Origin of the sequence: Curtobacterium sp. 24E2 (assembly GCF_016925595.1) — a bacterium.
Taxonomy (GTDB): domain Bacteria; phylum Actinomycetota; class Actinomycetes; order Actinomycetales; family Microbacteriaceae; genus Curtobacterium.
In genome coordinates, this window is the sequence record NZ_CP068987.1 from 1816588 (window position 1) to 1874258 (window position 57671).

Below are 57671 nucleotides of genomic sequence, written 5' to 3' on the forward strand. Positions count from 1 at the left end.
GCTACTCATGCTGCCGGAGGCTTTCGCCGACCGACGTCGGCTTCTGCCGACCGACGTAGGCTTCTGTGTGTGAGCGACAGCGAGACCGTGCAGCCCGACCCCACCGTGCCGACCCCGTACGAGGACCTGCTCCGCCGGGTCCTCACCGAGGGCACGCCGAAGGGTGACCGCACCGGCACCGGGACCCGCAGCCTGTTCGGCGCGCAGCTCCGCTACGACCTGTCGAAGGGCTTCCCGCTCGTGTCCACGAAGCGCGTGCACTTCAAGTCGATCGCGTACGAGCTGCTCTGGTTCCTGCGCGGCGACGGCAACGCCACCTGGCTGCAGGAGCACGGTGTCCGGATCTGGAACGAGTGGGCGGACGAGGACGGCGACCTCGGCCCCGTCTACGGCGTGCAGTGGCGCTCGTGGCCGACCCCGTCCGGCGAGCACGTCGACCAGATCGCCCAGGTCATCGACCAGATCCGCACGAACCCCGACAGCCGCCGGCTCATCGTCTCGGCGTGGAACGTCGCCGACATCCCGGACATGGCGCTCGCCCCGTGTCACGCGTTCTTCCAGTTCTACGTCAACGACGGCAAGCTCTCGTGCCAGCTCTACCAGCGCAGCGCCGACATGTTCCTCGGTGTCCCGTTCAACATCGCGTCGTACGCCCTGCTGACCCACATGATCGCCGCGCAGACCGGACTCGAGGTCGGCGACTTCGTCTGGACCGGTGGCGACTGCCACGTCTACGACAACCACGTCGAGCAGGTCGAGGAGCAGCTGTCCCGCACGGCGTACGCCCTGCCGACGCTCGAGCTCGCGCCGCGCGACTCGATCGACGACTACGAGTACGAGGACTTCACCGTCGTCGGCTACCACCACCACCCGGCGATCAAGGCCGCGGTCGCCGTCTGATGATCGGCATGGTCTGGGCCCGGTCGGCCGAAGGGGTCATCGGGGCCGACGGCGGCATGCCCTGGCACGTGCCTGAGGACCTCGCGCACTTCAAGCAGGTCACCGGCGACGGCACGGTGCTCATGGGCCGTCGCACCTGGGAGTCCCTGCCCGAGCGCTTCCGCCCGTTGCCCGGTCGGCGCAACGTGGTGCTCACCCGTGACGCGTCCTGGAGCGCCGACGGGGCCGAGGTGGTGCACGACCTCGCGACCGCGCTCGACGGTGCCGACGGTGCCGAGCGCCCCGTCTGGGTCATCGGCGGCGGCCAGGTCTACGCCGCGGCGCTGGACCGTGCCGACCGGGTGTCCGAGACCGTCATCGACGTCGACGTGCCCGGCGACACCGTCGCACCGACGCTCGGCGCGGCGGCCGGCTGGACGCTCACCGACGAGGGCCCGTGGCAGGTGTCCCGCACGGGGACCCGCTACCGCTTCCTCGAGTGGCGCCGCAGCGCGTCCTGAACGACAGCGGCTCGCGGTGCCCCGTGCTCGCGGGCGTCGCGCCTGTGCTCGCGCCCGCTCGCGGGCGTCGCGCCCCGGTGAGTCGGGGCGCGACGGCCGTGGCGGGGCGCGACGCGGGCCGGGACCCGGGAGTGAGCGGCGGGACGGACGTGATCCGGGCCTCCCGTCCGCGCCGCAGGCAGGCGACCGTCCACCCGGACGGCGGCCATCGCGCGCATCCCCGGTACGCTGGTGCCCGTGTCCCCGCGTGAGAATCCCTTCGGTCAGGTCCTCGTCGCCCTCGTGACCCCGTTCACGGCCGACGGAGAGGTCGACTGGCCCGGCGTCGAGCAGCACATCGACGACTGCATCACCGCCGGCGCCGACGGCATCGTCGTCACCGGCACCACGGGCGAGACCAGCACGCTGACCGACCCCGAGAAGCTCCGTCTGGTCGAGGTCGGCAAGTCCGTCGCCGCGGGCCGCGCGAAGATCATCACGGGTGGCGGGTCGAACGAGACCGCGCACGCGATCCACCTGTACAAGCAGAGCGAGAAGGCCGGCGCGGACGGCGTGATGATCGTCACGCCGTACTACAACAAGCCGACCCAGTCGGGCGTGCTCACCCACTTCCGGATGATCGCCGACGCCACCGACCTGCCGGTGATCCTGTACGACATCCCGGGGCGCACCGGCATCCCGATCACGTACGAGACGATCGTGCGGGCGTCGCACCACCCGAACATCCTCGCCGTGAAGGACGCCAAGGGCGACTTCGCCGAGGTGTCCCGCGTGCTCAACAACACCGACCTCATGTACTTCTCCGGCGACGACACCAACGTGCTCCCGCACCTGTCGATCGGCGCGACGGGCCTGATCGGCGTCACCGCGAACATCACGAGCACGCCGTACCGCACCATCATCGACGCCGTGAACCGCGGCGACCTGGCGACCGCCACCGCTGAGCACAAGCGCGTCGAGCCGCTCGTCCGCGCCGTGATGACCCACGTGCCCGGCACCGTCGCGGCGAAGTACATCCTGCACGGGCTCGGCCGCATCGGCAGCCCGCGCGTCCGTCTGCCGCTCGTCGGCCCCGAGGACTCCGAGGCGTACGCCATCGAGACCTCGCTCGAAGCCGTGCGCGACGTGCCCGGCGCCGACTTCTCGAACTTCCGCCCCGACCGCAACGCTGCGGCCGGCGGCGCTCTGCCAAAGGTGCCAGGCACCACCCGCTAGCGAACACCGCGGCGCGCTCCTCGCGCGTCGCCTGAATCCGTAGGACCGAATGCCCACACAAGTCTCCACACCGCAGCCGCTCGAACCCGGCACCCTCCGCGTCATCCCCATCGGGGGACTCGGCGAGATCGGTCGCAACATGACCGTCTACGAGTACGAGGGCAAGCTGCTCATCGTCGACGCCGGCGTGCTCTTCCCCGAGGAGCACCAGCCCGGGGTCGACCTGATCCTGCCGGACTTCGCGCCGATCCGTGACCGTCTCGACGACGTCCTCGGTGTCGTGCTCACGCACGGCCACGAGGACCACATCGGTGCCGTCCCGTACCTGCTGGAAGCTCCGCGACGACATCCCGCTGATCGGCTCCACGCTGACCCTCGCGCTCGTCGAGGCCAAGCTCAAGGAACACCGGATCAAGCCGTACACGCTCGTCGTGGCCGAGGACCAGACCGAGCAGCTCGGCCCGTTCCACCTCGAGTTCGTGGCCGTGAACCACTCCATCCCGGACGCCCTCGCCGTCTCGATCACGACCCCCGCCGGTCGTGTCCTGCACACGGGCGACTTCAAGATGGACCAGCTCCCGCTGGACGACCGCATCACCGACCTCCGCGCGTTCGCGCGCCTGGGCGAGGCCGGCGTGGACCTGTTCCTGCCGGACTCGACCAACGCCGACGTGCCGGGCTTCACCGCGCCCGAGCGCGACATCGGCCCGGTGCTCGAGAACATCATCACGCGCGCCCGCAAGAAGGTCGTCGTGGCGAGCTTCTCGTCGCACGTGCACCGTGTGCAGCAGGTCCTCGACGCCGCCGCGGCCGCGAACCGCAAGGTCGCGTTCATGGGGCGCTCGATGATCCGCAACATGACCATCGCCGCCGACCTCGGCTACCTCCGCGTGCCCGAGAACGTCCTCATCGACACCAAGAAGGCGAAGAACGTCCCCGACGACCAGATCGTCTACATGTCGACGGGGTCGCAGGGCGAGCCGATGGCCGTGCTCGCGCGCATGGCGAACCTCGAGCACCAGATCGAGATCGGCGAGGGCGACACCGTCATCCTCGCCTCGTCGCTGATCCCGGGCAACGAGAACGCCGTGTACCGCGTCATCGACGGGCTGACGAAGCTCGGCGCGAAGGTCGTGCACAAGGGCAACGCCAAGGTGCACGTCTCCGGACACGCGTCGGCCGGCGAACTGCTCTACTGCTACAACATCCTGCGTCCGCGCAACGTCCTGCCCGTGCACGGCGAGCACCGCCACCTGTACGCGAACGCCGACCTGGCTATCCAGACGGGTGTGCCGCCGCGCAACGTGATCCTCGGGCAGGACGGCATCGTCGTCGACCTGAAGGACGGCGTCGCGACGGTCGCCGGGCAGCTCGACATCGGCTACGTGTACGTCGACGGCTCGACCGTGGGCGAGATCACCGACGCCGACCTCAAGGACCGCCGCGTGCTGTCCGAAGAGGGCTTCATCTCGGTCTTCGCCGCGGTGGACTTCACCACCGGCCAGTGCGTCATCGGCCCGGAGATCCAGTCGCGCGGCTTCGCCGAGGACGACTCCGTGTTCGACGACGTCCGTCCGCAGATCGCCAAGGCGATCGCCGAGGCGGCCGCCAACGGCACGCGCGACTCGCACGCGTTCGCGCAGGTCGTCCGCCGCACGGTCGGCCGCTGGGTCAACACCAAGCACCGTCGTCGTCCGATGATCGTCCCGGTGGTCATCGAGGCGTAGCGCGTCAGTCGCGTCAGTCGCGTTCATCGCGGTCGACCGGGAGGCCCGTCCAGCGTCCGTCACGGATGCTGCGGCGGGCCTCCTTGGTTTGTCCTGAGTGGGGATTAGGGTTCTGCCCATGGCCGGAGGCACCAAGTCGACCACGCGCTCGCGCGCGTCCACGTCGTCCCGTGGGAACGGGACGCGCGGTTCGTCGCGCACCCAGGCCACGACGAAGAAGCTGCCGCAGGCGGCACCGACCCCGGTGTTCCGCGAGCAGAACCGGCTCGTGACGTTCTGGCTCGCGATGGCGCACGGCGTCGGCGCGGTGTTCCGACTGCTCGGCAAGGAGTCCCTCGAGAAGGACCAGCGGCGTGACGGGTTCCCGTTCCTGCTGTTCGTGCTGGCCATCGCCGGTGCGGTCGTCGAGTGGCTCAACCCGACGAACGGCGTGTCGGTCGCACTCGACGCGTACACGTTCGGCGGGCTGTTCGGCCGGTTGGCGTTCGCCCTGCCGGTGATCATGATCGTCTTCGCCGGATGGCTGTTCCGGCACCCGGCCTCGGTGCACGACAACACCCGGATCGGCATCGGCCTCGGGATCCTGCTCGTCGCGATCGCCTCGCTCTGCCACGTCTTCGGCGGGCAGCCGAGCGCAGCAGACGGCATGCCCGCCCTGGCCGCGGCCGGCGGTGTGCTCGGCTGGGTCGTGATCGGCTGGCTCGTCACGATCGCGACCGCCTGGGTCGCGGTCCCGGTGGCGATCGTGCTGCTCGTGCTCTCCCTCTTCATCATCACCAAGACGCCGCCGAACAAGGTCGGCCGTCGGCTGCACGAGCTGTACGCGTACCTGTTCGGAGCCCCTGCCCCGGCCGCCGAGCCCGAGGTCGAGGCTGCAGCCGCGGCGCCCGCTGCGCGCTCCAAGACGGCCAAGCGCGGCAAGAAGGGCGACACCGACTTCCAGCTGTTCGACGACCTCGGCTTCGGCGAGGAGCAGGCTGCTGCCGACGGTGACGCCGGCGGCGACGTGCCGTGGTGGCGGCGGAACAAGTCCGGGCGCGAAGAGGACCCGGCGTACGACAGTCCCGTCCTGCCCCCGGCCACCGGTGTCGCGCCGACGGCCCCGCCCGCCGCGGCGGCTGCACCCGCTGGCCCGGTGGTCAACCCCAACGCGGGCGCTGCTGCCGGTCTCGTGGACCTGACACCGGCCGAACCCGCCTCGGTCAACCTCAACGACTCCGTCGAACAGGACCTGCAGGTCGCCGAGCAGGCCCTGCGGGACTTCGGCACCGATGTCCCCGCGCGTCCGGAGCCGACCGCGGCGATCCGCCCCGCGGTGCCCGAGGTGGTCGCGGCCCCGCTCGTCGAGGACCCCGTCGTCGACGAGCCCGAGGAACTCTCCGCTGCGGCGACCGACGACGACCCCTCGAAGCCGTACCGCCTGCCGGCCGCCACCACCCTGAGTTCCGGCACCCCTCGGTCGCCCGCAGCCAGGCGAACGACGACATCGTCGCCGCCATCACCGGCGTACTGACGGAGTTCAAGGTCGACGCGAAGGTCACCGGGTTCTCCCGCGGCCCGACGGTCACCCGCTACGAGATCGAGCTCGGCCCGGGCGTCAAGGTCGAGCGCGTCACGGCACTGTCGAAGAACCTGTCCTACGCGGTGGCGTCCAACGAGGTCCGGATCCTCTCGCCGATCCCGGGCAAGAGCGCCATCGGCGTCGAGATCCCGAACTCCGACCGCGAGATCGTGTCCCTCGGCGACGTGCTGCGGTCGAACGCGGCGCGGAAGTCGAAGCACCCGATGACGATCGGCGTCGGCAAGGACGTCGAGGGCGGCTTCGTCGTCGCGAACCTGGCGAAGATGCCGCACCTGCTCGTCGCCGGTTCGACCGGTTCCGGCAAGTCGGTCTTCATCAACTCGATGATCACGTCGCTGCTCATGCGCGCGAAGCCGTCCGAGGTCCGCATGGTCCTCGTCGACCCGAAGCGCGTCGAGCTCTCGATCTACGCCGGTGTCCCGCACCTCATCACGCCCATCATCACGAACCCGAAGAAGGCTGCCGAAGCGCTGCAGTGGGTCGTGAAGGAGATGGACATGCGGTACGACGACCTGGCGTCGTTCGGGTTCCGCCACGTCGACGACTTCAACAAGGCGATCGAGAACAACGAGATCGTCCTGCCGGCGGGCAGCGAGCGGAAGCTCAAGCCGTACCCGTACCTGCTCGTCGTCGTCGACGAGCTCGCGGACCTCATGCTCGTCGCTCCGCGCGACGTCGAGGAGTCGATCGTCCGCATCACCCAGCTGGCCCGTGCCGCCGGCATCCACCTGGTGCTCGCGACGCAGCGCCCGTCGGTGGACGTCATCACCGGCCTGATCAAGGCGAACGTGCCGTCCCGCATCGCCTTCGCGGTGACGAGCGTCACGGACTCCCGCGTCATCCTCGACCAGCCCGGCGCGGACAAGCTCATCGGTCAGGGCGACGCGCTGTTCCTGCCGATGGGGTCGTCGAAGTCCCTGCGCGTGCAGGGAGCGTGGGTGCAGGAGGGCGAGGTCGCCGAGGTAGTCCAGCACGTCACGCGCCAGGCCCAGCCCGAGTACCGGCAGGACGTCCAGGCCGTGGTCGAGCGCAAGGAGATCGACGCCGACATCGGCGACGACCTCGAACTGCTGCTCGCGGCGGTCGAACAGGTCGTCTCGACGCAGTTCGGCTCGACCTCGATGCTGCAGCGCAAGCTCCGGGTCGGCTTCGCCAAGGCCGGTCGCCTGATGGACCTGATGGAGTCCCGCGACATCGTCGGGCCGTCCGAGGGCTCGAAGGCCCGCGACGTGCTCGTCACCACTGACCAGCTGCCCGCGGTGCTCGCGAAGCTCCGCGGCGAGGAACCACCGGCTGCTCCGGCGCCCGTGGCCCCGTGCCCGGCCCGAGTGACGACGGCGACCGCTACGGCGCCGACCCCGTGGGCGACATGACCCGCGGGTACGATGAAGTGCACGACGAGCCCGATGAGGACGCGTGGGGACTGACGGGCAGGGAGTGAAGGCGATGACCGCCTCGGACGGCACGGACACGACACACGGCGCGAAGTTCCCCTGGCGCGGGCGACTGCTCCGCAAGGGTCCCGGCCCCGCATCGACGGCGAACGTCGCGAACATCATCACCGTGGTGCGCATCCTCATGGCGCCGCTGTTCTTCGTGCTGCTCCTCGCCGACGCCGGCGACGACGGCCCGCTGCGCATCTGGGCGGCCGTCGTGTTCGTCGTCGCGATCGTGACCGACAGCGCCGACGGCATCATCGCCCGGCGGCAGAACCTGGTGACCGACTTCGGCAAGCTCGTCGACCCGATCGCCGACAAGGTCCTGATCGGCGGCGCGCTCGTCGCCCTGTCGATCCTGGCCGAGCTGCCCTGGTACGTGACCGTGCTCATCATGGTGCGCGAGATCGGCATCACGGTGTTCCGCTTCGCAGTGCTGTCGGACCGGGTGATCCCGGCCAGTCGCGGCGGCAAGATCAAGACCGTGCTGCAGGCCGTCGCCCTGACGTCGGCACTCTTCCCGTGGTGGGAGCTCGTCGGTGACTGGGCGCACTGGGTCAACGTGGTGCTGATGAGCGCCGCCTTCCTGGCGACCGTGCTCAGCGGCATCGACTACCTGTACCAGGCATGGAAGCACAACCGGACCACCGCGTGACGCGGGCCGACGACGCGACCGGCGCCGTGCCTCCCGGCCCTGTCGACACGGTCGACGCGATCGCGCAGGACCTGGTCGCCGACCTGACGCGTCGCGGTGCGACCGTCGCCGTGGCGGAGTCGCTCACCGGCGGGTTGGTGGTGTCGACGCTCGTCGGTGTTCCGGGGGCGAGCGCCGTGGTGCGCGGGGGAGTCGTGGCCTACGCGACGCCCGTCAAGCACACCGTGCTCGGGGTGTCGTCGGCGTTGCTGGCGGCCAACGGGGCCGTCGATCCCGAGGTCGCGCGGCAGATGGCGGTCGGTGTCCGCACCGCGCTGTCCGTCGACGGTGAGCCGGCGACGTGGGGGATCAGCACGACCGGCGTGGCCGGGCCGGACCCGCAGGACGGCAAGCCGGTCGGTACCGTCTTCATCGGGATCGCATCGGCGGACGGCGCCACCGCCTGGGAACTGCACCTCGACGGGGCCCGCCAGGCAATCCGGACGGCCACCGTCTCCGAACTCCTGACACGGATGTCGTCCGTGGTCCGGGGCCGGGAATAGGTCTCGTTTCCACTGGGTTACATCTCACGCAATCTCCAGCAGGACGGCAGCCAGCCTGGTTAGCATGCTCGAACCGGCAACGCTACTGTTGCTGAACCCGAACTCGATCCTCCGGATCGGGCGGGCGCGGAGACGACAGAGAGGAGGAGTTCTCATGGTTCTCGTTCGTCAGGAAATCGGCGATGTGCTTCGGGACTTCCGCTTGCAGAAGGGCCGGACCCTCCGTCAGGTCGCGTCCAAGGCCAGTGTGGCTCTCGGGTACCTCAGTGAGGTCGAGCGTGGTCAGAAAGAGGCCAGCTCGGAGATCCTCGCGTCCGTCGCGGACGCGCTGGACACCCCCATCTCCACGATCATGCGCGAGGTGGGCGACCGCCTCGCGATCGTCGAGGGACTCACTCCCGTCCCCGACACGCTCCCGGACGACCTCGTCGCCGAGTTCGACAACGACCTCGCGGTGCGCTGAGCGCCTCGCACTGAACGCCCCCGCCGGAACCTCCCGGCGGGGGCGTTCTGCGTTCGCGGCGCCGTGGACGGGGCGCTGTGCGTCCGGGGACGCTTTAGGCTTGGCGGATGCGGGTGAGTGAGTTCTGGCGTGCCGTCGACCAGGTGTTCGGCGAGGCCTACGGGTCCGTGGTCAGCCGTGACGTCGTGCTCGAGGACCTCGGTGGCCGCTCGGCGGTGGACGCCCTCGCCGCCGGCATCGATGCCCGCCGGGTGTGGGACGCCCTCTGCGACTCACAGGACGTCCCGCTCGACCGGCGGCACGGCAAGGGCTTGGCCGAGCCGCAGAACTGAGACGGCAGCGCTCCGTCGCGCCACCGCCACCGCCCGAAACTGTGTTCGGCGTGTTGCTCGAACGGGTGTTCGATCGGTGGTACGTTCCTCCACAGCGGCGTCGCCCGGGTGTTCCATCCACAGATGCGTGACCGTCGGCAGTGATGTCGGTGGCCAGCCATAGGTTGATGGACATCGGGAACAGCCCGAAGCCTTGTCGCAGAACCATCGGCCTTGCACCACCGGCCGGCGTGGACGCGACAGCCTACAGGCGGCCGAACACGAGCACGAAGGAGCACCCCATGCCATCACCGGCAGACCGCGAAAAGGCCCTCGAGACCGCACTCGCACAGATCGACAGGCAGTTCGGCAAGGGTGCGATCATGCGCCTCGGTTCGGACGAACGCGCACCCGTCAACGTCATCCAGACCGGGTCGGTGGCGCTCGACGTCGCGCTCGGCATCGGGGGACTGCCCCGCGGCCGCATCGTCGAGATCTACGGCCCGGAGTCCTCGGGTAAGACGACCCTCACCATCCACGCCATCGCCAACGCCCAGCGTGCCGGTGGCATCGCGGCCTTCATCGACGCCGAGCACGCGCTCGACCCGGAGTACGCCAAGAAGCTCGGTGTCGACATCGACGCCCTGCTCGTGTCGCAGCCGGACACCGCCGAGCAGGCGCTCGAGATCGCGGACATGCTCGTCCGCTCGGGCTCGATCGACCTCATCGTGATCGACTCGGTCGCAGCACTGGTGCCGCGCGCCGAGATCGAGGGCGAGATGGGTGACTCCCACGTCGGTCTGCAGGCCCGCCTCATGTCCCAGGCGCTGCGCAAGCTCGCCGGTGGGCTGAACCAGACGCAGACCACGATGATCTTCATCAACCAGCTGCGCGAGAAGATCGGTGTGTTCTTCGGTTCCCCGGAGACCACCTCGGGCGGTAAGGCACTGAAGTTCTACGCGTCCGTCCGCCTCGACATCCGTCGCATCGAGACGCTGAAGAGCGGCACCGACGCGGTGGGCAACCGCACGCGTGTCAAGGTCGTCAAGAACAAGATGGCGCCGCCCTTCAAGCAGGCCGAGTTCGACATCCTGTACGGCGTCGGCATCTCGCGCGAAGGGTCGCTGCTCGACTTCGGTGTCGACCACGGCATCGTCAAGAAGTCGGGTGCCTGGTACACCTACGACGGCGACCAGCTCGGGCAGGGCAAGGAGAACTCGCGTTCCTTCCTGATCCAGAACCCCGAGACGGCTGCTGAGATCGAGGGCAAGATCCTCGCCAAGCTCGGCGTCGGTGGCGCCAAGGCGGAAGAGGCCCCGGTCGAGTCGATCGCGCCGAAGCTCGCGGAGCGCAAGGGAGCGTGAGCACCGACCACGACGACGACGGCCTCGCACCGGTGACCGACCTGTTCGGTGCGAGGTCCCGTCGTCGGGCCCCGGCAACCGCGGAGCCCACCCCCGAACCCGAGCCGACAGTGCCCAGCGTTCCGGAGCCCGTGCTCGAGGACGATGCGGACACCCCGGCCCACTGCCGATCCGGGGGCCGCGTGCACAGGCCGACTGGGTCTCGCCGGTCATCGGCGATGGTTCCGGCCGGAGCACGCGGGCCGAGCAGGACGGCTACGACGACGACGGGGCGGACGCCACGACGGCGTCGGTCTTCTCGATCGCCGGTGGTGGAGAACTCGACCCTGCGGATGCTCCGCGTCCCCTCGACGAGCAACGCGCCGACGCCGAGCGGCTCAGCATGCGGGCGCTCGGCCGCAAGGGCGTGAGCGAGTCCGAGATGCGGACACTGCTCGCCCAGCAGGACCTCGACCCCGACGTGGTCGAGCACGAGATCGAACGACTCACCCGTGTCGGGCTGCTCGACGACGTCGCCCTCGCCACCGACCTGGTGGACCGCCTGCACGCCCGCAAGGGTCTGGGGCGGCAGGGCGTGGTCACCGAGCTGCGTCGTCGTGGCATCGACCAGATCGCGATCGACACTGCGCTCGACGAAGCCGCCGACGACGAGGACGACGAGTTCATCCGCGCCCAGGAGCTCGCCGACAAGCGTGCGCCGCAGATGCGCGGGCTCGACCGTGCGACCGCCGAGCGTCGGCTGTCGGGGTTCCTGATGCGCAAGGGCTACGGCTCGGGCGTGGTGCGGATCGCCGTCCAGCGGGCCCTCGACGGCGGCGGACGCCGGCCTCCGAAGGGCCGCGGGACCGTACGCTTCGAGTAGTCGCCCCGACCTACACTGGGACGACCATGGCCAACGTCGCAGCGCGCCAGCGCACCTACGAAGTCCGCACCTACGGGTGCCAGATGAACGTGCACGACTCCGAGCGGCTGAGCGGGTCGCTGCAGGCGGCGGGCTACACGGCTGCGGACGGCGAGCAGGCCGACGTCGTCGTGATCAACACCTGTGCGGTGCGCGAGAACGCCGACAACCGTCTGTACGGCAACCTCGGGCAGCTGGCGGGCATCAAGCGCGACCACCCCGGCATGCAGATCGCCGTCGGAGGGTGCCTGGCGCAGAAGGACAAGAACGTCATCCTCGAGAAGGCGCCGTGGGTGGACGTGGTCTTCGGCACGCACAACATGGGCTCGTTGCCGACGCTGCTCGAACGTGCGCGGCACAACGACGAGGCGCAGATCGAGATCCTCGAGGCGCTCGACGTGTTCCCGTCGACGCTGCCGACCAAGCGCGACTCGACCCACAGTGGATGGGTGTCGATCTCGGTCGGGTGCAACAACACGTGCACGTTCTGCATCGTCCCGTCGCTCCGCGGCAAGGAGAAGGACCGCCGCCCGGGTGACGTCCTCGCCGAGATCCAGGCGCTCGTCGACGACGGCGCGATCGAGGTCACGCTGCTCGGGCAGAACGTGAACTCGTACGGGGTCGAGTTCGGCGACCGTCAGGCGTTCGGCAAGCTGCTGCGCGCGGCCGGCACCATCGACGGCCTCGAGCGCATCCGCTTCACGAGTCCGCACCCGGCGGCATTCACCGACGACGTCATCGACGCCATGGCCGAAACCCCGAACGTCATGCCGCAGCTGCACGATGCCGTTGCAGTCCGGGTCCGACCGAGTCCTCAAGGCCATGCGTCGGAGCTACCGGAGCGAGCGGTTCCTCGGCATCCTCGACCGGGTGCGCGCCAAGATCCCGAACGCGGCGATCTCCACCGACATCATCGTCGGGTTCCCCGGCGAGACGGAAGAGGACTTCGCGGACACCCTGCGCGTCGTCGAGCAGGCGCGGTTCGCCAGCGCCTTCACGTTCCAGTACTCCATCCGCCCCGGCACCCCGGCCGCGACGATGGACGACCAGCTGCCGAAGCAGGTCGTGCAGGAGCGGTACGAGCGGCTCGTCGCCCTGCAGGAACGCATCACCGCGGAGGAGAACGCGGCGCAGGTCGGCCGGAGCGTCGAGGTCCTCGTCGCGACGGGCGAGGGGCGGAAGGACGACGCCACCCACCGGTTGTCCGGACGCGCCGAGGACTCGCGGCTCGTGCACTTCGCCGTGCCGGAGGGCTCCGCGGTCCCGCGACCCGGCGACGTCGTGACGGTCGAGATCACCCGAGCAGCCCCGCACTTCCTGATCGCCGACGACGACGCTCCACTGCGCATCCGGCGCACCCGAGCGGGCGACGCCTGGGACCGCGCCGAGGCCGAGAGCTGCGGCGTGCCGACCCCGGCGGCGCCCGGCGACGGTCCGCGTCCGGTGTCGCTCGGGCTGCCCACGCTCCGTGTCGGGCGCTGACGCCTCCGTCGGGGACGGCTCCGAGCGCGACACGGCCCAGGACCCCGAGCGCGACCCGGTACAGCACCGCGAGCGTGACGCGTCCGACGCTGATCTGATCGCCGTCGTCGGTGCGACCGGGACGGGCAAGTCCGACCTCGGGATCGCGATCGCCGAACGCCTCCGCGCCGCCGGCCGGAATGCCGAGATCGTCAACGCCGATGCGATGCAGCTGTACCGCGGCATGGACATCGGCACCGCGAAGCTCCCGCTCGACGAACGGCACGGCATCCCGCACCACCAACTCGACGTGCTCGAGGTCACCGACGAGGCGAGCGTCGCCGCCTACCAGGTGGCCGCCCGAGCCGACGTGGACCGCATCCGCGCCGACGGCGGTGTCGCCGTGCTCGTCGGCGGCAGTGGGCTCTACGTGTCCTCCGTCCTGTTCGACCTGGCGTTCCCCGGCACCGACCCGGAACTCCGCGCGCAGCTCGAGCGCGAGCACGACGAGCTCGGTCCGGGCATCCTGCTCGAGCGGCTCCGCGGCATGGACCCGGCGGCCGCAGCGACGATCGATGCACGCAACCCACGGCGGTTGATCCGAGCACTCGAGATCGCGAGCCGATCCGAGGTCGTGACCCCGAGCCTCCCGTCCGCGCCCCGCGCCTGGCGACCGTCCCGGATCCTGCACCTGCGGCGTGACCGCGAGCAGCTCGTCGCGGCGCTGCACGCGCGTGCAGCGGGCATGTTCGCCGCCGGGCTCGTCGACGAGGTCGCAGCGCTGCGCGAGCAGGGCATCGAAGACGGGAAGACCGCGCGGGCCGCGATCGGGTACTCGCAGGCGCTCGACGTGCTGCGGGGGACCTCGACGATCGAGGCCGCGGTCGAGGCGACCGGCATCGCGACGCGCAAGTACGCCCGACGGCAGGTGTCGTGGTTCCGTCGCTACGCCGACGCCGAGACCCTCGACGTCACCGGAGCCGACCGCGGGGACCTGGTGGAACTGGCCCGTAGGATCGTCCCGTGACCGAGCTGCACTTCACCAAGGGCCAGGGGACCGGCAACGACTTCGTCCTGTTCGCCGACCCCGACGCCACCGTCGACCTGAGCCCCGAGCGGATCCGTGCGATCGCGGACCGACGCTTCGGTGTGGGCGGCGACGGCGTGATCCGTGCGGTGCGGTCCGAAGCGATCCCCGAAGGACGTGCCCTGGTGGCCGTCGAACCCGCCGCGACGTGGTTCATGGACTACCACAACGCCGACGGCACGATCGCCGAGATGTGCGGCAACGGGATCCGGGTGTTCGCGCGGTACCTGACCGAGTCCGGCCTGGTCGAGCTCGCACCCGGCGAGACCCTGACCGTCGGCAGCCGCAAGGGCCTGGTCGACATCCAGCGGACGACGAACGGCTTCGCTGCGGACCTCGGCCGGTGGGGGCTGGGCATCGAGGACGGCGGCTCGGACGACGTCATGGTGCGCGCCAAGAACCTCGACGGCGCCCGGCCCGGCATCGGCATCGACGTCGGCAACCCGCACGTCGTCGTCGCCGTCGCGACCGAGGACGAGCTCGCCGACCTCGACCTGACCTTCCTGCCCGTGCTCGATCCGGCGCCCGAGCACGGTGCCAATGTCGAGTTCGTGCTGCCCGGCGACCCGCTCATCAACGACGGCGTCGGCGAGATCACGATGCGGGTGCACGAGCGGGGCAGTGGCGAGACGCTGTCGTGCGGCACCGGTGCGGTGGCTGCTGCCCTCGCGACGCGGTACTGGGTCGGCTCTGGTGCGCCGGACACCTGGCGCGTGCGGGTGCCGGGCGGCGTCGTGACGGTGCGGATGTTCGCGGCGGAGGACGGGGAGCACGTCTCGCTGTCCGGGCCGGCCGAGCTCGTGTTCTCCGGGGACTTGACGGTCTGACGCTGGGCGGGGCGCCGGGGCGGGGCGGCGCGCCCCGGGCGCGCGGCGCGGCGCGGTGCGCGCCGCGCGCCGCCTGCCTACGCGATCCGGCGCACGCGGATGACGCGGAACCCCTTGTCGGTGGACGCCCGTGCGACGTGGAAACCGGCCCCGAGCACGCCGACGAGCCACTTCTGCAACGAGTCGCCCCCGAGGTCCTTCGACACCACGAGCCAGGCGTCGCCCTCGACCTCGAGCCGGGGCAGCCACGTCAGCAGGATCTCGTGCAGTTCGTCCTTGCCGACGCGGATCGGCGGGTTCGACCAGATCGTCCGGAACCGCAGGTCGTCCGGGACGTCGTCGGGCAGGGCGATGGTGACGTTCGACGCACCGGCGGCCTCGGCGTTGGTCCGAGCGAGCCCGAGCACCCGTTCGTTGACGTCGACGCCCCACACCGAGGCGTCGGGGAGTGCAACGCCATCGTGATCGCGATCGGGCCCCAGCCGCAGCCGATGTCGAGTAGCGCGCCGTCGTGCGCGGGCGGCGGGACGGAACCGAGCAGCACGCGGGTGCCGCGGTCGAGGCCGTCCGGGCTGAAGACGCCCGCTGCTGTGGTCAGTGTGAGCGACCGGCCGGCGAGGGTGACGTCGATCTGGCGTTGGCGGGTGTCCGATGACGGGTTCGCGGAGAAGTAGTGGTCGTTCGCCATGGATGAACCGTAGCGGGAACCCGGTGTGTCCGAGGCCCGCCGGAGGTACCCTGTGGACAGGATGACGGATACCCATCAGCAGAACGACCAGACCAACGACGACAGCGCAGACGGTGTCGTCGAACGGGTGTTGCGCAACGCCGACCGCCGCGCAGCATCGTCCATCTTCGCCCCCGCCCAGGCGATCCAGACCCGCTCGGTCGACGAGCACGGGTGGGACGGCGACGGCGACCAGTACGACCGTGAGGACCGGGCGGCCCTGCGCCGCGTCGCCGGCCTCTCCACCGAGCTCGAGGACGTCACCGAGGTCGAGTACCGCCAGCTGCGGCTCGAACAGGTCGTCCTGATCGGCGTGTACCCGCACGGTGACGCGCAGGATGCCGAGAACTCCCTGCGGGAGCTGTCGGCCCTGGCCGAGACGGCCGGCGCGGTGGTCCTCGACGGACTCCTCCAGCGTCGACCGAACCCCGACCCCGCGACCTACCTCGGCAAGGGCAAGGCGGAAGAGCTCGCGATGGTCGTCAAGGCCACGGGCGCCGACACGGTGATCGCGGACACCGAGCTCGCCCCGTCGCAGCGCCGTGCGCTCGAGGACGTGGTGAAGGTCAAGGTCATCGACCGCACGGCCGTGATCCTCGACATCTTCAGCCAGCACGCGAAGACCCGAGAGGGCAAGGCCCAGGTCGAGCTCGCGCAGCTCCAGTACCTGCTGCCCCGACTGCGCGGCTGGGGTGACTCGATGTCCCGGCAGGCCGGTGGTCAGGTCTCCGGCGGCGCGGGCATGGGCTCGCGTGGTCCCGGTGAGACGAAGATCGAGCTCGACCGACGTCGCATCCACACCCGCATGTCGAAGCTCCGCCGCCAGATCGCCGGGTTCCGCCCCGCGCGCGAGGCGAAGCGCGCCGACCGCCACCGCAACGAGGTGCCGAGCGTCGCGATCGCCGGCTACACGAACGCGGGCAAGTCCTCGCTCCTGAACCGTCTGACGAGCGCCGGGGTGCTGGTGCAGAACCAGCTGTTCGCGACGCTGGACGCCACGGTCCGCCGGACCGAGAGCACGAAGGGCCGCGAGTTCACCTTCGTGGACACGGTCGGCTTCGTCCGGAACCTGCCGCACCAGCTGGTCGAGGCCTTCCGCTCCACCCTCGAGGAGGTCGGCGAGGCCGACGTCATCGTGCACGTGGTCGACGGCTCGCACCCCGACCCCGGGGCGCAGCTCGCGACCGTGCGCGAGGTCATCGGCGACGTCGGCGCGCACGACATCCCCGAGATCGTCGTGTTCAACAAGGCCGACCTGATCGACGACGCACAACGCCTGGTCCTGATCGGGCTCGCGTCGGACGCCGTCTTCGTGTCGGCGCGCACGGGCGAGGGCATCCCGGAGCTCCTCCGCACCATCGAGGAGCGCCTGCCGGAGCCCGACGTCGAGCTCACGGTGGTCGTGCCCTACGACCGCGGTGACCTCGTCTCCACGCTGCACGACGCCGGCGCGGTCGACTCCGTCGACTACGTCGAGGACGGCACCCGCCTGCGCGTGCGTGTCTTCCAGCGCCAGGTCGCGGAGCTCGATCCGTACGTGGTCGCCCCCGTCACGTCCTGACGGTCGGCACCGACTGACGGCCGGGAGGCCCGACCCGAGTCCGTCGCGCGGGTGCGGTCCGGCCGCGGTTCCGTTCAACGCCGCACAACCGAAATCGGCTCGAACCACGAGATCTCGTGGTTCGAGCCGATTGTTGTCGTGCGCCGGTCAGTGCCCGGCGTGCTTCACAGGGAGCGGAGGACCGCGACGACCTTGCCGAGCACCGACGCCGCGTCGCCGAGGATCGGCTCGAACGCGGTGTTGCGGGGAGCAGCCACGTGTGACCGTCGCGCTGACGGAAGACCTTGACGGTGGCCTCTTCGTCGAGCATGGCGGCGACGATGTCACCGTTCTCGGCGGTCTGCTGCGAGCGGACGACCACCCAGTCGCCGTCGCAGATAGCGGCGTCGATCATCGACTCGCCGACGACCTTGAGCATGAAGAGGTCGCCGGTGCCGACGAGCTGCCGGGGAGCGGGACGATCTCGTCGACGTGCTGCTCCGCCGTGATCGGGACACCGGCGGCGATCCGGCCGACCAGGGGCACGAGCGTGGTGGCGTCGACGTCAGGACCGGTGACGTCCGGGGTGGGCTCGTCGACCAGGACCTCGAGCGCACGCGGACGGTTCGGGTCGCGGCGGATCCAGCCGCCGAGCTCGAGCTGGCCGAGTTGGTGGGACACGCTCGACAGCGAGGAGAGCCCGGCCGCGTCGCCGATCTCACGCATGCTCGGCGGGTAGCCCCGCGAGGCGATGGACGCGCGGATCGCGTCGAGGATCGTCTGCTGCTTCGCGGTCAGCGGCTTCTGGCCCCGCAGTTCGTCCACCACGTCGTCTCGCTTTCGTCGATGCTGAGCGGCCGTGGCGGGAATGTCGGTGGTCCCCGTTTGACTTGTCCCAGTCGATCGAAACAGTATCCGACCGGTCAACCCCGGACAAACACCTGTTCGAGCGTGTCGCAAGAAAACCCCGCAGAAATCCGCTCCAAGGACTTGTGCGTCGTCAGATTCGAAACTATGTTCGGTACACGACTTCGGTTCACCCGAACGGGAAGGCAAGAACGACATGAGCACCATCGCCATCGCTGACATCCAGCGCACCGCGGCCCCCGCCGTGCGCGTCCGCCTGCGCCTGACGCGCCGCGGCCGCATCGTCTTCACGACGCTCGCCGCGCTCCCTCTCCTCATCGTCGTCGCCTTCTTCGTCCTGAACGGCGGCCAGGCGTCCGCCGGTGACGCCGCCGCTGGTGGCGCCCGGACGCAGTTCGACACGGTCACGATCCAGCCGGGCGAGACGCTCTGGCAGCTGGCCGAGGACACCGCGCCGAACGCCGACCCGCGCGACTTCGTGCAGGACGTCATCAGCCTCAACGCCCTCGACGGCTCCGGGCTGCAGGCCGGCGAGCAGATCGCCATCCCGACGAAGTACACCTCCGGCCAGTAGTCGCTGCAAGTGGTCGAGGGCAGTCCCGTCCGGACGGCTGGTCGTCCGGTGGACACAGCGGCCTACGATGGATCGGTGGCATTCACGCTGGAAGACCTCCCGATCCGAGATGACCTCCGCGGTCAGAGCCCCTACGGCGCTCCACAGAAGCACGTCCGCGTCCAGCTGAACGTCAACGAAAACACGCATCCCGTGCCGGACGACGTGGCTGACGACATCGTCGCCTCGATCCGACAGGCGCTCGCGACGGTGAACCGCTACCCGGACCGCGAGTTCACGGAGCTTCGCGAGTCGCTGGCTGGGTACCTCGGGCACGGCCTGTCGGCAGAACAACTGTGGGCGGCGAACGGCTCGAACGAGGTCCTCCAGCAGCTGTTGCAGGCCTTCGGCGGCCCGGGGCGTTCCGTCCTCGGGTTCCCGCCCACCTACTCGATGCACTCGATCCTGGCGTCCGGCACCGGCACGACCTGGATCCCGGCGCAGCGCGATGACGAGTACCGCATCTCGCCCGAGACCGTCGTGGCGGCGATCGAGCAACACCGGCCGGACATCGTGTTCCTGTGCGGGCCGAACAACCCCACGGGCACACCGTTGCCGATCGAGACGATCGAGGCCGCGTACGCCGCGACCGACGGCATCGTGATGGTGGACGAGGCCTACGCCGAGTTCATGCCGGCCGACGTGCCGAGCGCCCTCACGCTGCTGCCCGGGCGTGAGCGACTCGTGGTCTCCCGGACCATGAGCAAGGCGTTCGCGTTCGCCGGTGCACGGGTCGGCTACATGGCGGCACACCCCGCCGTGATCGACGCCGTCCGGCTCGTGCGGCTGCCGTACCACCTGTCCGTCCTGACGCAGGCGGCCGCGGTCGCGGCACTGCGCCACGCGCCCGAGATGCTCGCGATGGTCGACGACATCAAGCAGCAGCGCGACCGGATGGTGACCGAGCTGCAGGCCATGGGCTACCGGACGTACGAGACCTGGTCGAACTTCGTCCTGTTCGGTGGGGTCGCCGACCCGCACGCCGCGTTCGAGTCGCTGCTCGAGCGGGACGTCATCGTGCGCGACCTCGGGATCCCGAACCACCTGCGGGTGAGTGCCGGCACCGAAGAGGAGACCACCGCGTTCCTCGACGCCATGCGGCAGGTCGCGGCCGAGCAGCCGCCGGTTAGGGTTGGGGCATGACCGCCCGTACCGCCTCGATCAGCCGCAGCACGAGCGAATCGAGAGTCGAACTCGAGCTCGACCTCGACGGCACCGGCTCGTCCGACATCTCGACGAGCGTGCCGTTCTTCGACCACATGCTGACCGCGTTCAGCAAGCACTCGCTCATCGACCTGCGCGTGCGCTCGACCGGTGACACCGACATCGACGTGCACCACACGGTCGAGGACACCGGCATCGTGCTCGGACAGGCCCTCAAGCAGGCCCTCGGTGACCGCTCCGGCATCGGCCGCTACGGCGACGCCCTCGTGCCCCTCGACGAAGCGCTGGCCCAGGCGGTCGTCGACGTCTCCGGGCGTCCGTTCCTCGTGCACTCGGGTGAGCCCGAAGGGTTCGAGTTCCACCGCATCGGCGGTCACTTCACCGGGTCGATGATCCGCCACGTGTTCGAGGCGATCACGTTCAACGCGGGCATCACCGTGCACGTCAGGGTGCTCGGTGGCCGCGACCCGCACCACATCGCCGAAGCCGAGTTCAAGGCGTTCGCGCGTGCGATGCGCAAGGCGGTCGAGCTCGACCCGCGCGTCGACGGCATCCCCTCCACCAAGGGCGCACTGTGACCGCGAAGCCGAACGTCGTCGTCCTCGACTACGGGTCGGGCAACGTCCACTCCGCCGCCAAGGCACTCGAGCGCGCCGGAGCCGAGGTCACGCTGACCTCCGACAAGCAGGCGGCGCTCCGTGCCGACGGCCTGCTCGTGCCCGGGGTCGGGGCGTTCGCCGCGGTCATCGACCAGCTCGAGGGCGTCCAGGGCGGCGAGATCGTCGACCACCGTCTGGCCGGCGGCCGTCCGGTGCTCGGCATCTGCGTCGGCATGCAGGTGCTGTTCTCCCGCGGCATCGAGCGCGGAGCCGACGTCGACGGGCTCGGGCAGTGGCCCGGCACCGTCGAGCAGCTCCAGGCCGAGGTCCTGCCGCACATGGGCTGGAACACCGTCCAGGCACCAGAGGACTCCGTGCTGTTCGACGGACTGCACGACGAGCGGTTCTACTTCGTGCACTCGTACGGCGTGACCGACTTCCCGCTCGACGCCTACGGTCCGTTCCGTGCTCCCGGCCTGACGTGGGCCGAACACGGGCAGCGGTTCATCGCCGCGGTCGAGAACGGGCCGCTCACCGCGACCCAGTTCCACCCCGAGAAGTCCGGCGAGCCGGGCATCCGCCTGCTGACCAACTGGGTGCGCTCGCTCTGAACCCGGCCCGCGACGGGGCGCGACGGCGCCGCCGGACGCGCCACGGGCCTCCAGGCCGAACCCCGCACCTCCTCCACCGCACCTTCTCCACCGTGACGAAACCGACAGGACCATGACCGACCTCACCGACACTTCGCCCCTCGTCCTGCTGCCCGCCGTCGACGTCGTCGACGGCCAGGCCATCCGGCTGACCCAGGGCGAGGCGGGGAGCGAGACCGGCTACGGCGACCCCGTCGCCGCCGCGCGCACCTGGCGCGACCAGGGCGCGGAGTGGATCCACCTGGTGGACCTCGACGCGGCCTTCGGGCGGGGCGACAACCGCAAGGTGATCGCGCACGCGATCCGCGAGGTCGACGGCGTCTCCGTCGAGCTGTCGGGCGGCATCCGCGACGATGCCTCGCTCGAAGCGGCGCTGGCCACCGGCGCCGCCCGGGTCAACCTCGGCACGGCTGCGCTCGAGAACCCGGACTGGGCCGCTCGGGTGATCGGCGAGTACGGCGAGCAGATCGCGGTCGGGCTCGACGTGCGTGGAACGACCCTCGCCAGCCGCGGCTGGACCGAGGACGCCGGCGACCTGTGGGAGGTGCTCGACCGGCTCGAGGCCGCGGGGTGCGCTCGCTACGTCGTCACCGACGTCACGAAGGACGGCACGCTGCAGGGCCCGAACGTCGAGCTGCTGCGCCAGGTGTGCGACCGGACCGACCAGCCCGTCGTGGCCTCTGGTGGGATCTCGACGCTCGACGACCTGCGGGCGCTGCGCGAGCTCGTGCCGTTCGGGCTCGAGGGCGCGATCATCGGCAAGGCGCTGTACTCCGGGGCGTTCACGCTGCCGGCCGCACTCGACATCGCCTCGGAGTAGCGGCGTGGCGGGGATCTCCAACGGGCGCGGAACCGGTCCGGACGCGGCAACCGGTCCCGACGACGCGCACACCCCGGGTGGCGCGGCGGACTCGGCCGGCTTCACGTGGGAAGGCCGCACGTTCGACCACCACGACACCGCCTTCGCCGACGACGACGGGCTGGCCGATCCCGCGCTGACCGCGGCGATCGCGGGCGTGGCCGCCGGCGGATCGCAGGCGGCGGTCGTCGAGGCACTGCGCTCCGCCCGCCTGCTCATCCCGCTCATCGCCGAGGCCGGCGACCTCGGTGAGACCGACGCCGGCAAGCTCGTGGACAAGACCCAGGAGCTCTCGATCGTGACGGTCGCCGGGCCCGACGGGCGGAGCGTGATGCCCGCGTTCACCTCGGTCGACGCGATGCACGCCTGGGACGCCGCTGCCCGGCCCGTGCCCGTGGAGTCACGCCGGGTGGCGATGGCCGCGGCGAGCGAGGAGACGCAGCTCGTCGTGCTCGACCCGAAGTCGGCGACCGAGTTCGTGCTGCGCCGTCCCGCGGTGTGGGCGCTCGGCCAAGACCTGCCGTGGACCCCGTGCTTCGAGGACCCCGAGGTCGCCCAGGCGTTCGCCGACTCGGTCGTCGGGGAGCGCAGCGTCGCCCGCGTCGAACTGACCCCCGGTGACCCGGTCGGACGCTTCGCCGGCCCGGAGCTGACCGTCGGACTGGCGTTGCACCCGGGGCTCGACCGTGAGCAGGTCGGCGAGCTCGTCGGACGCCTGCAGCAGCGGTGGTCGACGGACGCCGTCATCGCCGAACGCGTCGACAGCATGCGCGTGGCCCTGCGGGCAGCCTGAGCCGCGCGCGGCGGCCGGGTCCGCCCTGCCACGAGCAACGCAGACCCGGCCGCGCGCGGCGGTGCGGCCCCGGGCCGGCCGACGTCGCCGGTACGATGGCCGGGTGAGCACGAACCCGACGACCAACCCCACCGGCGCGACCTCCATCGGTCCGACGGGTCGTCCTGTCCGGGAGTTCCCCGTGCCCGAGGAACTCGACAGCACCGGCCCCGCGCGCATCATCGCCCTCTGCAACCAGAAGGGCGGCGTCGGCAAGACCACCACGGCGATCAACCTCGGTGCGGCGCTGGCGGAGTACGGCCGCAAGGTCCTGGCCGTCGACTTCGACCCGCAGGGTGCGCTCTCCGCGGGCCTCGGTGTCCGCACCCACGACATCCACACCGTCTACGACCTGCTCATGGGTGCCGTGAAGGACCCGATCCAGGTCATCCAGCCGACGAACACCCCGGGGCTCGACGTGATCCCGGCGAACATCGACCTGTCCGCGGCCGAGGTGCACCTGGTCAACGAGGTCGCCCGTGAGCAGATCCTGGCGAGCGTGCTGCGCAAGGTCGCGAACGACTACGACGTGATCCTGGTCGACTGCCAGCCGTCGCTCGGCCTGCTCACCGTCAACGCCCTGACCGCGGCACACGGTGTGCTGATCCCGCTCGAGTGCGAGTTCTTCGCCCTGCGCGGTGTCGCCCTGCTCATCGAGACGATCGACAAGGTGCGCGACCGCCTCAACCCGGCGCTGACGCTCGACGGCATCCTGCCGACCATGTACGACTCGCGCACCCTGCACTCGCGCGAGGTCATGGAGCGCGTCGTCGACACCTTCGACGACCGGGTCCTCGACACCGTCATCGGGCGCACCGTGAAGTTCCCGGACGCCACGGTCTCCGCTCGACCGATCACCCAGACGGCGCCCGACCACGCCGCCGCCCACGCCTACCGGCAGCTCGCACGAGAGCTCGTCCAGCGTGGCGCCGTCGCCTGAGTCGGGGTTCCGGGTCCGGCTCACCAACTTCGACGGCCCGTTCGACCTCCTGCTGTCGCTCATCACGAAGCACGAGCTCGACATCACCGAGGTCTCGCTCGGCGTGGTCACGGGGAGTTCATCCAGTACGTGCGTCAGGCCGAGTCGGCGGACGAACTCGACGAGGCGAGCGAGTTCCTCGTCGTCGCCGCGACGCTGCTCGACCTGAAGATCGTCGGGCTGCTGCCGCAGGGCGAGCTCGTCGACGCCGAGGACGTCGCCCTGCTCGAGGCCCGCGACCTGCTGTTCGCGCGGCTGCTGCAGTACCGGGCGTTCAAGCAGGCCGCCGACTGGTTCGGCGAACGCTGGGGTGTGGAGTCGCGTCGGCACGTCCGGAGCGTCCGGCTCGAGGAGCGGTTCCGCGCCCGCACGCCCGAGCTCGTGTGGACGCTCTCGGTGCAGGACTTCGCCGCGCTGGCAGCGCTGGCGTTCGCCCCGCGGGAGATCCCGACCGTCGGCCTCGACCACCTCCACGCGCCGCTCATCAGCATCCGCGAGCAGGCCGCGATCGTCGTCTCGATCCTGCGGACACGCGACGGCGAGGGCGTCTCGTTCCGCGAACTGGTCGCGGGCGTCGACCAGACGGGTATCGTGGTGGCTCGCTTCCTCGCGATCCTGGAGCTGTACCGGAACGCATCGATCTCGTTCGAACAACTCGAGCCGCTCGGGGAACTCACGCTCCGATGGACCGCCGAGGACTGGTCCGACGAGAGCCTCGCCAACCTGGGAGCCGACTATGACGGATGACGTGCACGACACGTCCAGCGCCGAACCCGGCGGCGCCGACGAGATGGCCGATGCCCGCGCGATCGAGCACGAGATCCACGCGCGCGCCGAGCAGGGCCACGGCCCGCAGGCGCACCCGGCGATCCCGATCGACCGCCAGATCGAGGCGATCCTGATGATCGCGGACGAGCCCCAGTCGCTCGTCGCGCTCGGCGCCGCCGTGAACGCACCCGTCCCCGCCGTCCGCCAGGCCGTCGAACGCCTCGTCGCGGACTTCGACGGCGTCGACGGCACCACCCGCCGCGGGTTCGAACTCCGCGAGGTCGGCGGCGGCTGGCGCTTCTACGTCCGCCAGGACCTGGACGCCGTCGTCGAGCAGTTCGTCGAGGCCGAGCGTCCCTCGCGCCTGTCGCAGGCCGCGCTCGAGACCCTCGCGGTCGTCGCCTACAAGCAACCGATCACGCGATCCCAGATCGCGTCGATCCGCGCCGTCAACGTCGACGGCGTCGTCCGAACGCTGGTCGCGCGCGGTCTCATCGAGGAGTCGTTCACCGACTCCGAGACCGGCGCCATCAACTACGTCACGTCCGATCTGCTCCTGCAGCAGCTCGGCATCAACTCGCTCGACGAGCTGCCGCTCATCTCGCCCCTCCTGGACGACGGTGCGGACGGCTTCGGGCAGAACGAAGGGATCCCCGATGGCCGGGTTTGACGACCGGGGGCGCGGCGCGCCCCGAGACCGAGACGACCGCAACGGACGCTCAGGAGGCCCGGATCGCCCCGGGCGTTCGGCTACTGGCCGCGGCGGGGCCGGCTCCAGTGCCGGTGGCCGCTCCGGCGGGTACGGTCGCGACGACCGCGGGGGCGCACGTCCGCCGCGTGACGACGACCGTCGCGGCGGCTACCCGCCGCGCGACGACCGTAGCGGCGACCGAGGTGGGTACCGGGGCAACTCGGCTCCGCGTGATGACCGTGGCGGGTACCGGGGTCGTGACGACCGCAGCTCGGCTCCGCGTGATGACCGTGGCGGGTACCGGGGCAACTCGGCTCCGCGCGATGACCGTGGTGGCTACCGCGGGCGCGATGACCGCGCGGGCGGCGACCGTGGTGGCTACCGCGGCAACTCGGCGCCTCGTGATGACCGCGGCGGCTACCGCGGGCGCGACGACCGCAGCTCGGCTCCGCGCGATGACCGTGGTGGCTACCGCGGAAACTCTGCGCCTCGTGATGACCGCGGCGGCTACCGAGGTCGCGACGACCGCAGCTCGGCCCCTCGTGACGACCGTGGTGGCTACCGGGGTCGCGACGACCGCAGCTCCGCGCCACGCGATGACCGTGGTGGATACCGCGGGAACTCTGCTCCGCGAGATGACCGTGGTGGCTACCGCGGCCGTGACGACCGCAGCTCGGCACCCCGCGACAACCGTGACGACCGTGGTGGATACCGCGGCCGTGACGACCGCAGCTCGGCACCCCGCGACAACCGTGACGACCGCAGCTCGGCACCCCGCGACAGCCGCGACGACCGACGCGATGACCGCCGCGGTCCCGACGGCCAGCAGAGCCGCGTCTGGCACAACGGCCGCCGCTACGTCGGCGGCACCACGAGCGTCCGCAACAGCGACCGCCCCGGCAAGGGTGGCAACACCGCCAACGGCCGCACCACGCCGAAGCCGAGCGGTGAGCGCGACAGCCACGGCGCCCCGGTGGAGGGTACGCCCGAACGGCCGATCATCGAGGACTGGGACGCGGCGGACGGGACGACGTCTGCCGGGGCCGAGCCGGGCCTCCAGGCAGAGGGGGAGCGCCTGCAGAAGGTGATCGCCGCTGCGGGCGTGGCATCTCGCCGCGTCGCGGAGAACCTGATCGTCGAGGGCCGCGTGACGGTCAACGGGCAGGTGGTGGACGCCCTCGGGCGTCGTGTCGACCCCGCGACGGACGCGATCTCGGTTGACGGTGTGCCGGTGCAGATCGACTCCTCGCGGCGGTACATCGTGCTGAACAAGCCGACCGGTGTCGTCTCGAGCCTGCAGGACGAGCGCGGTCGCCGCGACCTGACCGAGTTCGTGGACCGCTACGAGGAGCGTCTGTTCAACGTCGGCCGCCTGGACACCGAGACCTCCGGGCTGCTCGTGCTGACGAACGACGGCGACCTGGCGCACGTGCTGGCCCACCCGTCGTTCGGGGTGCAGAAGACCTACATCGCGAAGGTGCACGGCAACGTGAACCCCGCCGTGGTGCAGCGTCTGACCGAGGGCGTCGAGCTCGAGGACGGTCCGATCAAGGCCGACAAGGTGCGGTTGCTCGAGTCCTCGCGGGGTGAGTCGCTCGTCGAGATCACGCTGCACTCCGGCCGCAACCGGATCGTCCGTCGCATGCTCGAGGCCGTCGACCACCCGGTCCTCGAACTCGTGCGGCGCTCGTTCGGGCCGCTGCACCTCGGCAGCCTGCCGCCGGGCAAGATGCGTGAGCTGGGCACGGTCGAGGTCGGGAAGCTGCTCGGCACCGTCCGCGATGCGAAGCCCTCCGCGCGTGACGACCGCGACGTCGCCCTCGACCAGGGCGACGACGACGAGTGGGACGACGAGACCGCGGACTGACCGCCGCAGGCCCTCGGGCCCTGACCGACACACGGGCCGTGAACGACACCCGGGCGTCGACCGACGCCCGGGTGTCGGTCGGTAGGCTTGCCCGGTGACCGACCTGACCCCGCCCGACATCGACCGCCGCGTGCGCGGCCCGGTGCGGGTCGTCGGCACCGGGCTCCTCGGCACCTCGATCGGTCTGGCGCTGCGCGAGAAGGGGTCGACGTCGTCCTCGACGACGTCTCGCCCGGTGCGCTGGCGCTCGCCGTCGACTACGGGGCCGGCCGCCGGCCCGAACCCGGCGACCAGCCCGAACTCGTGGTGGTGGCGGTCCCGCCGGACGTCGTGGCGACGGTCGTCGCCCGCGAACTGTCGGCGTACCCGGATGCCATCGTGACCGACGTCGCGAGCGTCAAGGCCGGACCGTTGGCCGAGCTCGTGGCGGCCGGTGCCGACGTCACCCGCTACATCGGGTCGCACCCGATGGCCGGACGGGAACGCAGCGGGCCGAGCGCCGCCCGCGCGGATCTGTTCGTCGGCAGCCCCTGGGTGATCGCCGGTCACGACGCCATCAGCTACCAGCGCGCCGCCGTGGTCGAGGACCTGGCGCTCGACGTCGGCGCGACCGTCGTGCCGATGGACCCGGCGTCGCACGACCTGGCCGTGGCCTACGTCTCGCACGTGCCGCAGCTCGTGTCGACGTTGATGGCCTCGCGGCTGCGTGACGCCCCCGACGGCTCCCTCGGCCTGGCGGGCGGTGGCGTCCGCGACGTCACCCGTGTCGCCGCGAGCGACCCCGGCCTGTGGGTGCAGATCATCGGCGCGAACGCGGCCAACGTCCGGCGGGTGCTGTCCGACCTGCGCGACGAGCTGAGCGGCGTGATCGGGGCGCTCGACGACCCCGCCGCCGCCGGGGCACCGCGCACCCTGGCCGAGACGATCGCCGCCGGCAACCGTGGTGTCGAACGGCTGCCCGGCAAGCACGGCACCACCAAGCGCTTCGCCCAGGTGGTCGTCCTCGTCGACGACACCCCCGGGCAGATCGCCGCGCTCCTGACGTTCATCGGGGAGATCGGCATCAACCTCGAGGACATGCGCCTCGAGCACTCACCGGGCGCGCAGATCGGCATCGTCGAGGTGTCGGTCCTGCCCGAGCAGGAACAGCGACTCGTCGAGGAACTCGAGGGTCGCGGATGGAGGATCGCAGCAGCATGGGCCTGAACGACACGAACGCAGCGACGAACGACTCCGGTGTGACCGGCGACTCCGGCGTCACCGGCGGGCCGGACGGTCCGGACTCCGGTCTGCCGACCCCGACGCCCGGTGACGGCGCTCGCGGTGGCGCGGACGGCGGCCCGCTCGGCGGTCCGGCCGGCGGCCTCGGCGAGCCCGGTGGCGAGCCCGGTTCGACGAGCGCCCCGGTACCGGCCGGTCTCACCGACGGCGCATACGTCGCGAAGATCGTCATCGCGGTCGACGGCCCCGCGGGCAGCGGCAAGTCGAGCGTCTCCCGCGCGGCCGCCCGTGCCCTCGGCTACGGCTACCAGGACACCGGCGCCGCCTACCGCGCCCTCGCCTGGCACGCCCTGCAGCAGCGGGTCGACCTCGACGACGCTGCGGCGATCCTGGCGAGCTGGGACACCTTCGACTACGCCATCGGCACCGACCCCGACGACTACTACGTGCGCGTGGGGGAGACCGACGTCACCGACGCGATCCGCACCCCGGACGTGACGGGCGCGGTGGCCCACATCGCGAAGCTCCCCGACGTCCGACACCGCCTCGTGCAGCTGTTCCGGAACGTCATGCGGAAGACCGACGCACCGGGCATCATCACCGAGGGTCGGGACATCACCACGGTGGTCGCACCCGACGCCGAGGTCCGGATCCTGCTGACGGCCGACGAGTCCGTTAGAATGGCCCGGCGCTCGGCGGAGGTCACGACCCAGTCGGCCGCAGAGACCTCCGCCGCACTCGCTCGTCGAGACGCGGCGGACGCGAAGGTCGTCGACTTCATGAACGCCGCAGACGGCGTCACGACGCTCGACTCCACCGACCTCGACTTCGACCAGACCGTGCAGGCGGTCGTCGACCTGGCCCGCGCGGCCACGCACTGACGCACGACCGGACGGCCTCGGCCGCCTGGTCACACCACGGCCGGATCTCCGGCCCGGCCGGGAACGGCCACCGACACCGCGGCTCCGGCCGCTCGCGAGGAACCCACCATGGCTCAGTTGGACAACCCGGACAACGACGACTTCCCCAGTACGACGACGCCCTCGGCGAGCGGCTCGCCGGGCTCGACGAGGCCGAGGCCGAGCAGCGCGCGACCGCGCTCCGCGCCGGACTCGAGGAGTACGACCTCGAGGACGAGGACCTCGCCCTGCTCGAGGCGGGTCAGGTCGGCGAGGACGGCGTCCACTACCTGCCCGCCTACCCGGTGCTCGCGATCGTCGGCCGCCCGAACGTCGGCAAGTCCGCGCTCGTCAACCGCATCCTCGGTCGTCGTGAGGCCGTCGTGCAGGACGTCCCCGGCGTCACGCGTGACCGCGTCAGCTACAAGGCCGACTGGAACGACAAGCGCTTCACGCTCGTCGACACCGGCGGCTGGGAGCCCGGCGCCGAGGGCATCAACGCCTCGGTCGCCGCGCAGGCCGAGGTCGCGATCGACCTCGCCGACGCCGTGCTGTTCGTCGTCGACGTCACGGTCGGGATCACCGCCACCGACGAGCACGTCGTCAAGATGCTCCGCGGCACCGACCGCCCCGTCATCGTCGTCGCGAACAAGGCCGACGACGAGCGCCGTGAACTCGACGCCTACGAGCTCTGGAACCTGGGGCTCGGCGAGCCGCACCCCGTTTCGGCGCTGCACGGCCGTGGCGTCGCGGACCTGCTCGACCTGATCATCAAGACGCTGCCCGACACCTCGGCCGTCGCGAAGCAGGAGGTCGGTGGCCCCCGCCGCGTCGCCATCCTCGGCCGTCCGAACGTCGGCAAGAGCTCGCTGCTCAACAAGGCTGCCGGTGAAGAGCGCGTCGTCGTGAACGACATCGCCGGCACCACCCGCGACCCGGTGGACGAGCAGATCGAGCTCGGCGGCAAGGTGTGGCGGTTCGTCGACACCGCCGGCATCCGGAAGCGCGTCCACATGCAGCAGGGCGCCGACTTCTACGCCTCGCTCCGCACCACCGCGGCGCTCGAGAAGGCCGAGGTCGCCGTCGTCGTCCTCGACGTCACCGAGCCCGTCTCCGTGCAGGACCTGCGCATCATCGACCTGGTGCTCGAGTCGGGTCGTGCGCTCGTCCTGGCCTACAACAAGTGGGACCTGCTCGACGACGAACGGCGCCGCTACCTCGAGCGTGAGATCGAGCAGGACCTGGCGCACGTCGCCTGGGCCCCGCGCGTGAACATCTCCGCCCGTACCGGCCGTCACCTCGAGAAGCTCGTGCCGGCGCTCGAGACCGCCCTCGCGTCGTGGGACACCCGCATCCCGACGGGCAAGGTCAACGCCTTCATCGCCGAGCTCGTCCAGGAGCACCCCCACCCCGTGCGCGGCGGCAAGCAGCCCCGCATCCTGTTCGGGACCCAGGCGTCGAGCCAGCCGCCGACGTTCGTGCTCTTCACGTCGGCGTTCCTCGACCCGCAGTACCGACGGTTCATCACCCGTCGACTCCGCGAGGTCTGGGGCTTCTCCGGCACCCCGATCAACGTCAACATGCGCGTGCGCGAGCGCCGGAAGCGCTGAGCCGCAGCCGCACCACACACAACGCGTCCCGTCTGCACGGGGCGCGTTGTGCGTTCGCGCTCGGCTGGGAGGCCCGGAGCGCGTCCGCAGCGTCGGCGCGGCATCATGGGACCGTGCGCATCGGGCGGTGGGGAACGGATCGACGTCGGCTCGCCCTGGTGGGTGCCCTCGTCGCCGTGGTCGTCGTCGGCTCGGTGTCGCTCTGGACGGTCTCGCACGCACCGTCCGAGGACGACGCTGTCACCCGCTCCGATCGAGCTGTACCCGAACCCGCGCAGTCGCCCGCGGAGGGGCTGCGACCGTCCAACGGCCTCGGCGCACCCCTGCCCGAGGAGTCCCCGGCCGTGCAGCCCGTCGATTCGTCGCCGATCGAGCCGTGGTGGCGCCGTGTCCCGCCGGTCTCCGGGGACATCGTCGGCATCGACGGCGCGGCTGCCTCTGGACACGTCCACATCGCGGGGAACACGGGTGACGCCACGCTCGCGGTCGACATATCGCACCTGAGGACGGGAACGACGGGGCCGGTCGACGTCGTGTTGTCCGGTGGGACGGTCACCGGTGGCAAGGACCCGGAGTGGACGCCGGCGGGGAGTCCTTCGACGTGTTCCAGGCCGCCGGCGTCGAACAGGGGCTGACCGTCGTGCTGAGCGATCCGTGGACGTTGCCCGACGAGGTCCGCTCCCTCGTCCTGCTCGATGCGGCGACCGGCAGCGTGCTGGGCGGCGCGGCGCTCGTGCCGAGCGACTGAGCCGTCTGGCCCTGGTAGTCCTCCGCCGATCCGGAACGACATCGTCGACGTCGTGCGACCTCGACGATGTCGTTCGGCGTCGGCGTCGGCGTCGGGGTCGGGGCGGTACGCCGACGGCCGTTCGATGCGGCACGATGTACTGGTGACGCAGCGCAACGACGGACTCGGTGGCCTCGCCGACCGTCTGTGGTGCCGGCTGCGGCTCGACCGGCTGGCCGGAGGTCGCCAGGGCGGGTACGTCATCCGCCAGGACATGCTCGAGCACCCCGACACCGTGCGCTCCTTCCGGTGGATCCGGTGGCTGCTCGTCGCGGAGACGATCGTCGGACTCGCTGCCATCGTCGTGGCCGTGCTGCTGACGCGCGCGGGGAGACCGTGCCGTGGGCGGTGTGGTTCCGGGCGACAGTCGTGCTGCTCATCACCCTGACGCTCTACGTGTTCGCGTGGCGGGCGCAGCTCGGGTACTACTGGGCGTACCAGCGGGTGCGACTGTTCAGCCGGATCTTCCCGATCGTGACGCTCATCGTGGCGGCGATCCCCGGGCTGTACCCGTTCTGGATGGTGATCGAGCAGATCGTGTTCTCGCTGCTCATGATCGGCATCGGCGACGTGCTCACCACCGACCACATGCGCGCCACGTTCCCCAAACCCGCCCGCCGCTAGCGCCGTCGACCGCCGGCTCCGGCGCCCGCACCACTCGTGCGACAGTCCACGCGTCGATCGACTCGTGGACTGTCGCGGAACGGGTGCGGCGCCGGGCGCCCGCGGCGGCTAGGCGACGGTGGCCAGCGCGAAGGGCAGCACGGCGGCGGCCCCGGCACGCCGGAGTTCGCGGCCCGCGACGGTCATCGTCCACCGGCTGTCGACCAGGTCGTCGACGAGCAGCACCGGGCCGTCGTGCGACTGCAGTGCTTCGGCGAGCGAGGGCCCGACCTGGAACGTGTCCCACACGCCGGACAACCGGTACGCGCTGTTCGTCGCACCGTCGCCGCGGGGTGTGCCGCCGTTCCGGTCGAGCGTGCCGAGGAACTGCAGCCGCCCGATCGTGGACAGCGCCTGGCCCAGCGACCCCACGAGCTGCGGCCGTGACCGCGAGGACATCGCCACGACCCCGGTCGGCCGGGTCTCCCACGGCCAGTCCTTGAGTGCCCGGACACAGCCGTCGACGAGCTCGCGGGAGATCGGAGCGTCGGGCGTCGACGGCGAGAACAGCGCACGGAGTGGCCCGCCCCAGCCGAGGTCGGTCAGACGAGCCACCGCGCGACCGGGCTGCACGAGCTCGTCGGCGCCGATCTTGCCCCGCACCGAGACACCGAGCGACGACATGCCCGACGGCCACTGGGCACGCGGGGCGATCTCGACACCGACCTTGTCGAGCGCGGCAGCCGCACCGGACGAGTCCGTGTCGGAGACCGCGGTCGGGAACCACGCCCCGGCGCAGTTGTCACACCGGCCGCAGGGCTCCGCGGAGGGGTCGTCGAGGTCCTGCTGCAACAGCTGCATGCGGCACGCCGAGGTGGACTCGTAGTCGAGCATCGACGCGGCCTCGGCAGAACGTGCCGCAGCGACCCGCTCGTACCGCGGGGCGTCGTACTGCCACGGCTGCCCGGTGGAGACCCAGCCGCCGGTGACGCGTCGAACCGCTCCGTCGACGTCGAGCACCTTGAGCAGGAGTTCGAGGGTGGAGCGCTTGATGTCGACCAGGCCCTCGAGCGCGACGGTCGACATCGCGGTGTCGGTGGACAGGGCGCCGAGCACCGCGGAGGCCCGGGCCTCGGTCGGCATGGACGCGCTGGCGAAGTACTGCCAGATCTCACGGTCCTCACGACCGGGCAGCAGCAGCACGTCGGCGTTGTCGGTGGCACGACCCGCACGACCGATCTGCTGGTAGTAGGCGACGGGCGACGAAGGCGCGCCCACGTGCACGACGAACCCGAGGTCCGGCTTGTCGAACCCCATGCCGAGCGCACTCGTGGCGACGAGGGCCTTCAGCTCGTTGCCCTTGAGCTGCTGCTCGAGCTGCTCCCGCTCGTCGGTGTCGGTGCGCCCCGTGTAGGCCCGGACGGCGTACCCGTTGTCGCGCAGCAGTCGAGCGATGTCCTCGGCAGCCGAGACCGTGAGCGTGTAGATGATGCCGCTGCCGGGCAGGTCGCCGAGGTGCGCGAGCAGCCAGCCGAGCCGCTGCCGGGCGTCGGGCAGCGTCAGCACACCGAGCCGGAGGGACGCCCGGGCGAGCGATCCGCGGATCGTGAAGACCGGGTCGGCCGGGCCGGCGGTGAGCTGCTCGGCGACGTCCTCGACCACGCGCTCGTTCGCCGTCGCGGTGGTCGCCAGGACGGGCACGCCGTGGGGGAGCGAGCGGATGAGTTCGGCCAACCGGCGGTAGTCCGGTCGGAAGTCGTGGCCCCAGTCCGAGATGCAGTGCGCCTCGTCGACCACGAGCATGCCCATCCGCGCGATGAGGGTCGGCATCTGCTCGTCGCGGAACTTCGGGTTGTTCAGGCGTTCGGGGGAGACGAGGAGCACGTCGACCTCGTCACGGGCGAGCGCGGCCTGGGTCTCGCCCCACTCGTGGGCGTTCGCCGAGTTGATCGACACCGCACGGACCCCCGCTCGGGCAGCTGCCGCCACCTGGTCGCGCATCAGTGCCAGCAGCGGTGACACCAGCACCGTCGGGCCACCACCACGGCGACGGAGCAGCAGGGTCGCGAGGAAGTACACGGCGGACTTGCCCCACCCGGTGCGCTGCACGACCAGGGCGCGCTGCCGGTGCTCGACCAGGGCCGAGATCGCCTCGAGCTGGCCGGGGTGGAAGACCGCGTCGGGGCGCCCCGTGAGCGCAGCGAGCGCCTGCTGTGCCTCGGCGGCGATGTCCGCAGACGGCGAGACGACAGACGGAGCGGCGGGGGGATGTCCATGCCCCCATGCTGTCAGGAGCAACCGACGAAACGCGCCCCTCCCTCGCAGGCTCGGTCGGCGCGCCCCGCGCAACGCTTCGCGTCGCCGCTGAGCGGGGCGCGCCCGTCTGTGGACAACGCTGACAGGCGAGCCGCTACTGGTACGTGACCAACGACGGCGTCGGCTGCACGTCCGCCATCGTCTGCCCGGGCGTCAGCATGGGCGTGTCCTCGTCGTAGAAGTTCTTCCAACCCCAGTGCAGGCCCTCCGGAGCGCCCTCGTGCAGCGCCTTCCACGTCGCCTGCTTGTCCGGCTGCGACCCCTGCCCGTCGACGTGCACGAGCATGTCGAGCTCCGGGTGCGTCTCGAGCGCCGACCGGTCTTGGATCATCGAGAGCCGGAACTGGTGCAGCACGAGGGCCTTCGGCGGCAGCCCTTCCTTCTTGACGAGCGACGCGAGCCACGAGGACACCTCGTTCACCTCGGACGCCGACACGCTGCCGATCTGCTGCAGCGGCACCTGGTCCTTCGTCAGCCGCCACTCCGGGTCGAGGGCGAGCCAGACCCCGGGCTTCTTCAGCAGCGACTCGTACTTCTCGGCCTGCGACAGGAAGTCCGAGCGGCCCGGCTGCAGGTCGATGATCACGGGCATGTCGGCGTCGTGCGCGGCATCGACGTAGGGCTCGAGCGTCGACACCGGCAGCTCGGTCGAGTAGTCGCCGTCTGCCCCGGCGTCACCCGCGGCGACGGTCGCGATGACCTCCATCGCGGGCGTCACGGGTTCGTCCGACTCCGGCTCGTACGGCTTCGCGACCTGCTCGGCACGCTGGACGGTGGCCTCCGGCCCCTGCTCGCCGAGGACCCCGAGCGCCGGCGCCCCGGGAGCCCCGTACAGCGCGACGTAGCGGTGTCCGTCGAACGGGCGCTGGCCGCCGTGCGCGAGTTGGAAGCCGCCCTCGGCCGCCCGCACCGTCCACTCCGGGTCCGGCAGCGCACCGAACGCGCTGCCGACCAGGACCGTCTGGTGCTGCTTCCGCTCGTGCAGCGCCGTCACCACGTCGGGCGCGGCGGCCGGGTCGGTCACGCCCTCGGGCATGGCCACCACCTTCGCACCAGCGGCCTTGGCGGTCGCCACGGCCGCAGCGTCCGCGCTCGCGTCCGCCACCACCACGGTCGCCTGCCGGGAGGCCCGGGTCGACTCCGGCGCGTCGCCACCCTCGGGCGCCTTCCGCTGTTCGACGTCGGTGTCGACCGACACGTCGCCCTCGGCCTGGTACCAGTCGGCACCGAGCCGGTCGAGCTCGCCGGCGACGGCCGCGCCGACCTCGGCGCCCTTCGCGGTCAGCAGCACCGGGACGTGGGCGCTCGCCGCGGCCTTCGCTGCGTCGGAGATCGCGTCGGCATCACCGGCCGTCGCCACGATCGCGCCGGGAGCACTCGCGAAGAGCGCCTTGCTGACCCGCACCGACCGTGCTGCGGCGTCGGAGGCACCGGCGACCGTGACCGTCTCCGCCGTGGCCGTCACGAGCGTCGGGCGGCTCGTGTCCGGGCCGCTCGAGGTGCACCCGGCGGCTCCGAGCAGCAGTCCGGAGACCGCGATCGCGACGAGGACACGAGGGGTGGGACGAGAACGCATCGGGCCACCCTACGAGCCACGCGGAGAGGTCCCTGGGAATCCGACGGGTGTCGTCTCGTAGAAGGGAGGCATGCCCCACCACCCCGACGACCACCCGCTCATCGGAGCCGTCCGGTCGCCCGAGGTCCACTGCATGACCCTCAACGTGCGTCGCCGCGTGCCGCGACCGTCCGCACACCCGGACGCCTGGGAGCGTCGCCGTGATGCCATCACCGCGCTCGTCACGTCCGAAGCACCCACCGTCCTCGCCGTCCAGGAGGCCCTCCCCACGCAGGCAGACGACCTCACGGCCGGCCTCGGGTCGGGTTGGGAGCCCGTCCTGGTCGGGCGCGGCGCGCGCGGCGGTGGGGAGCAGGTCGGGCTCTTCCTGGACCGCTCGCGGCTCGACGTCGTCGAGCAGCGCACCTGGGCGCTGTCCCGCAGGCCGAACCGTCCGGGCTCGCGTTCGTGGGCCACGTCCTTCCCGCGGCACGCCGTCGGCGCCGTCGTCGACGACCGCGCGACCGGCGTCCGGTTCCTGGCGATCGCGACCCACCTCGACGTCGCATCGCCGTGGGCTCGACTGCGGTCCGCCGAGCTCCTCGGCCGGATCGTGCGACAGCGCGGCCTGCCCGCTGTCGTGATGGCCGACTGGAACAGCCCGGCGGGGTCCGCACCATGGCGAGCACTGGCGGACGCTGGCGTCGTCGACAGCTGGGGACGGGCCTCCAGGCAGGTGGGTGCGCCGTACGGGACGTACCCGCACTACGGGAGTCCGCGTGTCGGCGGCCGGCGGATCGACGGCGTCCTGGTGACGCCGGACGCGACCGTCGACCGGGTGGCCGTGTCGAACCGGCGGCCGGGCGGGGTGTGGCCCTCCGACCACGCGGCCGTGCACGCGGTCGTGCGGTGGGCGTCGTGATCCGGGCGCTCGGGCCGACGTTCCTGCGGCCGCGGTTCCTCGTGGCCGACGTCGTGCGTGCCCTGACGCTCGTCAGCCTGGTCGTCGCGAGCATCGGGTGGGGCGGAACCGCGCTGCCGGTGATGGCACTGTCGTTGCTCGGGGTCGTGGTGCCACGGATGCTCGGACTGCGACCGGCGTTCGACCTGGCAGTGTGCGTGCTCGTGCTCCTCGCGGGGTGGTCGAGCGTGCTCGAGTGGTACACGAGCGTGTTCCTGTGGGACAAGTTCATGCACGTCGTACTCACCGGGCTGCTCGCCGCGGTGTTGTACGTCATCGGTGCCGACCTGCGCGCGGTGCCGGCGCCGGACGGGGAGCGCCGGGTGGTCGTCGCGATCCTCGGGCTGTGTGCGGGGCTCGCGATCGGGGCGGCGTGGGAGATGGGGGAGTGGCTCGGGCACAACTTCGTGGACTCGGCGATCTACGTCGGGTACGACGACACCATCGGGGACCTGGCGGCGGACGGGGCCGGCGGGTTGCTCGTCGGGCTCGGGTTGCCGTGGTTGGCGGCGCGGCGTGAAGTGGTGCGGCCGGGTTGACGGTCTCGCCCGGGTTGTTCGGGCGGCTCCGGTTGCTCGTCGCTCCGACTCGCCGTGGCGCGGAGGGGTCTGACGTCCGCTATGCTGGACCGGTCGCTCGCGCTCCGGTCGGACGCGGGCGAGGGTCCTCAGGGATCCTGAGTTCTCCGGAACTCGCGGGCTGTGGCGCAGCTTGGTAGCGCACTTGACTGGGGGTCAAGGGGTCGCAGGTTCAAATCCTGTCAGCCCGACCGAACGGCCGGCTCGGACATCGTCCTGAGTCGCCACGACGAAGAAGCCCACCGAGGATCTCGGTGGGCTTCTTCGTTTCGGTGGCTGTCGTGGGGTCGTACGCATGGGGGTCCCCGGATTCACTTGATCGACGCAACACCTTCCTTCGAGGTGTTGCCCTTGTACTTGTCCCTGTCGTCTCCGCAAGCTGTTCGCTTCCTCGCCCTGATCCGGGAGGGACGAGGTCTCAAACCCTCCGCCCGAATCGCTGGCATCGGCAAGGGGACCGGGTACCGGTTCCTGCGCGAGCGGTATCTGCAGCTGCGCCGTTCCGGTTCTGACCCCGCAGCAGCGTTGACCATCGTCGGTGTGACGAGCAGTCGCGTGGCTTCCTGGGAAGCGCGCCTGAACCTCGACGGCAGGCACCATCTGCGCGTCGAGCTGAGCGTCGAGGAGCGGTTCTGGTCGGCGTTTCACGCGGGTGCATCCGTCGAAGATGCCGCGGTGGAATCCGGGCTGGGCCGCGCGACCGGCTACCGGCTCGTCCGACGCCGATTCGACGAGCTCCGGAAGGGAAGGTCCGTCGCGTCTGTCGCCGTCACGCTTCGGCTGAGCCGGAAACGCGCTGACCTGCTTGAACGAGAACGGCAGAGCCGGATCCGCCGTAACCAGAGCGCCGCCACCGCCGCGCTGCGCAAGGCGTTGGCTGCTTCGGCGCGCGTTGCTGAGCTGTCACTGAAGACGTCGCGGCGAGGGCGAAAGGCCCGTGACGTTGAGGACGAGTACTGGCAGCTGATGCGGCAGGGCATGAGCAACACCGACGCCTGCAGACTGCTTGGCATGTCTCGACGCTCTGGCACCCTGATTCGCCAACGAGCCGGCTACCGCATCCCGCCAGCGAGCCCTATCGAGCCGGCGTCGTCGGGACGTTACCTGGCGCTGCGGGAACGGCTCGAGATCGCCGACCTACGCCGACTAGGGCTCTCGATACGCCGGATCAGCGTCCGTCTGGGCCGGCACCCCTCGACGATCAGTCGCGAGCTCCGTCGGCACCGGACGGGAAGCGGGGACTACTTGCCGCACCTTGCTGACGATGACGCCAGGCGCCAACGCGCTCGTCCGAAACCGCACCGCCTCGTCGCCGATGCCGCTCTTCGGCGGCTGGTGCAGCGGAAGCTGAACCGGTTCTGGTCACCGGAGGAGATCAGCGGCTGGTTGCGAAAGACCTACCCCACCGACCCGACCATGCGCATCTGCCACGAGACCATCTACCGAGCCCTGCTCCTTCGGGACGATGCTGGCCTGCACAAGCGCTACACGGGCAAACTCCGCACCGGACGTCGAGTCCGACGCACCAGGTGGAACAACCCCATCGGTCGAGGATCCCGGATCCGGAACATGGCCAGCATCACCGAGCGTCCCGCCGACGCAGCCGACAAGCAGACCGCCGGCCACTGGGAAGGCGACCTCATCGTCGGTGTCGGCTCAGTGTCCGCGATGGCCACCCTCCGCGAACGCACCACCCACTACGGCATCGTCCTGAACCTCCCGAACGATCACACCGCGCGCAGCGTCAACGCCGCGATCACGGAAGCGTTCGCCGCGATCCCCAAGCACCTGAAACGGTCGCTGACCTGGGATCAGGGCGTCGAGATGGCCGCCCACGAACAATTCACCGCCACGACCGGCGTCCCCGTGTTCTTCGCCGACCGTTCCAGCCCCTGGCAGCGCGGCGCGAACGAGAACTTCAACGGACTCCTCCGGCAGTACTTCCCCAAGGGCACCAACCTTGCTCTCCACAGCCCCAGCCACGTCGCCGCGGTGATGAATGATCTCAACAACCGCCCGCGAAAGCGCCTCGACTACGACACTCCAACCCAACGATTCAACGCCGAGAAGCGCCGCAACACAGCCCTCCAGCTACCCTGAATCCAGCCCCAAATCGACCATCTGTTGCGTCGACCATCAGAATCCGCCGCTCCCTCACTGCGACGATCAGCGGACCACCCATGTGAGACACGACCCTGCTCGAAGCTGCGTCCGGTTCGAGTCCGGTCCGGCGGTCTGCTGGGGGACCGGCTATCGAACGCACGAAGTGAACAGCCGACGCAGCGACAAGCACGCTTCTCAGCCCCGCCGTTTCGAGTCCGCGGCGGCCTGACCGAAGGTCGCTTCGCCCAGGAGCTTGCCTGGGCGTCCCACGCAGGTTGATGCGTGAAAGGCGCATCGACGGCCCCACATCATGCGGCGCAGCGAGACTCGAGTCCGCGATGTCCGACGCGTGCGCAAGAATGATCGAGTGATCGACGCTCAGGCTCGGGTGACATTTTGGGTACCGCAACTGTGGATAGGCATGGACACAGTTGGCGCAACCTTCGAATACGAATTCAGTGGAGAACGCGTAACGCTGAGCCTGCCCAAGGATGGCGACTCGTTCTCAAAATTGCCCGAACGCTTTCCGCATCCACCCGTTCCGTCACTCGTGCAGGCCGGACCCGTCTTCCAGGAGGAAGGTCGGGACCCTGCAACTGCCGCACTCGTGCTCTTCCAAGTTGTGACTGAGACCAAATTGGAGTTTCCGGCTCAGAAGCCTGCAGAGCTCGACGAGGGACAACGGCACGCGGTGGAGTCCTGCCTTCGCGAGGCGATTGACCGTGCGTCTGACGTCGCAGGTCGGTTTGTGCGTCATGCGCGTGCCGCCGCCCCGGCGCAGTCATGGCTAGGTTTGTCCAGCCATCCGCCGAAGCAGTATGGCGTGGCTTCGCTGGAGTACCAAGACACTGGTGAGTTCATCTTCGGCCTCGGCGAGGAACAATCGGTCACCGTCCGCTCCTCCCGGCTTCGACTCGACAGGGCAGACCTGGATCGCATCAGCATGGACGTTGCTGCCGAGATAGAACCCGCAGTCGCTGAATCGCTCTTGGCCGACGCCTGGCATCTCGAAGACGCCACAGCAGCGAACGATCAGGATCGCGCGGTTCTCGTCGCCGCTGTCGCTTCCGAGGTGAAGAGCAAGCAAGCTATCCGTCGGTCAGCGGGCACGGACCGGATCGCCCTTGCGGAAATGATCCTCAAACGGCGCTCCAATCTCCCAGAGCTCCTTGATGAGGTGCTTGGGGCTTGTTGCGACATGTCGCTTAGGCGGGCCGACCCGGAGCTCTACCAGCGTGTCAAGGCCCTCTCTCACCAGCGCAACGCGATTGTCCACAGTGGTCGGCGTGACGAGGGCGGGCCAGCAATGGCAACGCCAGCCGCCACCGCGTCTCGCATCTTCGAGTGGATTGATACGTTCGTCCCTCAAACAGACCAACCGGACGTCAGTTAGAGCTTTACCTCCGTTCCGCTTCGACCGTCCGGTGGCCGATCGGCTACCGGACTTCTTCTCCCTCCCCCTGGGCTGACGGGTTTGCCCTATCCACTTCTGCGGGTGGGACGACGTACGCCAGTCGCCTTAGCCTCCGCATCGCCTTTCTTACCCTTTTCTCAACAGATCCACAGGTTGGGGGTGAAGGTGACTGTCATGGGGACGGATCGGGGGACCGGCGCTGAGGACCAGCCCGCGGAACGGCTCGAGCGCCTCGTTGCTGAGTTGCCCGGGTCGGTGGCTTCTGCGCCGACGCAGAAGCAGACCCCTCGTCGAGTTCTCGCTGCGGTGGGTTTGCTTGCGGGTTTCGGTGTTGTTGTAGCCGTGGGGTTGATTGCCGTTTGGAACTTCGTACTGTCGCACGTTGTGCGTGCGGCCATGAGTCATTGGGCCGATAAGTAGAGATCTGAGGCACGTCCGGCATGGGGGAAGCGTCGCTTCTGGTTGCCCGCGGGTCGTGCCATCCTCTCGTCATGACACATGGACACAAGATGTCTACGAGCGATTTCGCCGACGCGGTAATCGCGCATGTACCGGCGGCACGTTCGCTTGTTGAGGAGAACTGGGACGACGAGGATGACGAGCTCCTTCTGCATCCGTTTATGTACGATCTGTTCGTCCTCGCCAAGTCCGCGTACGCGGCGGGGGACCAGGCGACGGCAACATGGATCCTCCGCATCGTCGATGACGGACTCGTCCTTGGCGACGGGCACGTGCAGAACGCGGTCGCGCTCTCCTTTGTGGAGCACTACGGCGCAGGACCAGACGAGACGAAGGCGTTTTTGAGCACGTGGCCTCGCGGTCTTCGTGATGAGCTGGCTGAGCAGCGAAGCTTGGCCATTGGCCGTTGGTGGAACAAGATTCGATCGGGTCGGCAAAACCGAGGCTGAAGCGTCCCCGGTGGTCGGTGCCTGACTGGCTGTTAGATCGATGTGCCCCCATTCGCGGGCTGTACAGCTACGCCGGCGTGCGCCAGGTTGAGGCGCATGAGTTTTGGCCGGCGGGCGTGGACGATGATGCCTATCCAGATGATCATTTGCGGTGCCGTCCTGTACGTCGACGGTCTGTTCCTCTTCGCAAGCGTTGCCGACGGGATCGGAACCGTCGTGGAGATCGCTGTCGTCGCTGCGGCGACGACGATCGCCGCGCTCACCGTCGGGTTGCCTCTCCGATCGATCCCGATCCTCCGCCGATGGTGGATTGGGCACCCGGCGGCGACGCTCATCGCGGTGGGCGTTGCACTGACCGTCACGGTGGTCGCGTGGTTCGTCGGTGACGCTGGGACAGCCCGTTTCCCGTCGTTTGACGGGTCACCGGTCCACGATGCCTACGTCCCAGACTGGCCTACTGCCATCGCGGGTTGGTGCCTCCTTGCGTTCACCACAGCTCACGCATGGTGGCCGAAGCGGCGAGCGGCCGACCCTGCTGGAACACCAGAATCGGTTCCTTCTGGCATGCATCCTTAGTGAGAGTTTCGACGCACTCTGGCTGACGGCTCCTGGGGCCGGTGGCGGGCTGTCAGGTAGTACCTGTGACGCTCGCCGAAAACGATCGTTTGTGGCACATCGAGGCCCGGGGCCGCTTGAGGTGCCCGATCGTCGGCGCGTCGTGTAGCGGATACCAGTGCCAGTATCTCTGCATCGATACCGGCCCAATGCGACGAGTTCCGCTACGTTTCTGCGCATGGGTGAGCTTCTCGGGTACGCGCGGGTATCGATGTGAGCAGCCTCACTCTGAGTCGTCGTTTTCGCTGCGATCGGTGTCCGGTCAGGTGGTGCCGATGACGAGGGTGCTGCGGGCGGCCTCGACGACGTCGTTGGTGATGACGTCGAGCTCGTTGATCTTCAGGACGCGTTGGATCTGAGGGAGGAGGCGCTCAAGGAGCCGGAAGTTGCCGCGGGTGATGCGTTCGACGGCGGCGATGGCTTGCGCGTCGGTGAAGTCGTCGGGGTCGAGCGTCTTGCCGAGCTTGCGCCATTGACGTTCGAGGACGAAGAGCAGCTCGTCGTGGCCGAGCGGACGGTACTGGTGGGCGAAACCGAGGCGGCTGTAGAGCTGCGGGTAATGGCTGAACTGCTTCTCGATGCCGGGCATGCCGATGAGGATCATCGCGATGCCGGTGCGGTCGTATTGGTCGCGGAGCCACTCGATCGCGTTGCCGGTGAGGCGTTCGGACTCGTCGATGATGATCAGCTCGAGCAGGGACGGGTTGGGGCCGTGTGCGTGGTCGAAGTGGCGACCCTGGTGCAGGAGGTGTTCCTCGATGCAGCGTTCGGTGCGGAGCATGTCGTGCCGGAGGTCGTCCTGCAGGGCGCGCATCGTGGCGGAGACCTCGGGCGTGTAGAAGACGGTGCGGGCTCGGTGGGCGGCGGCGTAGATCTTCGTGTCGTCTTCGCTGCGTGCGGCCCATCTGGCGATGAACGGGCCGATGCTGTCCCAGTGGGCGTAGCGGCGTGCGGAGAGGGTTTTGCCGACGCCAGCGGGGCCGAAGCAGACGCCGATGGTGTTCTGCTTCCGGACGGCGTCGGCGAACTCCGCGAAGCGACGGTGTTCCTTCGTGATTATGAACTGGCTCGTCATGACCGGTCCTCCTCGTAGGTCTTTAGTCGCGGTTGATCCGGTGCGGGTGCTGGTGGGGTGTGATCATCGGGTGTCGGGCGGACGATCGCGATGCGTTCGCGGATCTGCCCGCGCAGGGCTCTTCGTTGCGCGTTCCGGGCGGCCTGGATCTGCTTGAGACTGATGGTCTCGGTCTGATGCGCGGTACTGATCGCGGTGCACAGGAACGCGTCGCGGTGAAAGACACGGATCTCGGTGACGTCGCGGGGGTCGTACCGGACGCTGACGGTGCTGCCCACGAAGGGTGCGAGAGTGGTTGCGGTATAGCGGAGCCCTTCAAAGTGGATGCCGTCTCGTTGCACGACGCGCGTGGTCGGGACGGTGAGCAGGAACCCGTCGAGCTGCTCGAGGGAGTCCGGCATTCGTGGCAGCCACCCGTCTGCGATCCACGCTTCCAGTGGGCTCTTCCGGAGCTCGCGGTGGATGCGGGCGTTGTAGCGGCGGATGAACGTGTTGATGGCACTGTCGACACCGGCGAGATCCAGCGCCGGCGTCGGCGCCGAGGATCCGGGTGCGAGGTGGCCGGGGAGCGTTGGGAGCAGCTCGGTGTTGATGGTGCCGAAGAACCGCTCGATCTTCCCGCGGCCCTGGGGGCGAGCGACCTGCGAGTGGATGATGCGGAGGTGCAGCACGGCGGCGGTGTCGCCGATTCGGTGGCTGGTGAAGTCGGACCCGTGGTCTGTGTAGAGCACGTCTGGGATCCCGCAGACAGGCCAGTCCGGTTCCGGCTTGTGCCAGATCGCTTGCCGGAGCGCGAGCGCGGTGTTCGCGGCGGATGGGGCGCCGAGGAACACCATGTACCCGCAGACCGCGCGGGAGTAGTCGTCGAGGATCACCGTCAACCACGGCCGTTCGGGCTTGCCGTCGGGTCCGACGATGAGCAGGTCGAGCATCGTATGGTCCGCCTGCCAGATCGCGTTGGGGCGATCCGCACGACGTCGGAGCAGCAGTTCGTGCTTGTCCCGATATGACCCGGGCCCCTCAAGCGCGAGCGTCACCATCCCGGGATCAAGCCCGTTCACGATCGACCGCACAACGGAGTATGACGGCGCCGAGAGACCTCGTTTGGTGCAGTAATTGTCGACCTGGCGGTGAATCGTGGCGATCGAGGGTCGTGGCTTGGTGAGTGCGAGCCCCTCAATCAGGCGCACCAGTTCCGGTGCCGTCCGTCGGGCGCCGTGATCGGTGCGGGTGCCGTCGGCGAGAGCCGGGTATCCGCCGGTTCGGTAGCGGGCCAGCCAGCGTTGCAGGGTGCGCTCAGCGACGCCCGCGGTGCGGGCCAGGGTGGCGAGCGGGATGGCGTCCTCGACGTGCAGTCGAAGGATGCCCCACCGCTCGCTCGCGTCCATGGCCAGCTACATCGTTGGGGAAGGCTTGGTTCGTCGCGCCGCGACGGGCTCGGCGTGCTTCGCGAGTGCACGGTAGATGGTGGTGCGGCTAACGCCGAGCACGTCGCCGATCTGCGCGACGGTCATGTCCTGCTGCTCGTAGAGCCGGCGCGCGGTCCGCACCTGGTCCACCGAGAGCCGAGATGGTCGGCCGCCGGTGCGGCCGCGGGCTCGAGCGGCGGCAAGGCCGGCGTTGGTGCGTTCCTTGATGAGGTCCCGTTCGAACTCCGCCAACGCGGCGAAGACGTGGAACACGAGCCGGCCGCCGGGCGAGGTGGTGTCGATGGTCTCCTGCAGGGACCGGAACCCGATCCCGCGCTCGGCGAGAGCGTGCAGCTGATCGATGAGGTGCCGGATGGACCGGCCGAGCCGGTCGAGTCGCCAGACGACAAGAGTGTCGCCGGGGCGGAGCTGGTCGAGGAGCTTGTCGAGCTCGGGCCGGTGTTGGAGCGACCCGGACATGGTGTCGACGAACACGCGGTAGCAGCCAGCGGCGTTGAGCGCGTCGATCTGCAGCGACGCGTCCTGGTCTGTGGTGGACACGCGCGCGTACCCGAGAAGGTGACCCATGGGAAGAACGTAGCGAAACTCGACCAGGAGGGGTAGTGGCGGCACGTAGATTCCGGGACTGGGTTCCGCTACAAGACACGGCGCCTCGCACCCTGACTGACCGCCGGTACGGATAGTTGTAGCGGAATCGTTCGTATTTGCTACGTCTGTTGCGCTCGCGCGGCGAGCCGGAGTGCTTGCACGGAACGGAAGTGTTGTTCCGAGCGGTGGCGGCCGTTGGCGGGAGACGGATGTGGTGCTGCGATGACCGGGAGGAGTCGGGGGTGCTCGTCCAGGGTGAGGTGTCGCATGACGCCGTCGAGGGCGACGGCCCCGTACGTGACGATCGCAGTGAGCGCGGGGAGGGCCGCGAGCAGTGTGGCAAGGGCATGCCGCCCCTCGTCGATGTCCGCGAGTCGCACGCGGTCGGGCAGTTCCCATGGGATGAGGTTCCAGCGGACGTACTCGCCGCGTGCGAGTCCGGACTCGATACGGGCTGCTCGGAACGCGGCCGCGGTCGGGCCCGGGTTGTCCTCGCTGCAGATAGCTGCGTGCGCTGCGGCGATGGTCTGGGGGCCGGGCGACTGCATCAGGACCAGGACGCGGCTGGACCTGCCGCCGGATCGTGGGTCGAAGCTCGGGACGAACCGTCGGCTGCCGTCGGGCGCGGTCCGCCACGTCTCCGCGAGACCGTTCAGCGATCGAACGTCAGCGAGTTCCTCGGGGGTACTCATGCCGGCTGTGGCGGTGCCAGCAGGGTGCCACGGATGACGGATCCGTGAAAGGTGCGAAGGGCAACGGTGATCCATGCGGCGACGAGGCCGGCGTAGTAGATGACGGCGAGGACGGCAACGACGGTCAGGCCTGAGTGCAGGGCGAGCCCGTTGAGTCCGGTGACGCAGGTGCCGACGGGGAACGTGAACGACCACCAGGTCAGGCTGAACGGCAGGTGTTCGCGGGCGGTCCGGACAGTCACGGCGAGGGCGATGACGGTCCACAGCAGCGCGAAGCCGAGCATCGCGAACCCGTACACCAGCGCCACGATCAGGAGCGCGTGGGCGGTGGATTCGTCGACGACGGTGGGGGCGTTCGAGGCGAGGAGGTTCACCGCCGTGATCGACTGTCCGACCGGTCCGAGGACGATCCACAGGGTCGGCACCATTCCGGCGGCACCGACCTTGTGGAGCGCGAGCCGGTTCCAGATCAACGTGATCACGACCAGCGACGTCACGAGACTGAGGCCGAAGAAGCCGTAGCAGGACCACAGCAGTGTCTCGCGCCACTGTCCGGCGGGGGCGTAGGGCAGGAGGAGCGCGCCGGTGGACGCGGACACCATCGGCGGGACGATCGGCATCAGCCAACCGCCGAACGCGGAGTCGGGCTTGTTCTCGTGGCGGGTGAACGCCAGGTACGGCACCAGGACTGCCGTGAGCAGTCCTCCGATGGTGCCGATGGTCCACAGGACCCAGTCGATGGTCACGGCGGCGGGCAGGCCGATCCAGTCCTTGCCGAGCAGGAGTGTCCCGGCGCCGACGGTGAGGAACGCCATCGGTGGTGCGCCGTAGAAGTGGGAGATGACCGGGTTGAGGTGGTGCCCGGCTGCGGTGCTCCGGTAGCGGATCCAGTGCAGCACCGTCGCGATCGTGAGGGCGACGAGGAGCACCGCGGCGATCGCCCACACGACCGTCGCCGCGAACCGGAGTCCCGGGAACTGCAGTGGGAGTGACGCAGCTGCGACGGCGACGATGCCCGTGCCCATGATCGACGCGAACCAGTTCGGTGTGAGATTCGACACGATCAGGCCCGGCCGCTCCAGATCGCGGAACAACGCCGTCTGCGGCCGTTGGGGCAGCTGGCTACCGTTCGCGGGTGCAGGGTCGGTGCGGAGCGTTGTCATGGGCCAAGCCTGCGCGAATCCTGCCTCTGGCGGTACCGGGAACCTCTTGGCGGGGCACAATCGTTGATTGTGACACTACGGCGACTCACGGACCGAACGCTCGACCTCGACACACTCGACGTGCTCGCACGCGTCGCCGAGACCGGCTCGCTCTCCGCTGCCGCTGGAGCGCTCGGCGTCACGCAACAGGCAGTGTCTGCTCGGATCCGGGTCGCCGAGCGCATGGTCGGTCACTTGTTGGTGCACCGCTCGACCACGGGGTCGGTGCTGACCGAGACCGGCCGGCTCGTCGTCGGGCTGGCCGGACCGGTCCTCGACGCGTCTCGCCACCTCGAGGCAGGAGTGGCTGTGCTGCGGGCTCCGACGGGTTCGCTCGTCGTCGCGGCGTCACAGACCATCGCGGAGCTGCTGCTGCCGGGCTGGCTGCTCGAATTCCGCCGCCGTGAACCCGACGTGCGGGTGCGTCTGATCGCGGGCAACTCCGCCGCGGTGGCGGATCTCGTGCAGTCGGGTGGCGCGGACCTCGGGTTCACGGAGACCCCGGTGGTGGCGGCAGGTGTGTCCGCGCAGGTGATCGCGGACGATGAGCTCGCGGTCGTCGTTGCGCCGGACCATCCCTGGGCTCGGTCGACCGGGATCACTGCGGAGGTCCTGGCGGCGACGGCTCTGCTCCTGCGGGAAGAAGGTTCCGGGACTCGCGCGACCCTCGCCGCATGGCTCAGGGAGGCCGGTTTGAGCATGTCGGTTCCGGCCGCGGTGCTGGAGACCACGAGCATCATCCGGGCGAACGCACAGGCCGGAATCGCACCGGCGGTGATGAGCCTTCGCACGGTCGCCGCCGACATCAACGACGGGTCGCTGGTGCGGGTCCCGCTCGCCGGGCCGCCACTTGCCCGGCCGTTGCGGGCGATCTGGTCGGGAGAGCCCCAGCCAGCTGGTTCTGCTTTCCTGCGCGTCGCCCACGAGGTGGCCGGTCGGGGTCAGCGCAGCCCGTAGGGCAGCTCCGGATTGTTCTCCGCGATCTCGGTGAGCCGGTTGTACTTCGCGACGCGTTCTCCGCGGGCGGGGGCGCCGGACTTGATCTGTCCGGTTCCGCTGCCGACGACGAGGTCCGCGATGAACGTGTCGGTGGTTTCCCGGACCGGTGCGACACCATGCTCCGCATCCCGAGCGAGCGTGCGACGCCGATCGCGTCGAGGGTCTGGGAGACGGTGCCGATCTGGTTCGGCTTGATGAGCGCTGCATTCGAGAGCCCGTCCTTCCCGCCGTCGCGGATGCGCTGCGGATCGGTGACGTAGAGATCATCGCCGACGATCTGGAGCATGCCGCCGAGCGCGGACGACATCGCCTTCCAGCCGCCGTGGTCATCTTCGGAGAAGCCGTCTTCGATGCTCCGGATCGGATACCGGCTGATGAGGTCGCGGTAGTAGTCGACCATGCCTGCGCGGTCGAGCCGGCGGTCCACGACCCGGTAGCTACCGTCACCGAGCGCGAACTCGTTCGCCGCCGGGTCGAGTGCGATCGCGACGGTGTCGACGCCGGGCTCGTAGCCAGCGGCACTGATCGCGGCGACGAGGAGGTCGAGGGCCTCCTCGGGCGCGGCGATCGATGGCGCGAAGCCACCTTCGTCGCCGAGACCGAGACTGCCGAACCGTTCCCGGACCAGTGCCGCCAGTGCGTGGTAGACGTCTGACCCGATCCGAACCGCGTCGGTCATGGTGTCGGCGTTCACCGGGGCGATCATGAACTCCTGGAAGTCGAGCGCGTTCGCTGCGTGCGCTCCGCCGTTGAGGACGTTGAAGTGCGGGACGGGCAAGCGAGGCGTGCTGCCGGTGACGTCTGCGATCCAACGCCAGAGCGGCAGCTCCGCTGCGGCGGCGAGAGCGCGTGCCATCGCGATCGAGGTCGCGACGACACTGTTCGCGCCGAGCCGGCGGTAATTCGGGGTGCTGTCGAGGGCAGCGAGGGCGGCGTCGACCTGCCCGATTGAGGTCCACGACTGGCCGGTGATCATCGGTGCGACGTCCGCCGTGATGAGGTGCAGTGCCTGGCTCACGTCGCGGCCGCCGTAGCTGCTGCCGCCGTCGCGAAGCTCGACAGCCTCATGCGCGCCAGTGGATGCGCCTGCGGGGGCGTCGCCGGTGACGACGGTGCCGTCCTCGAGCTCGAGATGCACCTGGATCGTTGGGTAGCCGCGGGAGTCGAGGATCCGGGAGCCGTGCAGGCTGCTGATGGTGACGGGGCGGCTGGTGTGGGTCACGTACTCGCCCTGATGGTGGGTGGTGTGGTGGACGTTGCTGATGTAGTCGTTCATGGCGGTTGTCGCCTTTCGGGTTCGTCGTGCGGGTGTGGGCCGCGGGGAGGCGGAGGGACGACCTCCTGGCGATCACTGGGCGCCAGTTGCCTCCCCGCGGCGGTTCAGGGCGCGCACTGGATGGTGCGCGGGTGCGCGGGTGCGCGGGTGCCGGTCAGGGGTGCGGGGTGAACCGTTCCTGTGCGGCGCGGATGATGGCTTCGGCGTCGACACGGTTCGCCCACCCGTTGGTGGTGACGTGCTTGCCGTGCTCGATCTCCTTGTAGTGGGCGAAGAAGTGCTCGATTTCCACCAGGACCGGCTCGGCGACGTCGGTGATGTCCTGGACGTGGTCGAAGCGGACGTCTCCGGCGGGGACGGTGAGGATCTTGTCATCGCCGCCGTTCTCGTCGACCATGCGGAGCATCCCGACCGGGCGGACGTCGATGACGACGCCGGGGAACGTGGGCCGGGGCAGCAGCACGAGCGCGTCGAGGGGGTCGCCGTCATCGCCGAGAGTGTCGTCGATCGAGCCGTAGTCCTGCGGGAACACCATGCTGGTGAACACCGCCCGGTCCAGGCGGATCCGTCCGGTGGTGTGGTCGACCTCGTACTTGTTGCCGCTGCCGCGGGGGATCTCGATCGTGATGTCGAAGTGCATGAGCTTGTTCTTCTCCGAGTCGGATGGTCAAGTGAGGGTGCCGAGGGTGACGCCCCCGGCGGCTGCGGCGACGGAGACGACGAGCATCCCAAGCCCGTTCACGGCAGCCGCGGTGGTGCGGCCGGTGCGTGCGAGGCGGACGGTCTCGAAGCTGGCGGTGCTGAACGTGGTGTAGCCACCCATGAGCCCTGTTCCGAGCACCGCGACGGGGGTAGCGCCGAGGTGACCGGCGGCGCCGGTGATCAAGCCCAGCAGGAACGAGCCGGTGATGTTGATCGTCAGCGTCCCGACCGGGAGCCGGAACTGCCGACCCCGGTTGATCGCACCATCCAGGAAGAACCGTGCGGCCGCGCCGACACCGCCAGCGACAGCGACGCTGAGGAAGGCCAGGGCGCTCATGATGTGGCTCCGTTCGGTCGGACCAAGCCCGCGATCGCGAGGCCGCCACCGGTGGCGATCGCGCCGGCGAGGACCGTCAGGAGCCCGTACCCGGTGCCGGCCAACCCTCGGCCGTCGAGGAATAACACCGCGGTGCTGGTCGCGAGGGTGCTGTAGGTGGTGAACCCGCCGAGGACACCAGTCCCCAGAAGCAGGCGCAGTGTCCGGCGGCGACCCTCGTCAGGTCCGCGATGCGCGAGGTGTTCCAGCAGCACACCGAGTAGGAGCGCGCCGGCGATGTTGATCCAGAAGATCGCCCAGGACACTCCGTGCTGAGCGGGGAACGCGGTGCTGAGTCCGTCGCGTGCGGCGGTACCGATGGCGCCGCCGAGTGCGACGACACCGAGGTACCGCCACCGCAGATGCACTGGCCGGGCGATACGTTCCGGGTCGTTGGCGTCGATGTCCGGGTCGGGCGGGAGCTGCCCATCGGGCAGGTCCGTGTCCGTTCGGGAGGTCATGTTCCACCTTCCGCAGCGACCGCTGCCGCTGCTGCTCGTGCTGCCGGGTGCAGGTACTTCCCACCCCGCGGACAGAACCCGCCGTCGCCGTCGAACCGGTAGATCAGGGGTTCGCCCGTGGGGAGGTTCAGGTCCGCGAGCTCACCGTCAGTCAGGCCGTCCATGCAGGCACACAGTGCCCGCAGTGAGTTGCCGTGCGCGACGACGAGCACTGTCTGCCCGTCGCGGAGTGCCGGGGTGATGCGGTCCGACAGGACGGGTTGGACCCGGCGGATGACGTCGGAGAGTGTCTCGGTTCGACGAACTGCCGCCCACGGCAGTCCACGAAGCGCCGTCGTCCGCCGGAGCGCCAGCCACGCGCGGATCGACATGCGTGGCGGCCGACCCGTGCGGGTCCGGCGAACAGCGAAGAACTGCTCCGCCCCCAACGCCGCTTGCGCATTCTGCTTGGACATGCCGGTGAGGGCGCCGTAGTTCCGCTCGTTCAACCGCCACGTCGACTCGATCGGCGCATCACGTCCGAGGACGTCGGTGACGAGCTCCGCCGTATGGAGCGCCCGCTCGAGCGTCGACGTGAGCACGAGGTCCGGTCGGATGCCCGCATGCAGAAGTAGCAACCCAGCCCGATTCGCTTCGGCGGTGCCCTGTTCGGTCAGCGCGACGTCTCGCAAGCCGGTGAAGGTGCCGGCAGCGTTCGCAGTGCTCTGTCCGTGGCGGAGCAGAACAAGCTGGCCGGTCACGGGGTGTCCCATGGCAGTGGGGCATCGAACCCGACCGGATCAACGGGCACTACGAGCACTGAACGGTGCTGCTGATGGGTCAGCCGTGCCGCGACCGACCCCGTGAAGAACTCCGCGATTCGACCCGCTCCCGTCCTGGCCCCGACGACCAGCATCGCCGCGTCGCGGTCTTCGGCCACCTGCGACAGTGCCCGGCTCGGATCCCCGACACCCGGGACGAACGTGACGTCGACGCCGTAGGTCGTTGCGGCAGCACGTACTGCCGCCTCGTCACTGTCCGACAAGCCCTGCGGTGTCGCGTCAGCGGTGTCAGGGTCGATCGGTTCCACCATCACCGACCCGTCCGAGCGCGTACCGGCATCGATGAGCGATGCATCCACGCTGACGCACACCAGCGTCGTACCGAAGCGGCGCGCGATGGACGACGCAACCTCGATGACCCCCGGAGCGAGGCCGGGCAGGACGCCGACGACGACCGGTCCGGTACCGATTGGTGCTGTCATGACACTCCCTACCTCAGGCGCGCAGAAGCGCGACCAGCTGAGATAGGGACTGTTGTCGACAACTGTCGAGGTTGGGTCCGGCAAGCCCCACTACCGGGTCCGAAGACACCACCAGTATGCACCCGAACCCCAAGTCACGCGGGCCGTCTCGCGCACCCGCGACGTCCCGACACCGAAGGAAGCGATTCCGACGACACGGAGCGAAGCTGCCCACAGGTATCGACGACGGATCAGGATGCGTCGTTGCAGCTCGACGCGTTGCACGCTGCCGGCTGCTACCGGATCTGGACTGACACTATGTCCGGGTCGCTCGAGCACCGTCCGGAACTCGCGAAGCTGCTTGACCAGCTCCGTCCGGGCGACACGCTCGTGGTGTGGCGGCTTGACCGGCTCGGCCGGTCGATCCGGAACCTCATCGACCAGCTGCAGGTGCTGGGGGAGCAGGGTGTGGGGTTCCGGTCGTTGCAAGAATCGATCGACACGACGTCCCCGGGTGGCCGGCTGGTGTTCCACGTGTTCGCGGCGCTGGCGGAGTTCGAACGGGACCTCATCAAGGAACGCACCCACGCCGGCCTTGCAGCGGCGCGTGCTCGTGGGCGGACGGGCGGTCGGCCGCCGCAGCTGTCGGCGGACCAGGTGCGGACGGCCCGGCGCTTGTATGACCAGCGGGACATGACCGTCGCGCAGATCGGTGACGTCCTCGGGGTGAGCCGGACGACGGTGTACCGAGCGCTCCGGCGCGACAGCGACCCGGTCGCGGGGCGCCGCGGCAAGACAGCGAACAAACGGTGAGGTTGATCACCTACGAGCAGGCGCAGCGTCTGAACGACAGTGAGCTGGAAGCGAAGCAGCGTGCGTCGGCGGCCGCGCTGCGCCAGCTGGATCGCAGCTCGCCAACGTACCGGGGTGAGCGGACTGGTCTTGAGCGTGCGATCCGGATCCTCGCCCGGGTAACGCGAGAACGGGGCATGCGCCGGTGAGATAGGCCAGCGCGTCCGTCGGCGCCCGCGCATCTTCTGCCAGCAGGGGTGGAGATGTGGTGGCTCTTGCACGCCACGGTTGGTCGTTATGCCGGCACCGCCCACTTATGGGGGGAATTGCGTGTGTCGGCGGACGCGGTGATTGGCTTACTGGAGATGCTGCGTGGGTTTCGACCCCCTTCTGTGGGGGTGCGGTGCTGAGAGAAGCTCCGTAGTTTCGTGTGGAGTTGCACAGTACAGCCAAGGGGGCTGTGCGTTGGTGCGACATCTTGAGGGGTTCTACGCGTGTTCGCTGCGTCGCTGTCTGGTCGTGTCCGTGGAGTGGTCCTGGCGGTGGTGACGTTGGTCGCGCTGTTGGGGTCGTTGCTGGTGGTGGTGTCGCAGCCGGCACCGGCGCAGGCGGCGGTGACGGGGTCGGGCGGGCAGTACGTGCCGATGCCCTCGAACGCACGTGTGCTGGGCGGTGGGACGTCGAAGGGCACCTACCGGACTGTGAAGGTTGCCGGGGTGGATGGTCTGCCGTCGTCCGGGATCGGTGCGGTGACGATGATGGTCACGATCGCTGACCCTTCAGGGCAGGGTCAGCTGTTCGGTCGTCCGTCGTCGTCGGATCCGTCGACGCTGCTGATGGTCTACAACGCCGGCGTCGGTGGGAACACGTCGAACTCGAGCCTGCTCGCGGTCGCGGATGACGGCACGATCCAGGTGATGACGGAGACGGCGCAGTCGACCGTGATCATCGACATCACCGGTTACTACACGTCAACGAAGAACGGCGTCTCGGCGGGTGGCTTCGTGGCGATGTCGCCGGCGCGCGTGCTGGACTCACGTGACGGCACGGGTGCCGCGGTCGGCCAGATTCCCGCGGGTTCGCAGCGCACCATCCAAGCGACCGGGTCGAACGGTATCCCTGCAGGCGCGGCGGCGGTCGCAGTGAACATCGTCGTGATCAACCGTGAGGCCAAGGCCGGCTACGTCCGTCCCACACCGACGGATGGGGTCCGCAGCACGGGCGTACTGAACTACAACTCCACGTCAGGGTTGACGACGGCGATGAACGCGCAGGTCGCGTTGAGCGACGCTGGGAAGTTCAGCGTCAGCACCGCCGAGGGTGGCGGGAAGATCGACCTCGTCGTCGACATCCAGGGGTACTTCCTCCAGTCGAACCCGGGTGGCGGTTTCACACCCCAGGCCGGCCGGCTCGTTGACACCCGCACAACGGCCAGCATCGCCGCGGGTGCGTCGTTCGCGGTGCAGGTTGGCGGCCGCGCTGGCGCCCCGACGGTCGAGGGTGGACTGTCGGCTGCTGCGGTGACGTTCACCGCGGTGAACAACAGCGGTGCGGACTCGTACGCGAAGATGTGGGCTGACGGGGCGGCGGAGCCGGACTCCTCAGCGATCAGCTCCGACACGACGTCGATCGTGTCGAACACCGTCGTCACACCGGTGGGTGCGAACGGGAACATCCGGATCAAGAACATGGGCAAGGCGGCGATGAACTACGTCGTCGACCTGCAGGGCACCTACAACTCCCTGCCCGGCGGCCCGTCCGACACCAACCGCACCGGTCAGCGGAAGTCCGCGACGACGTTGCCGTTCCCCATCACGGACCAGACCAACGCCTCCGTCGACGTCGGGACCGGCAACCTGCTGGTCACGACGTCGGCGATGAGCTTGCCGGGGGTGACGCAGAACACCACGATCGGGGCCGCGTACAACTCGCGCAGCACGACCCTCGGTGACGCGAACACGATGGACGCGAACCGGTGGCAGTACGCCCTCGCTGGCGCCGGGGATCTCACCGCGAACGCTGCCGGTGTCATCTACACGGACGCTGCCGGTACGGCATGGCAGTTCAAGCCGACCGGCGCGACCGGCGCGTTCACCACGCCGGCCGGGCTGCAGCAGACCCTCACCCGCGTCGACAACTCCACGACGCACGAGTACACGCTGAAGGGGTGGACGTCGAACTCGACCACGCACTTCAACCTCGCTGGCCAGCCGACGTCGATCGTGGACCGGAACAAGAACCAGATCAGCTTCAACTCCGACGAGCCCGGCTTCACCCTGAAGTCCCTCGTCTCGACTGCTGGTGTGTCCGGGGCGCGGACGGCGAACTCGTCGTACGCGAACGGTGTGCAGACGTTCTCGCAGACCTCCGGCTCGAGCAAGCGGAGTGTGTCGTGGGCGAAGAACAGGCCCGGTGACATCACCACGTACACGGACGCGCTCGGCAAGAAGACCACCTTCGGGTACAGCAGCGGTGACCTCACATCGATCACCGCGCCCGAGGGTGGTGTGACGGCGTTCACGTACGACTCGTCCGACCGGATCACCAAGGTCGAGCAGCGCAACACCACGACCGGCTCCCCGGGGACCGCTGTGACGCGGTTCTCCTACGCATCGGACACGTCAACGCTGGTCGCGGACCCGCGGTCGAACCAGTCCCAGGCGGTCGCGGACGCAGCGCACACGACCTACACCCTCGACGGCAACGACCTCGTCACGAAGGCCGTGGATGCGGCCAAGCGGGAGCAGTCTCGGACGTACAAGTCGACCAACAATGGTGTCGAGAGCTCGACGGTCGGCGCGGGTACGACCGCGTCGACGACGAACAACAAGTTCGACGGGAACAGCGGGCAGTCCCTGACCCAGTCGCAGTCCGCCTCTGGCAGCACGAGCACTGCGACGTACGGCAACGCGGCGCCGACGGCATACCTGCCATCAGCGACGAAGGACAGCTCCGGAAATGACTCGAAGTACGGCTACGACGGGCCCGGCAACCAGTCCTCCACCGGCACCGGCACCGGCCCGGAAGCAGCCACCGCGACCCTGACCTACAACGACAAGGACAAGGGTGACAAGTACGCGTGGGGTGCGGTGAAGACGGCGGTCGCTCCGGGGAATACCGCCGGGACGGTGTACGCGTACGACACGAACAACCAGCTCGGGTCGATCACGGCGCCGGCGAACACGGTGGGTGTGCAGAAGTACTCGTACGACGACTTCGGCCGTGTGCGGAACCACACTGATGGTGGTGGCGGTGTCACGACGTACACGTACGACAACGATGACCGTCTCTTGACGACCGCGTTCGATGACGGCACGGCGACGGTGACGAACACGTACGACGGCAACGGCAACCAGCTCACCGAGCAGTCCGCGACCGGCACCATCACCAACACCTATGACCAGCGGAACCGACTCACCTCGACGGTGAACACCGCCGGCGGCGGGCAGGTGTCCTACGGCTACGACCTCGCCGGCAACACAGCCAAGGTCACCGACGCCCACGGCACCGTCACCCACGACTACGACGTCGCCAACGTCCTGACTCGCACCACGTACCCGACCACCAACGGCGGCACGGCGAAGCAGGTCTACAAAAACGACGACCACGGCCGCCGCACCGACACCTGGCTCGGTGCTGTTGAGAACACGGACCCGACCAAGGACCCGACGTCGTGGCAGGCGCACCAGACGATCACCTACGGTGCGTCCGACCACGTCACCGGCGTCAGGGCTGTGAACGCTGACGACCCGACGAAGCCCGTGGTGAGCTTGACGTACTGCTACACCACCGGGATCGCTGCCGGTGGTGACTGCTCGGCGGTGAAGAGCGCCAACGCGACGGACAAGATCCAATGGGTCAAGGACAACATCAGCACCCAGACGACCACGTACACGTACGACTCCAACAGCCGCCTCACCAAGGCCGCACGAGCCGGCGGGGCGACGAACGTCACGTGGACGTACACATACGACACTGCCGGGAACCGGCTCACCGCCAAGCGCACCGGGGATGTCACGAGCTCGCAGACGCTGACGTACAACACGGTCGGGCAGATCACCTCTGACGGGTACGCGTACGACAAGGTCGGCAACCTCACCACGGCGCCGGGCCAGACGTTCACCTACAACGGTGCGCAGCAAATGACCGCGTCCACGAA

At 69.6% G+C, this 57671-nt stretch carries 48 protein-coding genes, 1 tRNA gene and 9 pseudogenes (1 of these 58 running past the window's edge); 43 read left to right on the forward strand and 15 right to left on the reverse strand.

Translation table 11 applies throughout. The features are described from left to right. Positions 1-69 precede the first annotated feature (69 nt). The 14 genes and pseudogenes from JN350_RS09010 to dapF all read left to right on the forward strand — a co-directional run bounded on the left by JN350_RS09010 (position 70) and on the right by dapF (position 14971). Positions 70-900: a thymidylate synthase gene (locus JN350_RS09010; RefSeq protein ID WP_111084589.1), complete on the forward strand. Its 831-nt coding sequence runs from the start codon at positions 70-72 to the stop codon at positions 898-900. Further along, positions 900-1400: a dihydrofolate reductase gene (locus JN350_RS09015; protein ID WP_205464268.1), complete on the forward strand. Its 501-nt coding sequence runs from the start codon at positions 900-902 to the stop codon at positions 1398-1400. Before JN350_RS09010 ends, JN350_RS09015 begins: the two co-directional genes overlap by 1 nt. Positions 1401-1637: 237 nt before the next feature. Further along, entirely contained in the window at positions 1638-2615 is a 978-nt protein-coding gene (gene dapA / locus JN350_RS09020; protein WP_111084638.1) for a 4-hydroxy-tetrahydrodipicolinate synthase, read from the forward strand. A 49-nt stretch (positions 2616-2664) separates the two neighbouring features. Continuing rightward, a pseudogene (locus JN350_RS09025) lies at positions 2665-4342 on the forward strand (ribonuclease J). A gap of 118 nt (positions 4343-4460) precedes the next feature. Beyond that, positions 4461-7365, forward strand: a pseudogene (locus tag JN350_RS09030) (FtsK/SpoIIIE family DNA translocase). 5 nt (positions 7366-7370) lie between these two features. Further along, positions 7371-8015: a CDP-diacylglycerol--glycerol-3-phosphate 3-phosphatidyltransferase gene (gene pgsA / locus JN350_RS09035; RefSeq protein WP_205464269.1), complete on the forward strand. Its 645-nt coding sequence runs from the start codon at positions 7371-7373 to the stop codon at positions 8013-8015. Then, positions 8012-8557, forward strand: a complete 546-nt coding sequence (locus tag JN350_RS09040; protein WP_240347660.1) for a CinA family protein — start codon at positions 8012-8014, stop codon at positions 8555-8557. Before pgsA ends, JN350_RS09040 begins: the two co-directional genes overlap by 4 nt. 154 nt (positions 8558-8711) lie before the next feature. Next, a complete protein-coding gene (locus JN350_RS09045; protein ID WP_027464765.1) occupies positions 8712-9020 on the forward strand; it encodes a helix-turn-helix domain-containing protein in 309 nt (102 codons plus the stop codon). Between the two features lie 107 nt (positions 9021-9127). Next, positions 9128-9352 (forward strand): DUF3046 domain-containing protein, encoded by a 225-nt coding sequence (locus JN350_RS09050; protein WP_111084594.1) that lies wholly within the window; start codon positions 9128-9130, stop codon positions 9350-9352. 281 nt (positions 9353-9633) lie between these two features. Beyond that, positions 9634-10695: a recombinase RecA gene (gene recA, locus JN350_RS09055; RefSeq protein WP_205464271.1), complete on the forward strand. Its 1062-nt coding sequence runs from the start codon at positions 9634-9636 to the stop codon at positions 10693-10695. Positions 10696-11077: 382 nt separating this feature from the next. Then, positions 11078-11557 carry a regulatory protein RecX gene (locus JN350_RS09060; protein ID WP_205464272.1) on the forward strand — a complete coding sequence of 160 codons (480 nt, stop codon included), beginning with the start codon at positions 11078-11080 and terminating at the stop codon, positions 11555-11557. A gap of 26 nt (positions 11558-11583) precedes the next feature. After that, positions 11584-13078 (forward strand): annotated as a pseudogene (gene miaB / locus JN350_RS09065) (tRNA (N6-isopentenyl adenosine(37)-C2)-methylthiotransferase MiaB). 94 nt (positions 13079-13172) lie between these two features. Continuing rightward, positions 13173-14084: a tRNA (adenosine(37)-N6)-dimethylallyltransferase MiaA gene (gene miaA, locus JN350_RS09070; RefSeq protein WP_205464418.1), complete on the forward strand. Its 912-nt coding sequence runs from the start codon at positions 13173-13175 to the stop codon at positions 14082-14084. After that, a complete protein-coding gene (gene dapF, locus JN350_RS09075; protein ID WP_205464273.1) occupies positions 14081-14971 on the forward strand; it encodes a diaminopimelate epimerase in 891 nt (296 codons plus the stop codon). Before miaA ends, dapF begins: the two co-directional genes overlap by 4 nt. Before the next feature lie 77 nt (positions 14972-15048). Here the strand turns inward: dapF and JN350_RS09080 are convergent. Further along, positions 15049-15659, reverse strand: a pseudogene (locus tag JN350_RS09080) (class I SAM-dependent methyltransferase). Positions 15660-15720: 61 nt separating this feature from the next. Between JN350_RS09080 and hflX the strand changes: the two are divergent. Further along, complete coding sequence (gene hflX / locus JN350_RS09085) at positions 15721-17259, forward strand: GTPase HflX (protein ID WP_111084601.1); 1539 nt, start codon at positions 15721-15723, stop codon at positions 17257-17259. Between the two features lie 164 nt (positions 17260-17423). Here the strand turns inward: hflX and lexA are convergent. Continuing rightward, positions 17424-18066, reverse strand: a pseudogene (gene lexA, locus JN350_RS09090) (transcriptional repressor LexA). Positions 18067-18301: 235 nt separating this feature from the next. Here lexA and JN350_RS09095 point away from each other — a divergent pair. The 17 genes and pseudogenes from JN350_RS09095 (at position 18302) to JN350_RS20805 (ending at position 32268) form a co-directional block, all read left to right on the forward strand. After that, positions 18302-18679, forward strand: a complete 378-nt coding sequence (locus tag JN350_RS09095) for a LysM peptidoglycan-binding domain-containing protein (protein ID WP_111084603.1) — start codon at positions 18302-18304, stop codon at positions 18677-18679. Between the two features lie 75 nt (positions 18680-18754). Beyond that, positions 18755-19861, forward strand: coding sequence for a histidinol-phosphate transaminase (locus JN350_RS09100; protein WP_205464274.1), 1107 nt, complete (start codon positions 18755-18757; stop codon positions 19859-19861). Next, positions 19858-20460 carry an imidazoleglycerol-phosphate dehydratase HisB gene (hisB, locus tag JN350_RS09105; protein ID WP_205464275.1) on the forward strand — a complete coding sequence of 201 codons (603 nt, stop codon included), beginning with the start codon at positions 19858-19860 and terminating at the stop codon, positions 20458-20460. Before JN350_RS09100 ends, hisB begins: the two co-directional genes overlap by 4 nt. After that, the gene (hisH, locus tag JN350_RS09110) at positions 20457-21092 is read left to right on the forward strand and encodes an imidazole glycerol phosphate synthase subunit HisH (RefSeq protein WP_205464276.1); all 636 of its coding nucleotides are present in this window, start codon (positions 20457-20459) and stop codon (positions 21090-21092) included. Before hisB ends, hisH begins: the two co-directional genes overlap by 4 nt. A 112-nt stretch (positions 21093-21204) precedes the next feature. Continuing rightward, a complete protein-coding gene (gene priA / locus JN350_RS09115) occupies positions 21205-21951 on the forward strand; it encodes a bifunctional 1-(5-phosphoribosyl)-5-((5-phosphoribosylamino)methylideneamino)imidazole-4-carboxamide isomerase/phosphoribosylanthranilate isomerase PriA (protein WP_205464277.1) in 747 nt (248 codons plus the stop codon). 4 nt (positions 21952-21955) lie between these two features. Next, positions 21956-22783, forward strand: coding sequence for an SseB family protein (locus JN350_RS09120; RefSeq protein ID WP_205464278.1), 828 nt, complete (start codon positions 21956-21958; stop codon positions 22781-22783). Between the two features lie 103 nt (positions 22784-22886). After that, positions 22887-23762: a ParA family protein gene (locus tag JN350_RS09125; RefSeq protein ID WP_111084609.1), complete on the forward strand. Its 876-nt coding sequence runs from the start codon at positions 22887-22889 to the stop codon at positions 23760-23762. Continuing rightward, positions 23746-24548 (forward strand): annotated as a pseudogene (locus JN350_RS09130) (segregation and condensation protein A). Before JN350_RS09125 ends, JN350_RS09130 begins: the two are co-directional and overlap by 17 nt. Further along, a complete protein-coding gene (scpB, locus tag JN350_RS09135) occupies positions 24538-25239 on the forward strand; it encodes an SMC-Scp complex subunit ScpB (protein ID WP_461964308.1) in 702 nt (233 codons plus the stop codon). The pseudogene JN350_RS09130 and the gene scpB overlap by 11 nt, the downstream one beginning before the upstream one ends. 1096 nt (positions 25240-26335) lie before the next feature. Next, positions 26336-27127, forward strand: coding sequence for a pseudouridine synthase (locus JN350_RS19295; RefSeq protein ID WP_240347709.1), 792 nt, complete (start codon positions 26336-26338; stop codon positions 27125-27127). Positions 27128-27221: 94 nt separating this feature from the next. Beyond that, positions 27222-28333: pseudogene (locus JN350_RS09145) on the forward strand (prephenate dehydrogenase). A 239-nt stretch (positions 28334-28572) separates the two neighbouring features. Continuing rightward, a complete protein-coding gene (gene cmk / locus JN350_RS09150; RefSeq protein ID WP_111084641.1) occupies positions 28573-29229 on the forward strand; it encodes a (d)CMP kinase in 657 nt (218 codons plus the stop codon). Between the two features lie 44 nt (positions 29230-29273). Next, the gene (gene der / locus JN350_RS09155) at positions 29274-30857 is read left to right on the forward strand and encodes a ribosome biogenesis GTPase Der (protein WP_205464420.1); all 1584 of its coding nucleotides are present in this window, start codon (positions 29274-29276) and stop codon (positions 30855-30857) included. Positions 30858-30970: 113 nt separating this feature from the next. Beyond that, positions 30971-31492 carry a hypothetical protein gene (locus JN350_RS09160; RefSeq protein WP_205464281.1) on the forward strand — a complete coding sequence of 174 codons (522 nt, stop codon included), beginning with the start codon at positions 30971-30973 and terminating at the stop codon, positions 31490-31492. After that, positions 31459-31605 (forward strand): hypothetical protein, encoded by a 147-nt coding sequence (locus JN350_RS09165; protein WP_205464282.1) that lies wholly within the window; start codon positions 31459-31461, stop codon positions 31603-31605. The genes JN350_RS09160 and JN350_RS09165 overlap by 34 nt, the downstream gene beginning before the upstream one ends. A gap of 142 nt (positions 31606-31747) precedes the next feature. After that, positions 31748-32032, forward strand: coding sequence for a hypothetical protein (locus tag JN350_RS20800; protein WP_461964311.1), 285 nt, complete (start codon positions 31748-31750; stop codon positions 32030-32032). Then, entirely contained in the window at positions 32014-32268 is a 255-nt protein-coding gene (locus tag JN350_RS20805) for a hypothetical protein (RefSeq protein ID WP_461964313.1), read from the forward strand. The genes JN350_RS20800 and JN350_RS20805 overlap by 19 nt, the downstream gene beginning before the upstream one ends. Positions 32269-32376: 108 nt before the next feature. On the opposite strand, the gene JN350_RS09175 is transcribed toward JN350_RS20805, so the two are convergent. Together JN350_RS09175 and JN350_RS09180 are read right to left on the reverse strand one after the other, a co-directional pair. Continuing rightward, positions 32377-34545, reverse strand: coding sequence for a RecQ family ATP-dependent DNA helicase (locus JN350_RS09175; RefSeq protein ID WP_461964315.1), 2169 nt, complete (start codon positions 34543-34545; stop codon positions 32377-32379). A gap of 112 nt (positions 34546-34657) precedes the next feature. Continuing rightward, the gene (locus tag JN350_RS09180; RefSeq protein WP_205464283.1) at positions 34658-36139 is read right to left on the reverse strand and encodes a hypothetical protein; all 1482 of its coding nucleotides are present in this window, start codon (positions 36137-36139) and stop codon (positions 34658-34660) included. Between the two features lie 70 nt (positions 36140-36209). Here JN350_RS09180 and JN350_RS09185 point away from each other — a divergent pair, with 70 nt between their 5' ends. From JN350_RS09185 to JN350_RS09215, 7 genes are all read left to right on the forward strand, one after another. Then, positions 36210-37040, forward strand: a complete 831-nt coding sequence (locus tag JN350_RS09185; RefSeq protein ID WP_205464284.1) for an endonuclease/exonuclease/phosphatase family protein — start codon at positions 36210-36212, stop codon at positions 37038-37040. Continuing rightward, positions 37028-37618: a hypothetical protein gene (locus JN350_RS09190; protein WP_205464285.1), complete on the forward strand. Its 591-nt coding sequence runs from the start codon at positions 37028-37030 to the stop codon at positions 37616-37618. Before JN350_RS09185 ends, JN350_RS09190 begins: the two co-directional genes overlap by 13 nt. A gap of 156 nt (positions 37619-37774) precedes the next feature. Continuing rightward, positions 37775-37848 (forward strand) — tRNA-Pro (locus tag JN350_RS09195). Between the two features lie 160 nt (positions 37849-38008). Next, complete coding sequence (locus JN350_RS09200) at positions 38009-39757, forward strand: IS30 family transposase (RefSeq protein WP_205464286.1); 1749 nt, start codon at positions 38009-38011, stop codon at positions 39755-39757. 370 nt (positions 39758-40127) lie between these two features. Beyond that, positions 40128-41153 (forward strand): hypothetical protein, encoded by a 1026-nt coding sequence (locus JN350_RS09205; protein ID WP_205464287.1) that lies wholly within the window; start codon positions 40128-40130, stop codon positions 41151-41153. 530 nt (positions 41154-41683) lie between these two features. Next, entirely contained in the window at positions 41684-42082 is a 399-nt protein-coding gene (locus JN350_RS09210; protein ID WP_205464288.1) for a DUF7674 family protein, read from the forward strand. Positions 42083-42178: 96 nt separating this feature from the next. Continuing rightward, entirely contained in the window at positions 42179-42658 is a 480-nt protein-coding gene (locus JN350_RS09215; protein WP_205464289.1) for a hypothetical protein, read from the forward strand. 301 nt (positions 42659-42959) lie between these two features. Here the strand turns inward: JN350_RS09215 and JN350_RS09220 are convergent, their stop codons facing one another. From JN350_RS09220 to JN350_RS09240, 5 genes are all read right to left on the reverse strand, one after another. Next, on the reverse strand, positions 42960-43772 hold the full coding sequence (locus JN350_RS09220; RefSeq protein WP_055950112.1) for an AAA family ATPase: 813 nt from the start codon (positions 43770-43772) through the stop codon (positions 42960-42962). Further along, complete coding sequence (locus tag JN350_RS09225; RefSeq protein ID WP_205464290.1) at positions 43769-45160, reverse strand: Mu transposase C-terminal domain-containing protein; 1392 nt, start codon at positions 45158-45160, stop codon at positions 43769-43771. The genes JN350_RS09220 and JN350_RS09225 overlap by 4 nt, the downstream gene beginning before the upstream one ends. 6 nt (positions 45161-45166) lie before the next feature. Continuing rightward, positions 45167-45769, reverse strand: a complete 603-nt coding sequence (locus tag JN350_RS09230) for a recombinase family protein (protein WP_092384421.1) — start codon at positions 45767-45769, stop codon at positions 45167-45169. 140 nt (positions 45770-45909) lie between these two features. Beyond that, complete coding sequence (locus JN350_RS09235) at positions 45910-46482, reverse strand: uracil-DNA glycosylase family protein (protein WP_055950118.1); 573 nt, start codon at positions 46480-46482, stop codon at positions 45910-45912. Continuing rightward, complete coding sequence (locus tag JN350_RS09240) at positions 46479-47645, reverse strand: TDT family transporter (protein ID WP_055950121.1); 1167 nt, start codon at positions 47643-47645, stop codon at positions 46479-46481. Before JN350_RS09240 ends, JN350_RS09235 begins: the two co-directional genes overlap by 4 nt. 69 nt (positions 47646-47714) lie before the next feature. Here JN350_RS09240 and JN350_RS09245 point away from each other — a divergent pair, with 69 nt between their 5' ends. Then, positions 47715-48641: a LysR family transcriptional regulator gene (locus tag JN350_RS09245; RefSeq protein WP_055950124.1), complete on the forward strand. Its 927-nt coding sequence runs from the start codon at positions 47715-47717 to the stop codon at positions 48639-48641. On the opposite strand, the pseudogene eno reads toward JN350_RS09245, so the two are convergent. The 6 genes and pseudogenes from eno to JN350_RS09275 all read right to left on the reverse strand — a co-directional run bounded on the left by eno (position 48626) and on the right by JN350_RS09275 (position 52825). Then, positions 48626-49959: pseudogene (gene eno, locus JN350_RS09250) on the reverse strand (phosphopyruvate hydratase). The gene JN350_RS09245 and the pseudogene eno overlap by 16 nt on opposite strands. A 154-nt stretch (positions 49960-50113) precedes the next feature. Then, complete coding sequence (locus tag JN350_RS09255; protein WP_055950127.1) at positions 50114-50599, reverse strand: inorganic diphosphatase; 486 nt, start codon at positions 50597-50599, stop codon at positions 50114-50116. 27 nt (positions 50600-50626) lie between these two features. Then, positions 50627-50998, reverse strand: a complete 372-nt coding sequence (locus JN350_RS09260) for a fluoride efflux transporter FluC (protein ID WP_055950129.1) — start codon at positions 50996-50998, stop codon at positions 50627-50629. Further along, positions 50995-51498, reverse strand: coding sequence for a fluoride efflux transporter FluC (locus JN350_RS09265; protein WP_228504370.1), 504 nt, complete (start codon positions 51496-51498; stop codon positions 50995-50997). The genes JN350_RS09260 and JN350_RS09265 overlap by 4 nt, the downstream gene beginning before the upstream one ends. Further along, positions 51495-52238: a 2,3-bisphosphoglycerate-dependent phosphoglycerate mutase gene (locus JN350_RS09270; RefSeq protein WP_055950238.1), complete on the reverse strand. Its 744-nt coding sequence runs from the start codon at positions 52236-52238 to the stop codon at positions 51495-51497. The genes JN350_RS09265 and JN350_RS09270 overlap by 4 nt, the downstream gene beginning before the upstream one ends. Continuing rightward, complete coding sequence (locus JN350_RS09275) at positions 52235-52825, reverse strand: universal stress protein (protein WP_240347662.1); 591 nt, start codon at positions 52823-52825, stop codon at positions 52235-52237. The genes JN350_RS09270 and JN350_RS09275 overlap by 4 nt, the downstream gene beginning before the upstream one ends. A 129-nt stretch (positions 52826-52954) precedes the next feature. On the opposite strand from JN350_RS09275, the pseudogene JN350_RS09280 reads away from it, so the two are divergent. The 3 genes and pseudogenes from JN350_RS09280 to JN350_RS09290 all read left to right on the forward strand — a co-directional run. Further along, positions 52955-53533: pseudogene (locus tag JN350_RS09280) on the forward strand (recombinase family protein); the annotation flags it as partial. Positions 53534-53535: 2 nt separating this feature from the next. Next, on the forward strand, positions 53536-53721 hold the full coding sequence (locus JN350_RS09285; protein ID WP_205464291.1) for a hypothetical protein: 186 nt from the start codon (positions 53536-53538) through the stop codon (positions 53719-53721). 333 nt (positions 53722-54054) lie between these two features. Then, a protein-coding gene (locus JN350_RS09290) for an RHS repeat protein (RefSeq protein WP_205464292.1) crosses the window boundary here: on the forward strand, positions 54055-57671 show its 5' portion. The gene runs 127 nt beyond the window's last position; only the first 3617 of its 3744 coding nucleotides appear in the window; its start codon is at positions 54055-54057; the stop codon falls past the right edge of the window.

Coding starts and splice junctions, on each gene's coding strand:
- JN350_RS09050 (WP_111084594.1), top strand. CDS start 9,128: ATGCGGGTGAGTGAGTTCTGGCGTGCCGTCGACCAGGTGTTCGGCGAG.
- JN350_RS09230 (WP_092384421.1), bottom strand. CDS start 45,769: ATGGGTCACCTTCTCGGGTACGCGCGCGTGTCCACCACAGACCAGGAC.
- JN350_RS09240 (WP_055950121.1), bottom strand. CDS start 47,645: ATGACAACGCTCCGCACCGACCCTGCACCCGCGAACGGTAGCCAGCTG.
- JN350_RS09265 (WP_228504370.1), bottom strand. CDS start 51,498: ATGACCTCCCGAACGGACACGGACCTGCCCGATGGGCAGCTCCCGCCC.
- JN350_RS09225 (WP_205464290.1), bottom strand. CDS start 45,160: ATGGACGCGAGCGAGCGGTGGGGCATCCTTCGACTGCACGTCGAGGAC.
- JN350_RS09215 (WP_205464289.1), top strand. CDS start 42,179: ATGAGTTTTGGCCGGCGGGCGTGGACGATGATGCCTATCCAGATGATC.
- hisB (WP_205464275.1), top strand. CDS start 19,858: ATGACCGCCCGTACCGCCTCGATCAGCCGCAGCACGAGCGAATCGAGA.
- hflX (WP_111084601.1), top strand. CDS start 15,721: ATGACGGATACCCATCAGCAGAACGACCAGACCAACGACGACAGCGCA.
- priA (WP_205464277.1), top strand. CDS start 21,205: ATGACCGACCTCACCGACACTTCGCCCCTCGTCCTGCTGCCCGCCGTC.
- JN350_RS09095 (WP_111084603.1), top strand. CDS start 18,302: ATGAGCACCATCGCCATCGCTGACATCCAGCGCACCGCGGCCCCCGCC.
- JN350_RS09015 (WP_205464268.1), top strand. CDS start 900: ATGATCGGCATGGTCTGGGCCCGGTCGGCCGAAGGGGTCATCGGGGCC.
- JN350_RS09045 (WP_027464765.1), top strand. CDS start 8,712: ATGGTTCTCGTTCGTCAGGAAATCGGCGATGTGCTTCGGGACTTCCGC.
- pgsA (WP_205464269.1), top strand. CDS start 7,371: ATGACCGCCTCGGACGGCACGGACACGACACACGGCGCGAAGTTCCCC.
- JN350_RS09185 (WP_205464284.1), top strand. CDS start 36,210: ATGCCCCACCACCCCGACGACCACCCGCTCATCGGAGCCGTCCGGTCG.
- scpB (WP_461964308.1), top strand. CDS start 24,538: ATGACGGATGACGTGCACGACACGTCCAGCGCCGAACCCGGCGGCGCC.
- recA (WP_205464271.1), top strand. CDS start 9,634: ATGCCATCACCGGCAGACCGCGAAAAGGCCCTCGAGACCGCACTCGCA.
- JN350_RS09235 (WP_055950118.1), bottom strand. CDS start 46,482: ATGAGTACCCCCGAGGAACTCGCTGACGTTCGATCGCTGAACGGTCTC.
- JN350_RS09210 (WP_205464288.1), top strand. CDS start 41,684: ATGTCTACGAGCGATTTCGCCGACGCGGTAATCGCGCATGTACCGGCG.
- JN350_RS09180 (WP_205464283.1), bottom strand. CDS start 36,139: ATGCGTTCTCGTCCCACCCCTCGTGTCCTCGTCGCGATCGCGGTCTCC.
- JN350_RS09220 (WP_055950112.1), bottom strand. CDS start 43,772: ATGACGAGCCAGTTCATAATCACGAAGGAACACCGTCGCTTCGCGGAG.
- JN350_RS09060 (WP_205464272.1), top strand. CDS start 11,078: ATGCGGGCGCTCGGCCGCAAGGGCGTGAGCGAGTCCGAGATGCGGACA.
- JN350_RS09260 (WP_055950129.1), bottom strand. CDS start 50,998: ATGAGCGCCCTGGCCTTCCTCAGCGTCGCTGTCGCTGGCGGTGTCGGC.
- JN350_RS09255 (WP_055950127.1), bottom strand. CDS start 50,599: ATGCACTTCGACATCACGATCGAGATCCCCCGCGGCAGCGGCAACAAG.